Annotated in this window: 53 protein-coding genes and 4 tRNA genes (1 of these 57 cut by a window edge); 29 read left to right on the forward strand and 28 right to left on the reverse strand. The window is 71.4% G+C overall.

The window, feature by feature from the left end; genetic code table 11:
• The first annotated feature begins 174 nt into the window (after positions 1 to 174).
• The gene (locus ACFUUZ_RS15730; RefSeq protein WP_378696641.1) at positions 175 to 2,430 is read left to right on the forward strand and encodes an MMPL family transporter; all 2,256 of its coding nucleotides are present in this window, start codon (positions 175 to 177) and stop codon (positions 2,428 to 2,430) included.
• A 123-nt stretch (positions 2,431 to 2,553) separates the two neighbouring features.
• On the opposite strand, the gene ACFUUZ_RS15735 is transcribed toward ACFUUZ_RS15730, so the two are convergent.
• The 4 genes from ACFUUZ_RS15735 to ACFUUZ_RS15750 all read right to left on the reverse strand — a co-directional run bounded on the left by ACFUUZ_RS15735 (position 2,554) and on the right by ACFUUZ_RS15750 (position 4,102).
• Positions 2,554 to 2,754, reverse strand: a complete 201-nt coding sequence (locus ACFUUZ_RS15735; RefSeq protein ID WP_378696643.1) for a hypothetical protein — start codon at positions 2,752 to 2,754, stop codon at positions 2,554 to 2,556.
• Positions 2,755 to 2,957: 203 nt separating this feature from the next.
• Positions 2,958 to 3,048, reverse strand: a tRNA-Ser gene (locus ACFUUZ_RS15740).
• A 45-nt stretch (positions 3,049 to 3,093) separates the two neighbouring features.
• Positions 3,094 to 3,525: a nucleoside deaminase gene (locus ACFUUZ_RS15745; protein WP_378696750.1), complete on the reverse strand. Its 432-nt coding sequence runs from the start codon at positions 3,523 to 3,525 to the stop codon at positions 3,094 to 3,096.
• Positions 3,526 to 3,562: 37 nt separating this feature from the next.
• Complete coding sequence (locus tag ACFUUZ_RS15750) at positions 3,563 to 4,102, reverse strand: tRNA adenosine deaminase-associated protein (protein WP_378696645.1); 540 nt, start codon at positions 4,100 to 4,102, stop codon at positions 3,563 to 3,565.
• Positions 4,103 to 4,161: 59 nt separating this feature from the next.
• On the opposite strand from ACFUUZ_RS15750, the gene ACFUUZ_RS15755 reads away from it, so the two are divergent.
• Entirely contained in the window at positions 4,162 to 5,100 is a 939-nt protein-coding gene (locus ACFUUZ_RS15755; protein ID WP_378696647.1) for a prephenate dehydrogenase, read from the forward strand.
• Between the two features lie 14 nt (positions 5,101 to 5,114).
• On the opposite strand, the gene ACFUUZ_RS15760 is transcribed toward ACFUUZ_RS15755, so the two are convergent.
• From ACFUUZ_RS15760 to ACFUUZ_RS15770, 3 genes are read right to left on the reverse strand one after another with little or no spacing between them, the layout of a single operon-like run.
• Complete coding sequence (locus ACFUUZ_RS15760; protein WP_378696649.1) at positions 5,115 to 5,720, reverse strand: putative glycolipid-binding domain-containing protein; 606 nt, start codon at positions 5,718 to 5,720, stop codon at positions 5,115 to 5,117.
• A gap of 36 nt (positions 5,721 to 5,756) precedes the next feature.
• Positions 5,757 to 7,607 carry an ABC transporter ATP-binding protein gene (locus ACFUUZ_RS15765; protein WP_378696651.1) on the reverse strand — a complete coding sequence of 617 codons (1,851 nt, stop codon included), beginning with the start codon at positions 7,605 to 7,607 and terminating at the stop codon, positions 5,757 to 5,759.
• A complete protein-coding gene (locus ACFUUZ_RS15770) occupies positions 7,607 to 9,415 on the reverse strand; it encodes an ABC transporter ATP-binding protein (protein WP_378696653.1) in 1,809 nt (602 codons plus the stop codon). The genes ACFUUZ_RS15765 and ACFUUZ_RS15770 overlap by 1 nt, the downstream gene beginning before the upstream one ends.
• Before the next feature lie 196 nt (positions 9,416 to 9,611).
• Here ACFUUZ_RS15770 and ACFUUZ_RS15775 point away from each other — a divergent pair, with 196 nt between their 5' ends.
• The 4 genes from ACFUUZ_RS15775 (at position 9,612) to ACFUUZ_RS15790 (ending at position 12,743) form a co-directional block, all read left to right on the forward strand.
• On the forward strand, positions 9,612 to 10,739 hold the full coding sequence (locus tag ACFUUZ_RS15775; protein WP_378696752.1) for a DNA cytosine methyltransferase: 1,128 nt from the start codon (positions 9,612 to 9,614) through the stop codon (positions 10,737 to 10,739).
• Positions 10,736 to 11,140 (forward strand): very short patch repair endonuclease, encoded by a 405-nt coding sequence (locus ACFUUZ_RS15780; protein WP_378696655.1) that lies wholly within the window; start codon positions 10,736 to 10,738, stop codon positions 11,138 to 11,140. Before ACFUUZ_RS15775 ends, ACFUUZ_RS15780 begins: the two co-directional genes overlap by 4 nt.
• A gap of 231 nt (positions 11,141 to 11,371) precedes the next feature.
• Positions 11,372 to 12,019: a DUF998 domain-containing protein gene (locus ACFUUZ_RS15785; protein WP_378696657.1), complete on the forward strand. Its 648-nt coding sequence runs from the start codon at positions 11,372 to 11,374 to the stop codon at positions 12,017 to 12,019.
• 10 nt (positions 12,020 to 12,029) lie between these two features.
• On the forward strand, positions 12,030 to 12,743 hold the full coding sequence (locus ACFUUZ_RS15790) for a maleylpyruvate isomerase family mycothiol-dependent enzyme (RefSeq protein WP_378696659.1): 714 nt from the start codon (positions 12,030 to 12,032) through the stop codon (positions 12,741 to 12,743).
• Positions 12,744 to 12,751: 8 nt separating this feature from the next.
• Here ACFUUZ_RS15790 and ACFUUZ_RS15795 read toward each other — a convergent pair whose 3' ends face one another.
• The 3 genes from ACFUUZ_RS15795 to ACFUUZ_RS15805 are packed head-to-tail and all read right to left on the reverse strand — an operon-like array spanning position 12,752 to position 15,605.
• On the reverse strand, positions 12,752 to 13,774 hold the full coding sequence (locus ACFUUZ_RS15795; RefSeq protein WP_378696661.1) for a hypothetical protein: 1,023 nt from the start codon (positions 13,772 to 13,774) through the stop codon (positions 12,752 to 12,754).
• On the reverse strand, positions 13,771 to 14,955 hold the full coding sequence (locus ACFUUZ_RS15800) for an ATP-binding protein (RefSeq protein ID WP_378696662.1): 1,185 nt from the start codon (positions 14,953 to 14,955) through the stop codon (positions 13,771 to 13,773). Before ACFUUZ_RS15800 ends, ACFUUZ_RS15795 begins: the two co-directional genes overlap by 4 nt.
• Positions 14,952 to 15,605: a LuxR C-terminal-related transcriptional regulator gene (locus tag ACFUUZ_RS15805; protein WP_378696664.1), complete on the reverse strand. Its 654-nt coding sequence runs from the start codon at positions 15,603 to 15,605 to the stop codon at positions 14,952 to 14,954. The genes ACFUUZ_RS15800 and ACFUUZ_RS15805 overlap by 4 nt, the downstream gene beginning before the upstream one ends.
• Positions 15,606 to 16,110: 505 nt before the next feature.
• Here ACFUUZ_RS15805 and ACFUUZ_RS15810 point away from each other — a divergent pair.
• A complete protein-coding gene (locus tag ACFUUZ_RS15810; protein WP_378696665.1) occupies positions 16,111 to 16,422 on the forward strand; it encodes a helix-turn-helix transcriptional regulator in 312 nt (103 codons plus the stop codon).
• Between the two features lie 129 nt (positions 16,423 to 16,551).
• Positions 16,552 to 16,833, forward strand: coding sequence for a hypothetical protein (locus ACFUUZ_RS15815; RefSeq protein ID WP_378696666.1), 282 nt, complete (start codon positions 16,552 to 16,554; stop codon positions 16,831 to 16,833).
• A gap of 179 nt (positions 16,834 to 17,012) precedes the next feature.
• Here ACFUUZ_RS15815 and ACFUUZ_RS15820 read toward each other — a convergent pair.
• The 3 genes from ACFUUZ_RS15820 to ACFUUZ_RS15830 form a co-directional block, all read right to left on the reverse strand.
• Positions 17,013 to 17,085 (reverse strand) — tRNA-Arg (locus ACFUUZ_RS15820).
• Positions 17,086 to 17,121: 36 nt separating this feature from the next.
• Positions 17,122 to 17,211 (reverse strand) — tRNA-Ser (locus ACFUUZ_RS15825).
• 88 nt (positions 17,212 to 17,299) lie between these two features.
• The gene (locus ACFUUZ_RS15830) at positions 17,300 to 18,025 is read right to left on the reverse strand and encodes a dienelactone hydrolase family protein (protein WP_378696668.1); all 726 of its coding nucleotides are present in this window, start codon (positions 18,023 to 18,025) and stop codon (positions 17,300 to 17,302) included.
• Between the two features lie 135 nt (positions 18,026 to 18,160).
• Between ACFUUZ_RS15830 and hisC the strand changes: the two genes are divergently transcribed.
• Positions 18,161 to 19,240 carry a histidinol-phosphate transaminase gene (gene hisC, locus ACFUUZ_RS15835; protein ID WP_378696670.1) on the forward strand — a complete coding sequence of 360 codons (1,080 nt, stop codon included), beginning with the start codon at positions 18,161 to 18,163 and terminating at the stop codon, positions 19,238 to 19,240.
• Here the strand turns inward: hisC and ACFUUZ_RS15840 are convergent.
• Positions 19,237 to 20,274, reverse strand: a complete 1,038-nt coding sequence (locus ACFUUZ_RS15840) for an alpha/beta hydrolase (RefSeq protein WP_378696671.1) — start codon at positions 20,272 to 20,274, stop codon at positions 19,237 to 19,239. The two genes, hisC and ACFUUZ_RS15840, sit on opposite strands and share 4 nt — an antisense overlap.
• Positions 20,275 to 20,440: 166 nt before the next feature.
• Here ACFUUZ_RS15840 and ACFUUZ_RS15845 point away from each other — a divergent pair, with 166 nt between their 5' ends.
• Complete coding sequence (locus tag ACFUUZ_RS15845) at positions 20,441 to 21,562, forward strand: nitric oxide synthase oxygenase (protein WP_378696672.1); 1,122 nt, start codon at positions 20,441 to 20,443, stop codon at positions 21,560 to 21,562.
• Between the two features lie 9 nt (positions 21,563 to 21,571).
• Here ACFUUZ_RS15845 and ACFUUZ_RS15850 read toward each other — a convergent pair whose 3' ends face one another.
• From ACFUUZ_RS15850 to ACFUUZ_RS15865, 4 genes are all read right to left on the reverse strand, one after another.
• Positions 21,572 to 21,985 (reverse strand): type II toxin-antitoxin system VapC family toxin, encoded by a 414-nt coding sequence (locus ACFUUZ_RS15850; RefSeq protein WP_378696673.1) that lies wholly within the window; start codon positions 21,983 to 21,985, stop codon positions 21,572 to 21,574.
• A complete protein-coding gene (locus ACFUUZ_RS15855; RefSeq protein WP_378696675.1) occupies positions 21,978 to 22,229 on the reverse strand; it encodes a type II toxin-antitoxin system Phd/YefM family antitoxin in 252 nt (83 codons plus the stop codon). Before ACFUUZ_RS15855 ends, ACFUUZ_RS15850 begins: the two co-directional genes overlap by 8 nt.
• 53 nt (positions 22,230 to 22,282) lie before the next feature.
• Positions 22,283 to 22,370, reverse strand: a tRNA-Ser gene (locus tag ACFUUZ_RS15860).
• Positions 22,371 to 22,399: 29 nt separating this feature from the next.
• A complete protein-coding gene (locus ACFUUZ_RS15865) occupies positions 22,400 to 23,575 on the reverse strand; it encodes an alpha-hydroxy-acid oxidizing protein (RefSeq protein ID WP_378696677.1) in 1,176 nt (391 codons plus the stop codon).
• A 108-nt stretch (positions 23,576 to 23,683) separates the two neighbouring features.
• On the opposite strand from ACFUUZ_RS15865, the gene ACFUUZ_RS15870 reads away from it, so the two are divergent.
• Positions 23,684 to 24,658: an NAD(P)H-quinone oxidoreductase gene (locus ACFUUZ_RS15870; RefSeq protein ID WP_378696679.1), complete on the forward strand. Its 975-nt coding sequence runs from the start codon at positions 23,684 to 23,686 to the stop codon at positions 24,656 to 24,658.
• Between the two features lies 1 nt (position 24,659).
• On the opposite strand, the gene ACFUUZ_RS15875 is transcribed toward ACFUUZ_RS15870, so the two are convergent.
• Positions 24,660 to 25,862: a cysteine desulfurase-like protein gene (locus ACFUUZ_RS15875; protein ID WP_378696681.1), complete on the reverse strand. Its 1,203-nt coding sequence runs from the start codon at positions 25,860 to 25,862 to the stop codon at positions 24,660 to 24,662.
• Between the two features lie 230 nt (positions 25,863 to 26,092).
• Here ACFUUZ_RS15875 and ACFUUZ_RS15880 point away from each other — a divergent pair, with 230 nt between their 5' ends.
• From ACFUUZ_RS15880 to ACFUUZ_RS15905, 6 genes are all read left to right on the forward strand, one after another.
• Positions 26,093 to 26,683, forward strand: coding sequence for a bacterial proteasome activator family protein (locus ACFUUZ_RS15880; RefSeq protein ID WP_378696683.1), 591 nt, complete (start codon positions 26,093 to 26,095; stop codon positions 26,681 to 26,683).
• Positions 26,684 to 26,891: 208 nt separating this feature from the next.
• A complete protein-coding gene (locus tag ACFUUZ_RS15885) occupies positions 26,892 to 27,719 on the forward strand; it encodes an ABC transporter permease (RefSeq protein ID WP_378696754.1) in 828 nt (275 codons plus the stop codon).
• Between the two features lie 7 nt (positions 27,720 to 27,726).
• Complete coding sequence (locus tag ACFUUZ_RS15890) at positions 27,727 to 28,554, forward strand: ABC transporter ATP-binding protein (protein ID WP_378696684.1); 828 nt, start codon at positions 27,727 to 27,729, stop codon at positions 28,552 to 28,554.
• Positions 28,551 to 29,501, forward strand: a complete 951-nt coding sequence (locus ACFUUZ_RS15895) for a glycosyltransferase (protein ID WP_378696686.1) — start codon at positions 28,551 to 28,553, stop codon at positions 29,499 to 29,501. Before ACFUUZ_RS15890 ends, ACFUUZ_RS15895 begins: the two co-directional genes overlap by 4 nt.
• Before the next feature lie 179 nt (positions 29,502 to 29,680).
• A complete protein-coding gene (gene rsgA / locus ACFUUZ_RS15900; RefSeq protein ID WP_378696688.1) occupies positions 29,681 to 30,727 on the forward strand; it encodes a ribosome small subunit-dependent GTPase A in 1,047 nt (348 codons plus the stop codon).
• 252 nt (positions 30,728 to 30,979) lie between these two features.
• On the forward strand, positions 30,980 to 31,831 hold the full coding sequence (locus ACFUUZ_RS15905) for an SDR family oxidoreductase (protein ID WP_378696690.1): 852 nt from the start codon (positions 30,980 to 30,982) through the stop codon (positions 31,829 to 31,831).
• Position 31,832: 1 nt separating this feature from the next.
• Here ACFUUZ_RS15905 and ACFUUZ_RS15910 read toward each other — a convergent pair whose 3' ends face one another.
• The 3 genes from ACFUUZ_RS15910 to ACFUUZ_RS15920 form a co-directional block, all read right to left on the reverse strand.
• Complete coding sequence (locus ACFUUZ_RS15910) at positions 31,833 to 32,432, reverse strand: dihydrofolate reductase family protein (protein WP_378696692.1); 600 nt, start codon at positions 32,430 to 32,432, stop codon at positions 31,833 to 31,835.
• A 58-nt stretch (positions 32,433 to 32,490) separates the two neighbouring features.
• Complete coding sequence (locus tag ACFUUZ_RS15915) at positions 32,491 to 34,392, reverse strand: glycosyltransferase (RefSeq protein WP_378696694.1); 1,902 nt, start codon at positions 34,390 to 34,392, stop codon at positions 32,491 to 32,493.
• Positions 34,393 to 34,480: 88 nt separating this feature from the next.
• Positions 34,481 to 35,023: a GtrA family protein gene (locus ACFUUZ_RS15920; RefSeq protein WP_378696696.1), complete on the reverse strand. Its 543-nt coding sequence runs from the start codon at positions 35,021 to 35,023 to the stop codon at positions 34,481 to 34,483.
• Between the two features lie 97 nt (positions 35,024 to 35,120).
• On the opposite strand from ACFUUZ_RS15920, the gene ACFUUZ_RS15925 reads away from it, so the two are divergent.
• Both ACFUUZ_RS15925 and ACFUUZ_RS15930 read left to right on the forward strand, forming a co-directional pair.
• Positions 35,121 to 36,071, forward strand: a complete 951-nt coding sequence (locus ACFUUZ_RS15925; protein ID WP_378696697.1) for a glycosyltransferase — start codon at positions 35,121 to 35,123, stop codon at positions 36,069 to 36,071.
• Positions 36,068 to 37,675 (forward strand): DUF2142 domain-containing protein, encoded by a 1,608-nt coding sequence (locus ACFUUZ_RS15930; RefSeq protein WP_378696699.1) that lies wholly within the window; start codon positions 36,068 to 36,070, stop codon positions 37,673 to 37,675. Before ACFUUZ_RS15925 ends, ACFUUZ_RS15930 begins: the two co-directional genes overlap by 4 nt.
• Positions 37,676 to 37,685: 10 nt before the next feature.
• On the opposite strand, the gene rfbB is transcribed toward ACFUUZ_RS15930, so the two are convergent.
• Positions 37,686 to 38,687 (reverse strand): dTDP-glucose 4,6-dehydratase, encoded by a 1,002-nt coding sequence (gene rfbB / locus ACFUUZ_RS15935; protein ID WP_378696701.1) that lies wholly within the window; start codon positions 38,685 to 38,687, stop codon positions 37,686 to 37,688.
• A 313-nt stretch (positions 38,688 to 39,000) separates the two neighbouring features.
• On the opposite strand from rfbB, the gene ACFUUZ_RS15940 reads away from it, so the two are divergent.
• Positions 39,001 to 39,711, forward strand: a complete 711-nt coding sequence (locus ACFUUZ_RS15940; RefSeq protein WP_378696702.1) for a hypothetical protein — start codon at positions 39,001 to 39,003, stop codon at positions 39,709 to 39,711.
• Positions 39,712 to 39,831: 120 nt separating this feature from the next.
• On the opposite strand, the gene ACFUUZ_RS15945 is transcribed toward ACFUUZ_RS15940, so the two are convergent.
• The gene (locus tag ACFUUZ_RS15945; protein ID WP_378696704.1) at positions 39,832 to 40,824 is read right to left on the reverse strand and encodes an alpha/beta hydrolase; all 993 of its coding nucleotides are present in this window, start codon (positions 40,822 to 40,824) and stop codon (positions 39,832 to 39,834) included.
• Positions 40,825 to 41,014: 190 nt separating this feature from the next.
• Between ACFUUZ_RS15945 and rfbA the strand changes: the two genes are divergently transcribed.
• Both rfbA and ACFUUZ_RS15955 read left to right on the forward strand, forming a co-directional pair.
• Complete coding sequence (gene rfbA / locus ACFUUZ_RS15950) at positions 41,015 to 41,884, forward strand: glucose-1-phosphate thymidylyltransferase RfbA (RefSeq protein WP_378696705.1); 870 nt, start codon at positions 41,015 to 41,017, stop codon at positions 41,882 to 41,884.
• Positions 41,885 to 41,889: 5 nt separating this feature from the next.
• Positions 41,890 to 42,444 (forward strand): dTDP-4-dehydrorhamnose 3,5-epimerase family protein, encoded by a 555-nt coding sequence (locus ACFUUZ_RS15955; protein WP_378696756.1) that lies wholly within the window; start codon positions 41,890 to 41,892, stop codon positions 42,442 to 42,444.
• Between the two features lie 44 nt (positions 42,445 to 42,488).
• Here the strand turns inward: ACFUUZ_RS15955 and ACFUUZ_RS15960 are convergent, their stop codons facing one another.
• The gene (locus ACFUUZ_RS15960; RefSeq protein ID WP_378696707.1) at positions 42,489 to 43,925 is read right to left on the reverse strand and encodes an MFS transporter; all 1,437 of its coding nucleotides are present in this window, start codon (positions 43,923 to 43,925) and stop codon (positions 42,489 to 42,491) included.
• An 86-nt stretch (positions 43,926 to 44,011) separates the two neighbouring features.
• Between ACFUUZ_RS15960 and ACFUUZ_RS15965 the strand changes: the two genes are divergently transcribed.
• Complete coding sequence (locus ACFUUZ_RS15965; RefSeq protein WP_378696709.1) at positions 44,012 to 44,371, forward strand: MarR family winged helix-turn-helix transcriptional regulator; 360 nt, start codon at positions 44,012 to 44,014, stop codon at positions 44,369 to 44,371.
• 9 nt (positions 44,372 to 44,380) lie between these two features.
• Here ACFUUZ_RS15965 and ACFUUZ_RS15970 read toward each other — a convergent pair whose 3' ends face one another.
• Both ACFUUZ_RS15970 and ACFUUZ_RS15975 read right to left on the reverse strand, forming a co-directional pair.
• Positions 44,381 to 45,292, reverse strand: coding sequence for a helix-turn-helix domain-containing protein (locus ACFUUZ_RS15970; protein ID WP_378696758.1), 912 nt, complete (start codon positions 45,290 to 45,292; stop codon positions 44,381 to 44,383).
• Between the two features lie 222 nt (positions 45,293 to 45,514).
• On the reverse strand, positions 45,515 to 46,039 hold the full coding sequence (locus tag ACFUUZ_RS15975; protein WP_378696711.1) for a DUF4282 domain-containing protein: 525 nt from the start codon (positions 46,037 to 46,039) through the stop codon (positions 45,515 to 45,517).
• A gap of 208 nt (positions 46,040 to 46,247) precedes the next feature.
• On the opposite strand from ACFUUZ_RS15975, the gene ACFUUZ_RS15980 reads away from it, so the two are divergent.
• The 3 genes from ACFUUZ_RS15980 to ACFUUZ_RS15990 all read left to right on the forward strand — a co-directional run bounded on the left by ACFUUZ_RS15980 (position 46,248) and on the right by ACFUUZ_RS15990 (position 49,843).
• Positions 46,248 to 46,730 carry a hypothetical protein gene (locus tag ACFUUZ_RS15980; RefSeq protein WP_378696713.1) on the forward strand — a complete coding sequence of 161 codons (483 nt, stop codon included), beginning with the start codon at positions 46,248 to 46,250 and terminating at the stop codon, positions 46,728 to 46,730.
• A gap of 137 nt (positions 46,731 to 46,867) precedes the next feature.
• Positions 46,868 to 49,042: a molybdopterin-dependent oxidoreductase gene (locus ACFUUZ_RS15985; RefSeq protein WP_378696715.1), complete on the forward strand. Its 2,175-nt coding sequence runs from the start codon at positions 46,868 to 46,870 to the stop codon at positions 49,040 to 49,042.
• Positions 49,043 to 49,225: 183 nt separating this feature from the next.
• Positions 49,226 to 49,843, forward strand: coding sequence for a pyridoxamine 5'-phosphate oxidase family protein (locus tag ACFUUZ_RS15990; protein WP_378696717.1), 618 nt, complete (start codon positions 49,226 to 49,228; stop codon positions 49,841 to 49,843).
• Here the strand turns inward: ACFUUZ_RS15990 and ACFUUZ_RS15995 are convergent.
• Complete coding sequence (locus ACFUUZ_RS15995; protein WP_378696760.1) at positions 49,830 to 50,234, reverse strand: GtrA family protein; 405 nt, start codon at positions 50,232 to 50,234, stop codon at positions 49,830 to 49,832. The two genes, ACFUUZ_RS15990 and ACFUUZ_RS15995, sit on opposite strands and share 14 nt — an antisense overlap.
• A 203-nt stretch (positions 50,235 to 50,437) precedes the next feature.
• On the opposite strand from ACFUUZ_RS15995, the gene ACFUUZ_RS16000 reads away from it, so the two are divergent.
• The 3 genes in view from ACFUUZ_RS16000 to ACFUUZ_RS16010 are tightly spaced (at most 5 nt apart) and all read left to right on the forward strand, a layout consistent with a single transcriptional unit that may run on beyond the window.
• On the forward strand, positions 50,438 to 51,892 hold the full coding sequence (locus ACFUUZ_RS16000; protein WP_378696719.1) for an FAD-binding protein: 1,455 nt from the start codon (positions 50,438 to 50,440) through the stop codon (positions 51,890 to 51,892).
• Positions 51,889 to 52,668, forward strand: a complete 780-nt coding sequence (locus ACFUUZ_RS16005) for a decaprenylphospho-beta-D-erythro-pentofuranosid-2-ulose 2-reductase (protein WP_378696721.1) — start codon at positions 51,889 to 51,891, stop codon at positions 52,666 to 52,668. Before ACFUUZ_RS16000 ends, ACFUUZ_RS16005 begins: the two co-directional genes overlap by 4 nt.
• Positions 52,669 to 52,673: 5 nt before the next feature.
• A protein-coding gene (locus tag ACFUUZ_RS16010; RefSeq protein ID WP_378696723.1) for an arabinofuranosyltransferase crosses the window boundary here: on the forward strand, positions 52,674 to 54,109 show its 5' portion. The gene runs 664 nt beyond the window's last position; the window shows 1,436 of its 2,100 coding nt (coding positions 1–1,436); the start codon lies at positions 52,674 to 52,676; its stop codon lies off the right edge, out of view.

A 54,109-nucleotide genomic window follows, 5' to 3' on the forward strand; every position in this document is an offset into this window, starting at 1 on the left:
CCCCGCACCCGTTCCCGGGTGCGGGGCCGTTTGTGCTTGATCTTGTCCGCGCGCCGACGCAGACTCGAAGGCATCTCGACCCTCCGGTTCGGTTCGCCCCCGACGCTCGGTTGTCGGCAGGCAGTTCGCGACTCCCCGAACCCGCCCGACCCCGAGCACCGTGAGGAGAATGCGTTGTCCGTGTATCTGTACCGGTGGGGCAGGTTCGCCTTCCGCCGCAAGTGGCTGGTGCTGACTGCCTGGCTGGTGCTCGCCCTGGTCCTCGGCGGGCTCGGCGCGCAGCTGCGCGAGCCCATGGCCGACGACTTCAGCCTGCCGAACCTGCCCTCCGAACGGGCCACCGAGATCCTGGACCAGCACTTCCCCGGCCTCTCGGACGAGTTCTCCTTCGACGCGGTGACCGGCACCTACGTCATCGCGGCGCCCGCCGGGCAGCGGCTCACCGACCCGGCGAACCGGGCGGCGATCACCGGGCTCATCGACGGGCTCAACGGCCTCGCCATCGTCGACCACGCCACCCCGCTCACCGACCCCATCACCGCCACCGAGGAGCTCGGCTGCCTCACCGACCGCAACCCCTCGACGTGCAGCGCGGCGCCGCTCAACGTGCTCAACCAGGCGAACCCGGACACCGTCGCCACCCTGAGCGTTCCCTTCACCATCGACGGCTTCGCCGCCATCACCGCCGCCGACCGCACCGCCGCCTACGGCGTCGCGGCACCGGCCCGCGCGGCCGGGCTCACCGTCGAGCTGAGCGGGAGCATCGCGCAGGAGCCGGAGGCGCCGAGCGGGCAGTCCGAGCTGATCGGCATGGCGGTGGCGCTGGTGGTCATGATCGTGGCCTTCGGCGCGATCGTGGCGGCCTTCGTCCCGATCCTCACCGCGCTGGTCGGGCTCGGCGCGGCGACCTCGCTCATCTTCCTCGGCACCGGCTTCTTCTCGGTGCCGAGCTTCACCACCTTCCTGGCCTCGATGATCGGCATCGCGCTCTCCATCGACTACGCGCTCTTCATCGTCTCCCGGTACAAACACGAGGTCGCGGTGCTGGACTCGCGCGAGGAGGCGGCGGGGACCGCGCTCGGCACCGCCGGTTCCGCGGTGGTCTTCGCGGGGTTGACGGTGATCATCGCGCTGGCCGGGCTGAGCATCGTCGGGGTGCGGTTCCTGACCTTCATGGGGCTCGGCGGCGCCATCGCCGCCGCCTTCGCCGTGCTCACCGCCATCACCCTGATGCCTGCGCTGCTCGGCGCCTTCGGCCGCTTCCTCTTCAAGCCGGAGATCCCGTTCGTCGCCAAGCACGACCCGGAGGACGACTCCGTCGTCACCAACGGCGTGCGGGTGGCCCGGCTGATCGGCCGCGCCCCCGCGCTCGCCCTGCTGCTCGGCATCGTGGTGCTCGGGCTGCTCGCCGCGCCCGCGGTGAACCTGCAGCTCGGGCTGCCCGGCGAGGAGAGCCTGCCCGCCGAGAGCACCGCGCGCAAGGCGTACGAGCTGCGTACCGAGGGGTTCGGCGAGGGCAGCAACGGCGTCCTGAGCGTCGCCGTCGACCTCACCGACGTCCCCGCCGACCGGCGCGACCAGGCGCTCACCACCCTGCGCGACACTCTGGCCGGCTACGAAGACATGGACTACGTGACCGAGCCGCAGCGCAGCGAGGACGGCCTCGGCGCGCTGCTGAACGGCGTCCCCGAGTCGGGGCCGAACGACCAGGCCACCAAGGACCTGGTGCGCGAGGCGCGGGATGCCGAGGCCGGGCTGCGCGACGAGTACGGCATCGAGTACGGCATCACCGGCACGACCGCCATCTACGCCGATATCGACCACGTGCTGCTCAGCAAGATCGTGCCCTACATGGCGATCGTCGCGGGCGCCGCCTTCGTCCTGCTGATCCTGGTGTTCCGCTCGATCCTGGTACCGCTCACCGCCGCGCTCGGCTTCCTGCTCTCCATGGCCGCCACCTTCGGCGCGACCGTCCTGATCTTCCAGGACGGCGCGCTCGGGCTGATCAGCCAACCGGGGCCGATCGTCAGCTTCCTGCCGATCATGCTGATCGGCCTCGTCTTCGGCCTCGCCATGGACTACCAGGTCTTCCTGGTCACCCGGATGCGCGAGGAGTACGTGCACGGGAAGGAGCCGGTGCAGGCGATGGTGGACGGCTACCACCACGGCGCTCGGGTGGTGACCGCCGCCGCGATCATCATGATCTCGGTCTTCGGCTCGTTCATCCTGGAGACCAATGTGACCGCCAAGTCCATGGGGTTCGCGCTGGCGGCGGGCGTCCTGCTCGACGCCTTCCTGATCCGGATGCTGGTCATCCCCGCCCTGCTCGCCCTGCTCGGCCGGTGGGCGTGGTGGATGCCTGCCTGGCTGGACCGCATCGTCCCGGATATCGACGTCGAGGGCGCCAAGCTGCGCGCCGCGCGCACATGACAGCGCCCGGCCGGTGGAGGCCGAAGGAGCTCTCCACCGCCGGGCGCTGTCTTCCCCGAAACCCGGATGCCGCCACACCCGGGCCCCGTTTTTCGCGGCTACCCGATGGGTAGCGCCTGCCCGCTACGGGCTCGGCTGCGGCACATTGCAGTCATCGATCTTCGGGTTCACACCCAGGTAGTTCAGCGGACCGGCGATCACGGTGACCGCGATCGTGCCGAACCCGGCGCAGTTCACCGGGCCGCTGTCGAAGTAATCGCGCTGCGCCGCGGCGATGATGCCGATGACCAGCCAGACCAGGACAATGACACTTCCGATTCTCATGTTTCTCTCGCGCATCGTTCAGTGCGGATCGTCGTGCGGCGCATCATGCTTCGCTTTCCTTCCCGCAAGATCTATTCGCGCGGATACCCACTGTCCGATGTTCTATCCGGCGGCGGTGCCAATGTCCGGTGCTGTCACCGGAAGGGGGGTGGACGGCGGGGCATGAAAAAGCCCTCCACCTGCTGAAATCAGGTGGAGGGCTGTGGCGGTGGCGGAGGGATTTGAACCCTCGGAGGGGGGTTACCCCTCACACGCTTTCGAGGCGTGCTCCTTAGGCCGCTCGGACACGCCACCGCCGACAACCATACACGGATGGCTCCGGATCACCGAAACGGCTGGTCAGCGGTGTTCGGCGAAGAATCGGTCGAGGAGTTCGGCGCACTCGGACTCCAGCACGCCGCCGCGTACCTCGGGGCGATGGTTCAGCCGGCGGTCGCGCACCACGTCCCACAGCGAGCCGACGGCGCCGGTCTTGGGCTCCCAGGCGCCGAAGACCACGCGCGCGACCCGCGCGAGCACCAGCGCACCCGCGCACATGGTGCACGGCTCGACGGTGACGACGAGCGTGCTGCCCGCCAACCGCCAGCCGTCGCCGTGCACCGCGGCGGCCCGGCGCAGCGCGAGGATCTCGGCGTGCGCGGTGGGGTCGCCGAGTTCTTCCCTGGCATTGGCGGCGCGGGCGAGCTCGCGACCGTCCGCGTCGAAGACGACGGCGCCGATGGGCACGTCGCGCGCCCCGGCCGCGCCCGCCGCGGCCAGCGCGGCCCGCATCAGCTCGGCGTCGGCCGCCGCGGAGCGCGGCTCCACCTCAGTGCGGCAGTTTGTCGAGCACCGCGGCGAACTCGTCGCCGAAGCCGAGCCGCTGGGCGATCATGCCGAGCTGCTCGTCCGGGTAGAGGTCGGTCTCGGCCAGGATGACGCTGAGCACCGGCTCGGGCAGGCCGAGGTCGGCGAGCACGCCGAGATCGCCCTCCTCCCACGGCTCCACGTCGTCGAGCTCGTCCGGGTCGATGTCCGGGACCTCGATATTGAGCGCCTCCAGCACGTCGGCGGCGATGTCGTACTCGATGGCGGCGGTGGCGTCGGAGACCAGCAGCCTGGTACCGCTCGGGGCGGGGCGCACGACGACGAAGAACTCGTCGTCCACGTCGAGCAGCCCGAAGACCGCGCCCGAGCTGCGCAGCGCCTTCAACTCGGTCTCGGCAGCGACGAGATCGCCGAGCGCGGCGTTGCTCAGCGGGCTACACCGCCATTTACCCTCTTCACGTACAACTGCCACGGCGAACCCCTCGACGTCGTCGTAGTCGTCCGACGCCGCTCCGTTCGTGCCCGAGCGCTGTGCTGCCATGGCCGCCACGGTAGTCTGCCCGAGCTCAATTGTTGAAGTCGTAGGAGAACTCCGAACCGATGATTGCCGGCCGCCCCGCTCCGCTGTGTGTGCTCGGCACCGGATTGATCGGTGGTTCCCTGCTCAGGGCGGCGGCCGCCGCGGGGTGGGAAGCCTTCGGCTACAACCGCTCCGCGACCGCCGCGGGCGCGGACGGGTTCGAGGTCGGCGCCGATCTGCCCGCCGTGCTGCGCCGCGCGGCCGCGGCCGATGCGCTGGTGGTGCTCGCGGTGCCGATGCCCGCGCTGGACGCGGTGCTCGCGCAGGTCGCGGTGCACGCCCCCGGTTGCGCGCTGACCGACGTGGTGAGCGTCAAGGCGCCGGTGGCGGCGGCGGTGCGGGCGCACGGGCTGGCGGCGCGGTTCGTCGGCGGGCACCCCATGGCCGGGACCGCCGAGTCGGGGTGGGCGGCGACCGATGCCGCGCTCTTCCGCGGCGCGGCGTGGGCGGTCACCGTCGACGACGGCACCGACCCGGTGGTGTGGCGGCGGGTGGCGCGGCTCGCGCTCGACTGCGGTGCGCGCGTGGTGCCGGCGACCGCCGCGGAGCACGACGCCGCCGTCGCCAGGATCTCGCACCTGCCGCACGTCCTGGCCGAGGCGCTGGCGCAGGCGGGGGCCGCGGGCGGTGCGCTCGCGCTGGGTCTGGCGGCCGGGTCGTTCCGGGACGGCACCCGGGTGGCCGGGACCGCGCCGGACCTGGTCCGCGCCATCTGCGAGCCGAATGCCACCGCACTGCGCGCGGTGCTCGACGAGACGCTGGAGGTCCTGGCCGTTGCCCGCCGCGCCCTGGACGACGGCTCGCTGGCCACGCTCGCCGAAGCGGGGCACGCCGCGCGGCGACGCTACGAGGAGCAGCAGCCGGAAACCATCTCCGGCATCGTGCCCGGCGCCGCGGGCTGGCTGGACGACCTCCGCGCCGCGGGCCGCCGCGGCGCTGTCCTCACCGCCATCGACTGAACGCGGGCCGAACCTCAGACCCGCCGCGCGAGCCCCGGGTAGTCGAGCAGGAACCCGTCCTCGTCCACCGCGACGGTGGCACTCGAGACCGGCGACAGCACGCTGATCCCGTCGGCGGCGCTGCTGTAGACCAGGTTCGCCTCCTGCACCAGCAGGTCGGGCAGCCGGACGTAGACCACCGGCACCTGCACCTCCTCCACCGCGTGCTGCAGTCCGAATCGGCGAATCGGCAGCGTGTTGAAGAACGGGCTGAGCACCACGTCGACATCGAGCGCGCCCGCGAAGGTGGCGCGCACGTGGCTGCCGCCCGCGTCGACCAGCCAGTAGCTCTCGTTGTCCCGCGCGATCGAGGCGTGCCGCTCCCCGGCGCTGGTCGTGGTGCGCAGCGAGAGCCGCTTTGTCGCGCCGTTCTCATCGGTGACCAGGTCGTACGAGGCACTGAAGGCCGGGTGGTCGTCGCACTCGGCGCCGATCATGCGGCCGGTGGCACGGATGCGGTTCCCGTTGAGCGTCACGCGCACGGACTCCATGCGCATCCCGTTGTGGGCACGCCACGTGAGAATCGCCGGCCACCGGGATTCCTCCGGTTGGCTTTCGGGTCCTGGGGCTGGGTTCGTCACCCTTCTACGGTAAGCGACGCGGGGCAGTCGGCCGCATCACACCAGCGTCTCCCGCCACGCCGCGTGCAGCCCGGCGAACCGTCCCGCCCCCGCGATGAGCGCAGCCGGGGCGCCGTCCTCCACGATCCGCCCCGCCTCCAGCACCAGCACCCGGTCGGCGATCGAGACGGTGGAGAGCCGGTGCGCGATGATCACGGCGGTGCGGTCGCGCAGCACCCGCTCCAGCGCCTCCTGCACCAGCCGCTCGCTCGGGATGTCCAGGTTGGAGGTGGCCTCGTCCAGCACGATGACGGCGGGATCGGCCAGGAAGACCCGAGCGAACGCCACCAGCTGGCGCTGCCCGGCGGAGAGCCTGCCGCCGCGCTTGCGCACGTCGGTGCCGAGCCCGTCCGGCAGCGTCGCGAGGAACGGGTCCAGCCCCACCGCCGACGCCGCCGCGGCCACCTCGGCGTCGGTGGCCTCCGGCCTGCCGAGGCGGATGTTGTCCGCGATCGACCCGGCGAAGAGGTACGCCTCCTGGGTGACCATCACCACGGCCCGGCGCAGCTCGACATCGGCGATCCGGCGCAGGTCGACGCCGTCCAGCCGGACCGTGCCCCCACTCGGGTCGTAGAACCGGGTGAGCAGCTTCACCAGCGTCGACTTCCCCGCCCCGGTGGCCCCGACCAGCGCGATCACCTGTCCGGCCGGGATCTCCAGGTCGAACTCGGGCAGCACCGGCGCGCCTGCGGCCTTCCCGGCGTAGTCGAACCACACCGCCTCCATGCGCAGCGCGCCCGCCGGGTCGCCGAGCGGGACCGGGTCGGTCGGCTCCGGCACCGACGGCTCCTCCTCCAGCACCCCGGAGATCTTCTCCAGCGCGGCCGCCGCCGACTGGTAGGCGTTGAAGACCTGCGCCAGCTCGTCCAGCGGGCCGTAGAACTCGTTCAGGTAGAGCAGGTAGGCGGCGAGCACGCCGACCGCGAGGTTGCCATCGATGACCTGCCATGCCCCGACCGAGAGCACGACGACCGTGGTGAGGTTGCCGAGCAGCCTGGTCAGCCCGGAGTAGTCGCTCATGCCGAAGGCGGCCGCGACATTGGCCTCGCGGAACTCGCTGTCCTCGGCGGCAAGCACGGCGTGGTTGCGGTCCTCCCGGCGGAAGGCCTGCACCGCGCGGATCCCGCCCATGGTCTCCACGAAGTGCACCACCACCCTGGCGATCGCCACCCTGGTGCGCCGGTACCCGGCCCGCTGCCTGCGCTGCGCCCACCGGGTGACCAGGGCCAGCGGCACGAAGCCCGCCAGCACGATCACCGCGAGCCCGGCGTCCAGGTAGATGAGCAGCGCGGCGATGGTGACCACCGAGAGCATGGCGCCGAGCGCCTGGTTGAGCGCCCCCTCCAGCAGCTCCTGCAGGGTCTCGATATCGCCGGTGAGCCGGGAGATGACCTTGCCCGAGGTGTACTTCTCGTGGAACTCGACGCTGAGCCGCTGCACGTGCGCGAAGAGCCGCCCGCGCAGGTCGAAGAGCACGCTCTGGCTCAGCGTTCCGGAGATCCGCAGGAAGACCAGCGTGGTCAGCATGCTGAGCAGCGTCACCGCGGCGAAGCCCGCCACGGTGGTGGCGAGCGGCCGCCAGTCGCCGCGCCCGGCCGCGGCCAGCCCGCTGTCCAGGCCGTAGGCGATGAAGAGCGGGCCGGAGACCTTGAGCGCGTTGTCCAGCACGATGAGCAGCAGCACGACCGCGGCGCGGCCGCGGTAGGGCCGGACCAGGTCGAGCAGCAGTCTGCGGGAGCGGGCGGCGAGCACCAGGTTGCCGGTCCTGGTGACCTCGCCGTCCTCGTTGGCGATGCCGCGCCAGTCGGCGGGGTCGGCGTCTTTCCGGTCGTCGGTGGTGGTCTCCATCACGCGCCTCCCATGAGTTCGCGGTAGCGGGTGCTGGTGCGCAGCAGTTGGTCGTGGGTGCCCTCGGCGACGATCCGGCCGTCGGCGAGCAGCGCGACCCGGTCGGCCAGCGCGGCGGTGGAGGGGCGGTGCGCGACCAGCAGCGTGGTCGCGCCCGCGAGCACGCTGCGCAGCCGGGCCTGCACCCGCTCCTCGGTGGCGACGTCCAGCGCGGAGAGCGGGTCGTCCAGCACCAGCACCCGGCCCGCGCTGCCGCCTGCCTTGGCGCCGAGCACCGCCCTGGCCAGCGCCAGCCGCTGCCGCTGCCCCCCGGAGAGGCTGAGCCCCTGCTCGCCGATCCTGGTGTCCAGCCCCCAGGGGAGCCGGTCGACGAACTCGGTGGCCTGCGCGATCTCCAGCGCGGCGCGCACGTCGGCGTCGGTGGCCGCGGGCTCGCCGAGCGCCACGTTCTCCCTGACGCTCGCGGAGAAGAGCACCGGCTCCTCGAAGGCGGCGGTGACCACGGTGCGCAGGTCGGCCAGGCGCAGCCGGGAGACCTCGACGCCGTCGACGGTCAGCGCGCCGCCGGTCACGTCGTAGAGCCGGGGGATCAGGTTGAGCAGCGCGGTCTTGCCGCTGCCGATGGCGCCGACCAGCGCGACCGTCTCGCCGGGGCGGACGTGCAGCGAGACGTCGCGCAGCACCTCGGTCCGGGCGCCGGGGAAGGCGAACCGCACGTGCTCCAGCCGCAGCTCGCCGCGGACCCGCGCGGGCAGCGGCCGCGGGTCCTCCGGGTCGGAGATGGCGAGCGGGAGGTCCAGGATCTCCCAGTAGCGGTCCGACGCGGTGCCCGCGTCGTTGAGCTCGGAGAGCAGGAAGCCGGTCCAGATGATCGGCCACTGCAGGAAGGTGGCCAGCGTGATCCCGGCGACCAGCGTGCCGAGCGTCATCTGGCCGTGCACCACCGCGTACCCGCCGTAGCCGAGCGCGAAGACGATGGCGAGCTGTGGCAACCCGACCATGGTGGACCAGAGCACGGCGTCCAGCCGCACCTTGACCAGCTCGGTGCCGCGCAGCTGCTCCGCCTGCCGGACGAACCGGGCGGCCAGGAACGGCCCGCGCCCGAACGCCTTCAGCACCCGGATGCCCTGCGCCGACTCCTCCGCGATGGTGGCCAGGTCGCCGCTCTGGTCCTGCGAGCGCCGCGACGCCACCTCGTAGCGCTGCACGAAGCGGTAGCAGACGGCCACGATCGGCACGGCGAGCACGGTGAAGGCGGCGCCGAGCGGCGGGATCAGGATCCACAGCACCACCAGCCCGACCGGGACGATCACCGCGTGCAGCACCAGGAACGGCCCGGCGAAGGCGACGAACCGGCGCAGCGTGCCGAGGTCGTCGACGGCGCGGGAGAGCAGCTGCCCGGACTCCCAGGAGTCGTGGTTGCCGATGGCGAGCCGCTGCAGCTTGCCGAAGATCATGGCGCGCATGGCGACCTCGAACTCGGCGGCGGGCCGCGCCACCATCCGGCGCCTGCCCCAGGTGCCGAGCGCCTGCAGCAGCCCGAGCACCAGCACCACCCCGATCAGCGGGATCGCCGAGCCGTAGGCGCCGCCCGCGATCGGCCCGTCGATGATCCTGGCGATCAGCAGCGGAATCACGATCTCGGTCAGCATGGCGAGGATGGCGAGCGCCGTCGCCGCGCCGATCTTGTTCCGGTGCGGCCGCAGGTACGGCAGGAACCGGCGCAGCGCTGCCGTCCTGCCCTTCGGTTTCGCCGCGACCGGCGGCACGGGTATTCGCTCGGCGGCGGGATCGAGCACGACGGACAAGGTTCCCCCTCGAGAGAGCGCACCACGGCAGCCGCCGACACGGCGGGGTGGGCGGGTGGAAGGACGGGCACAGGCTCCGGCCCTCCAGAGTGGCACCGCACGCCGCCGCCGCCAACCGAATTTCCACCGTCCCAGGACTGCCCCTCCCCGTGCACCGGCCCCCGATCGACCCCAGGCAATATGTATCTCCATGCGGATGGTGGGGCTCTTCGCCGGGATCGGCGGACTGGAGCTGGGGCTGTCCGCTACCGGGTGGCGGACCGAGTTGCTGTGTGAGATCGATCCTGGTGCCCGAGCGGTGCTCGAAGCGCGGTTCCCCGGCATCCCCGTCCACCCCGACGTCACCCGCCTGCGCGCCCTCCCCCAGGGAACGGAACTGGTCGCGGCCGGTTTCCCCTGCCAGGACCTCTCCCAGGCAGGCCGGACGGCGGGCATCTCCGGCGCCCGCTCCGGCCTGGTGGACGAGATCTTCCGCCTGGTCCGCCGCCGCCGCGGCCCGCGCTGGCTGCTCCTGGAGAACGTCCCCTTCATGCTGCAGCTCGGCCGCGGCGCCGCCATGCGGCACATCACCGCCGCGCTCGACGAACTCGGCTACACCTGGGCCTACCGCGTTGTTGACGCCCGCGCCTTCGGCCTGCCGCAGCGCAGGCAGCGGGTCCTGCTGCTGGCCTCGCGCACCGAGGACCCGCGCCGAGTCCTGCTTGCCGAGGACGCGGGCCCGCTGGAGCAGGGCGACCCCGCGCTGGACCCGTGCGGCTTCTACTGGACCGAGGGCGTCCGCGGCCTCGGCTGGGCGGTGAACGCGGTCCCGACGCTGAAGGGCGGCTCCGCGCTCGGCATCGCCAGCCCGCCCGCGGTCCGGCTGCCCGCGGGCGAGCTCGTCACGCCCGGCATCGAGGACGGCGAGCGGCTGCAGGGCTTCACCGCGGGCTGGACCGAGCCCGCCCTGACCGTCCCCGGCTTCCGCCACGGCCACCGCTGGAAGCTGGTCGGCAATGCGGTGAGCGTGCGCATGGCCGAGTGGGTCGGCAGCCGCCTCGACAGCGCCGCCGACCCGTTCCCCGACGGCCCCGAGCTGGCACCGGGCCAGCCGTGGCCGAGCGCCGCGTGGGGCAGGGCGGGCCGCGCCTACCGCTCCCCCGTCTCCACCTGGCCGGTGCACGAGCCGTACGAGGGGCTCGCCGACTTCCTGACCGGCTCCCGGCTGCTCTCCGCCCGCGCCACCGCGGGCTTCCTGCGCCGCGCGGGCATGGGCTCGCTGCGCTTCCCGCCCGGCTTCCTCGACGACGTCGAGACGCACCTGGACCGGATGGGTGCGGCATGACCCGGCCCGGCACCGACGCCGCGACCAGCGCGCGCATGGCCAGGCAGCGCCGCGCGAACACCAAACCGGAGCTGGCGCTGCGCCGCGAACTGCACCGCCGCGGCCTGCGCTACTTCGTCGACCGGGCCCCGCTGCGCGGCCAGCGCCGCCGCGCCGACCTGGTCTTCCCGCGCCGCCGGGTCGCCGTCTACGTGGACGGCTGCTTCTGGCACCGCTGCCCGCAGCACGCCACCGCGCCCAAGAACAATGCCGAGTGGTGGGCGGCCAAACTCGCGGGCAATGTCGCCCGCGACCGCGCCACCGACGCCGAGCTCACCGCGGCGGGGTGGCAGGTCATCCGCGTATGGGAGCACGAGGACGCCGCGGCCGCCGCGGACCGCGTCCAGACCGCGCTGCGGTAGCTCAGCGCCTGCGGACGGCCACCAGCCCGAGCGGGGCCCGCGCCGCCAGGTGCCCGGACACCGCCATGGCCGCCATCACCGCGCAGCCCGCCACCGCGGTCGCGATTGCGATCATCGCTTCACCTCCTCGATTCGCGCTCCAGCCTGCGCGCCGAACCTGACACCAGCCTGTGTGCACCCTCCGAAATCGGTGTGCGCGGGTCCGGCCGCCGCACACGCCACAATCGAGCCATGCTCACTTCGGCGCGCGGCCCCGCCACCTGGTTCGTCGCCCTTGCCCTCGCCGTCGCCGGAGTGAGCTACTCGGCCTGGGTGCTGCAGTTCGCGCTGCCGCTGCACGCCGACCCGGTGCACAGCTTCCTCAGCGAACTCGACGCCGAGGGCAAGCCCTACCGCGAGGTCTTCTCGACCGCCGACACCGTGGCGGGCGCGCTCGCCGCGCTGGCCGCGGCCGTGGCGCTGGCCCGCTTCCCGCGCAGGCCGCTCACGGTGACCGGCTGGGTCGCGCTGCTCTGCTTCGGCGCGGCGACGGTGGCCGACGCGCAGGTGCCGCTGCGCGACTGCGCCGACTGCGCGAACAGCGGCCTCTTCCCGCAGCTGCACCAGCCGCACGCGCTGACCAGCACGCTCGCCGTCACCGGGATCGCCGTGGCCGCGTTCGCCTTCACCCTCGCCGCCTTCCGGTACCGCTACGGGCCCGCGCTGCGCGAGTTCGGCGCGGCGGCGCTGGCGGTCGGCGCGGTGGCGACGGTGTGGATGCTGGTGGCGGACAACCTCTCCGGTGACTACGCGCTCGGCATCGCGCAGCGCGTCCAGGTGACCGCCATGGCGCTGTGGCTGCTCGCGCTGGCGCTCGAAGTCGCCAGGGCACGGCGGTAGTGTCGACGGGGTGACCGCAGCACCACCGCCGGTACCCGATCTGGCCGCCGTCGACGCCGCCACCCGGCGCTTCCTCGACACCGCGCGCGACGTCACCGACGCCGAGCTCACCGCGCCGTCGCTGCTCCCCGGCTGGACCCGCGGCCACCTGCTCGCCCACGTCGCCCGCAATGCCGACAGCCTGGTGAACCTGCTGACCTGGGCCCGCACCGGCGTCGAGACCCCGCAGTACCCGACGCCGACCACTCGGGACGCCGAGATCGCCGCGGGCGCGGGCCGCCCGCTCGCCGAGCAGTACGCCGACAACGAAGCCGCCGCCGCGCGCTGGGCCGAGGTCGCCGCCGCGCTGCCCGCGGAGGCGGCGACCGCCGTGGTGCGCAACCGGCAGGGGCGGGAGTTCCCCGCCGCCGCCATCGGCTGGATGCGGCTGCAGGAGGTCGAGATCCACCACGTCGACCTGGCGGCCGGCTACACCGCCGCCGACTGGCCCGCCGAGTTCGTCGCCCGGCTGCTGCCGGAGGTGGTGGCGGCACACGGCCTGAGCGCGGGCAAGCACCTCGCCTTCGAAGTCCGCGCGGACGACACCGGTTTCGGCGCCACCGTCGGCGCGGGCGACCCGGGGACCGTCATCACCGGCCCCGCCGCCGCCCTGCTCGCCTGGCTCATCGGCCGCGGCGCCACCGGCCTCACCGGCGACCTCCCCGAGCTACCAGCCTGGCGCTGACCAGTCGCTCACCCCGCGGGCAACCCCGCGTGGTCGTACTCCGTGCGCGCCACCTCCGCCCCGGCCCGCACCAGGATCGAGGCGAGCGTCGGCCGCCCCGGCGGCAGGATCCGGATGCGCACCGACCCGTCCGCGGTGTCGTCCAGCGCCGCCACCACCGCCGCGCGCACCCGATCGCGCACCTCGGGCGCGGAATCCGCCATCCCGCGATCATCGATGAGCACCACCTCGACCCCCCGGCTGCGCGCCGCCCGCACCCGCGCGCTGGTGTGCTCGTCGCTGAGCCCCGGCGCGCGCAGGCTGTCCCGCAGGTACGCCTCGAGCAGCTCGCACTCCACCCGCTCCGGCTTGGTGAGCGGAGCGCCGGAGGCGATCCTGCTGAGCAGCGGCCTGGTCAGCCGGTCGAGCCTGGTCACCTGGTGATCGCGCTCCTGCAGCGTGGCCGCGGCCGCCGACTCCTCCGCGTACCGGTCCCGCGCGGCATCGCGCAGCTCGAAGGTGAGCTGGGCGTTCGGCCGCAGCGTGTAGGAGAGCACGGTCGCCATGCCGAGCGGCCCGATCTCGATCGCCACCAGCCCGAACCCGGCGACCGCGCCCTGCCCGGTCAGCGCCGTCCAGGCCATGTAGACCAGCGCGACGCCGAGGATGCCGAGCCAGGCGAACCCGGCCCGGCCGCGCACGCACAGGAAGCAGTAGACCGTGGTCGCCCCGCCGTGCGTCCATGCCTGCAGCGGCGTCACCATCGGCACCGGGACGACGACGAGCGTGATCGCGCAGGCGACCGGCCCGGCCAGCGTCATGGCCGCCGTCGCCACCGGCGGCAGCGGATCGCCGGGCACCGCGATCAGCGCGACGGTGGCGGCGGCGAGCACGACCAGGCTGAGCACCGTTGGCCAGACCGCGGGCATGCCGGGCCAGGTCGCGACGGTGACCACGGAGATGAGCAACACGTACGCGCCGACCATCACCCGCGCGCCGACGGTGTGCATGCCGAGCAGGTCGCGGATGTCCTTGGTGTCGCGCTCGCTCATGCGTCCCGGCTCCAGGACAGCCGCACCCTGGTGCCCGCGCCGGGCGCGGTGTCGATCGCGGCGGTGCCGCCGGGCAGCTCGTTCAGCTGCCGCACGATGCTCACCGCGATACCGAGCCGGTTGGCGGGCACCGTGGCCGGATCGAAGCCGCGCCCGGTGTCGCCGACCGTGGCGCGGAAGCCGTCCGCGGCGATGTGCAGCACCACCCAGCGCTCGGCCTCCGGCCCGGCGTGCCGGTAGCTGTTGCGCAGCGCCTCGGCCATGGCGGTGGCCACGGCGCGCGCCGCGTTCGCCGGGAAGCGGGCGGCGGCCGCGTCGTCCGCGACCACCGACTCCACCCCGACCCGGTCGTTCACCTCGTTCACCGCCACCCGCAGGTGCGAGACCAGCTCGCTCACGTCGAATTCGGTGGCCGGGTCGCCGCCGGAGCGGAAGGTGTCCAGCTTGGCCATGGTGCCCGCGGCCTGGGTGCTGAGCAGCCGGTTCATCGGCTGCCGCGCGGCGGAGAGCAGCGTCGACATGACGCCGTCGTGGGTGAGCGCGTCGAACCGGGCCCGCTCCACCGTGCGCGCCTTCGCAGCGGCGGCGCCCGCCGCGGCGGCGTAGGTCTCGGCCCGCGTCTCGTCCAGGATGCGCCCGGTGCGCACCGCCATGATCCCCGCCGAGACCGGGAGCAGGCAGAACCCGATGCTCCACGCGATCTCCGGCAGCAGGTCGCTCGCGCCCGCCCGCGCGTAGTAATTGATCGTCTGCACCACCGCCGCCGCGACCACCAGGTGCGCCACCGCCCACCGCGGCCGCCACGCGGCCGCCGCCGCGAGGCTGGCCAGGCCGTTGAACTGCGAGAACCACATCCCGCGCAGCTCGGCCAGCTGCCCCCCGTTCCAGGCGGGCCACCACAGCAGCACCGCGACCAGGTACCCCGCCGCGGCCGCGCTCGCCAGCTGCCGCAGCCGCCGCTCGGACCCGCCGAAGCTCGCGATGCCGAGCGCGAACCCGGTGCCGTACACCGCGACCAGCGCGATCGGCGTCCACCACCAGGCGGTGACCTGCGTGCCGCGCACGATGTTCGGAAGCAGCAACCCCAGGTAGAAGACGTACCCGGCGGCCACGAAGCGGGCGAAGATGCGCAGTACCCGCTCGGCGGCGGAGTCGGTCTCGGTGAGCAGCGCCGCGCTCATCGGCGGCGCCCCCAGAACCGGCGCGGGTAGGGCACGAGCCCCTCCTCCAGCGCCCGCTGGTACAGCTCGACCTTGGTGTTGGCGTCCAACCCCGCCTCGGCGTATTGCAACCGGATGTTCTGCACGTACTTGTTCACCGTGTTCAGCGCGAGCCCCATCGCGCTCGCCACCCGCTGCGCCGACTCGCCGACGGCGTAGAGCCGCAGCACCTCCCGCTCGCGCGGGCTCAGCTTCACCGCGACGAACTCGTCGTCCAGGTCGATGGCGGCAGCCCAGTCCATGGTGGTCCACTGCTCGCCGCGCGCGGCGCAGCGGACCGCCGCCACCAACTCGTCGGCCTTCGCCGACTTCCGCAGCACGCCGAGCACACCCGCGCGCGCCGCCGACTGCACCAGGTACGGCTCCTCCGCCGCGCTCACCACCAGGCACTCGACGCCCGCCGCGCGCAGCCGCGCCACATTGTCCTCCGGCATCGAGCCGTCGCCGAGCCGCAGGTCGAGCACGACCAGGTCGAGTTCGCCCGCGTCCGCGAGCAATTCGGCGACCGTCGCGCCCTCCGCGACCAGCCGCAGGTCGTCGGTCTCGGCCAGAATCGCCTTGAGGCCGATGATCTGGCTCTCGTGGTCCTCCACCACGCCGATTCGCAGCATTGTGAACCCCTCCTCCCCGAGCGGCCATTGTGACCGAGCGCGGGCGGCTCCGCACCCTTTCCGCGCGCCTTCGCGACACGCTCAGCGTGTCGCGCGCGGACACGGCGTACGAACTGGCCGAACGGACATATGGTTGTCCCCATAATCGCCGCAGCAATTCCCGGCAAGTGAATCCGGAAGCGCATGCGGAACCCGCCCCGATCGATCCCCGAAACGCGCAGGCGGCGCAGCTCGACAATTCCCGGTCGTTCACTCCGGGATCGCTATATTCATACCGACGGGTCGGTTGTAACATTTCTACCTGGCCTTTTACCGATACTTGAAAGTGGCACCAAGGATTACGGTCGAATTGCACCGAGGTGTCGGAACAGGTTTCATTCAGACCACTAACGGTGGTACCAGTTCTGGTATCTCGCCCCGACACTTTCACCCTGCGATACTGGGTAACGTCGGAATGTCGGGGGTCGACAATCTTTCCGATGAGCACTCCAGAAGGAAAAACGTCATGACTGCAGCCTCCGCGCCGCTGGGCGCTCTGTCCACGATCGACTTCGGCCGTCACCCCGGCACCGCCGTGCTGGCGCAGCGGCCCAAGCCCAAGCTGAGCCCGCGCGAGGTCGAGGTGATGCTGCACTGGTTCGCCAACGACTCCAAGACCGCGACCTGCAAGGAGCTCTTCATCACCATGGGCACGGTGAACACCCACCTGAACCGGATCCGGGACAAGTACCAGGCCATCGGCCGCCCCGCCCAGACCAAGGCCGCGCTCCTCGCCCGCGCCCTGCAGGACGGGCTGATCCGGCTGGAAGATCTGTAATTCGCGTTTGCACACCACTTTTCGCCGCCCCCGGGAGTCCGCTCCCGGGGGCGGCGGCGTGCTCAGCCCCGATGGCCGTGTGCTGCCGACGGGGACAGCTGTCGTGGTGAGACCGTACGATCCCGCCGCATGGGTTTCGGTGTGAACTGCTACGTCGTCGACCTCGACTACGCGCGCGGCGTACTCGGGTCCGGGAACGACGAGGTACTCCGGCTGGTCGAGAGCGAGTGCGCGCACGAGCTTGCGCGCGACGCGGACGTGGCCCGAGCCGTGCGGCTCCCGATCACCGGCAAATCCGGCGTAGCCGATATCGAAGAGCACACCCTCAGTGCAGGCACCCTCGTCTTCGAAGCGCTATCGGTGCACCAGGCGTGTCAGGCGCCCCTGGGGATCGACTGGCGCGACGAGTGACGATGCCGCGCTCGACGGGGTTGAGATGGCCATCGAGTTGGCCGTGGCCGCTGCCAAGGCACCCGGGTATGGGGTAGCGGGCTTCTTCTCCATGTGAGCGAGGGCGTGGGTGCCCGCCAGACCCTCATGAAGCAGTTCACCCCGCTACCGGCTTTCGCCGGTAGCGGGGTGAACTTCGGTGCGCCCGAAGGGACTCGAACCCCTAACCTCTTGATCCGTAGTCAAGTGCTCTATCCATTGAGCTACGGGCGCATAGCCTGTTCAGTTGTACACCCGGTTACCCGGGCTTGGCGGAGGCGAGAGGATTTGAACCTCCGGTCCCCGTGAAGGGACAACTCATTAGCAGTGAGTCCCATTCGGCCGCTCTGGCACGCCTCCTGGAGCCTTCTCTTCGAGGGCACCGGCCCTTTCGGACCACCGAGCAGAAAGATTACAGCAGGCTACCTACGGGCACCAAAACGGCTGGTCAGCGCAGATTACTGTCGAACCAGTCGAAGATTCTGGTCTGGGCGTCGACGCGGGCGGTCTCGTCGTCCTCGTCCTCGGCGGGGCGGTCGGCGCGGTGCTGGGCGCCGGGGTAGGTGACCACCAGGGTGGCGACGGCGGCGGCGGCGCCCGCGTCGCGCAGCTGCTCGACCTCGTCGGCCGGGTCGTCGGCGCCGAAGAGCCCGAGCCAGGGGGCCTGGAGGCGGGGGGCGGCGCGCACGAGCGCCTCCGCCTCGGGGGCGAGTGGCGCGGTGAGGCCGCTCGCGCCGACGCTCACCGCGGCGCCGATCGGGCGGTTGGTGGCGACCAGGAAGGCGGCGGTGCCCGCGGTGTCGAAGCCGAGCACGCCGACGCAGTCCGGGAAGACGCCGTGCGCGGTGAGCCAGTCGAAGCAGGCGTCGAAGTCCGCGAAGAGCTCCTCGCCGAAGACCTCGTGCTCGGGTTCGCCGGTGACCCGGTGGAACAGGTCGGGGACGACGACGGTCCAGCCCTCCGCGGCGAGCGCGGTCATGAGGCCGCGCAGCCCGGCGCCGCGCTCGCGGGATTCGTGCAGCAGCACGATGCCGCCCCTGGCGTCGCCCTCGGGTTCGAGCACGGTGATGGGCACCCGTTCGGCTGCCGCGGGGCTCCCGCCCGCCGTCGTCTGGTCGCCATCCGCCTGGTCGCCACGGCGCAGCGGGGCGATGTCGTCATAGGTGCCCGGCATGAATCCAGCGTAGGCGTACCCGTCGGTATCCGGGAGAATTTGCACGCCGGAGGCCCGGCGCGCCCGATTTTTCCGGTTGCCGGGCGATTCGGCCGCGGGCGCGGGACCGCCGCGGGCGCGGCCTAGGCTGGGAGGGTGACCGCGCACATCCGCCCCGACCTCGCCACCATCCCCGCGTACGTCCCCGGCCGGGACCACCCGGGCGCGACCAAGCTGGCCAGCAACGAGACCACGCTCGGTCCGCTGCCCGCCGCGGCGAAGGCGATCGCCGAGGCGGCCGAGCTGGCGAACCGCTACCCGGACAACCACGCGAGTGAGCTGCGCGCCGCGCTGGCCGAGTTCCTCGGGGTTCCGGTGGAGCGGGTGGCGGCGGGCTGCGGCAGCGTGGCGCTCTGCCAGGAGCTGGTGCAGATCACCTGCGGCTCCCCCGCTGACGAGGTGGTCTTCGCCTGGCGCTCGTTCGAGGCGTACCCGATCGTCACCCAGGTCGGCAACGCGACCGCGGTGCCGGTGCCGCTCACCCCCGAGCTCACCCACGACCTGGACGCCATGCTGGCGGCGGTCACCGAGCGCACCCGGTTGGTCTTCGTCTGCAACCCGAACAACCCCACCGGCACCGCGCACGGCAGGGCCGCGCTGGAGCGCTTCCTGGACGCGGTGCCCGCCCACGTGCTTGTGGTCCTGGACGAGGCGTACTTCGAGTACCTGCGGCTCACCGAGGACGACCATCCGGACGGCGTCGAGATCGCCCGCGACCGGCCGAACGTCGTGGTGCTGCGCACCTTCTCGAAGGCGTACGGGCTGGCCGGGCTGCGCGTCGGCTACGCCGTCGGCGACCCCGAGGTGATCACCGCGCTGATGAAGGTGCACATCCCGTTCAGCGTGAACCGGGTGGCGCAGGCGGCGGCGATCGCCTCGCTGGAGGCCCGCCCCGAGCTGCTCGACCGCACCGGTGCGCTGATCGCCGAGCGCGACCGGGTGCGCGCCGCCCTGGTCGAGGCCGGATACCCGGTGCCGCCGAGCGAGGCGAACTTCGTCTGGCTGGCGCTGGGCGAGCGCAATGTCGCCTTCGCCGAGGCCGCGGCCGCGGCCGGGGTGCTGGTGCGGCCGTACGGCACCGACGGGGTCCGGGTGACCACCGGCGACCCGCACGAGAACGACCAGTTCCTGCGCTTCGCCACCGATCCCGCGGTGCGCGCCCGCTTCGCGGGCTAGAGCCCGAGCCCGGCCGCGACGGTCGGCCAGGAGACCTCGAGCTCGTCGGCCCAGTACGGCCAGGAGTGGGTCCCGGTGGCGCGGAAATGCGTGGTCACGCCGATGCCGAGCTGCTGCAGCCTGCCGGTGAGCCTGCGGGTGCAGTTGCTCGTCCCGGCCTCCAGCGGGCCACCGAGGCCGATATTGCCGGGGTAGTCCGGGTTGTCCGGGCCGTCGTACACCCCGGGGATGCCGCTGCCCGCGGAGAGGTAGATCGCCTTGCCGCGCAGCGCCTCCGCGTGCAGCACCACGTCGTGCGCCAGCCAGTCCGGGTGGTCGGACGGGCCGAACATGTTGTCCGGGTCGCCGCCGTAGGTCGCGATCACCGCCCGCGCCTCGGCCTGCCCGAGGTCGGTGCCCATGCTGAAGCAGCCGCTGTACCCGGCAACGGCGCGGTACAGCTCGGGGCGCCGGACCGCCAGCATCATGGCCGCCTCGGCGCCCATGGATACGCCGGAGACGGCGTTGCGGCCGTTGCCCTCGAACCGCGCGTCGATCACCGGCGGCAGCTCCTCGGTGAGGAAGGTCTCCCAGCGGTTCAGCCCGAGGACCGGGTCCGGCTGCTGCCAGTCGGTGTAGAAGCTGGACGGGCCGCCGACGGTGAAGACCACGTTCACCGGCTTGTCCGCGTAGAACTCCGCGGCGCGGCCCTTCTCCAGCCAGTTGTTGGTGTCCGGCTCGGCGCTGCGGCCGTCCAGCATGTAGACGGTCGGTCGGGGCTGCGAGCGGTCGCGCGGGAGCAGCACGAGCACCTCGACCTCGCGCTGCATGGCGGGCGAGTCGACGAAGACGCGGACCCTGCGGTCGTCCACCGGCTCGATCCGGCGGATGGCCGGGGTGGTCGGGGGCGCGGTGGTGGACCGCTCGGCAGGGGCGGGCGCGGGCGTTGCGGCGGAGCCGGAGTCGGGCGCGGCACCGGCGACGGCCACGCCGGAGGTGAGCGCCAGGGTGACGAGGGCGCAGGCGCAACCTCGCCGCAGAGCAGAACCACGCATAACGGCCATCCTGCCAGAGCCCGCGGAACCGACCGGTCACTCATAGCGTGTCGACATCGTTAGGGGTACGTCCAGACCGGTACTATCCCGCGATCCCGCCCGACCCCGCTTATGGTGGGGGCTTCGTGTGCTCGATCTCAGTCAGTTCCGACCGTCGGAGACAACTGTGAGTTCAGCGTTACCCCTGTCGCCGCCCGAATCGCCGGTCGTCTCCGACCTGCCGCGCCGGTTGCGCGAGTGCCTCGACTTCTTCCGCCTGCCCGAACTGGCGCACCTCACCTCCGAGCGCGGCGTCGGCGCCGCCCTCGAGCTGCGCTTCAACGGCAGTTACACGCAGACCAGGGAGGAGGTGCTGATCGGCGCCCGGCTCGCCTGGCGCAACCACGCCCGCTGCGTCGGCCGAAAACACTGGCGCACACTGAAACTCATCGACGCCAGGCACGCGCGCACCGCCCGCGAACTGGCCGACGCGTGCTTCCGACACCTGCGCGAGGCGACCAACAACGGCGCGATCCAGTCCACCATCACCGTCGGCCCGCCGCGCGACCCGGACGGCAGCGAGTTCCGCGTGCTGAACTCCCAGCTCATCCGGTACGCCGGCTACCGCAACCAGGACGGCACCGTCACCGGCGACCCGGCGAGCGTCGAGATCACCGACCTGGCCGAGAAACTGGGCTGGCAGGGCGCGGGCACCCGCTTCGACGTGCTCCCGCTCATCATCAGCACCCCCGACGAGCCGCCCACCTACTTCGACATCCCCGCCGACCTGGTCCGCGAGGTGCGCATCGAACACCCCGACCACCCCTGGTTCGCCGAGCTCGACCTCAAGTGGCACGCGCTGCCCGCCGTCTCCAACATGGACCTGGAGATCGGCGGCATCACCTACCCCTTCGCCCCCTTCAACGGCTGGTACGTCGGGTACGAGATCGGCGCCCGCAACCTCGCCGACCCCGACCGCTACGACCTGCTCCCCACCGTCGCCGCCCACCTCGGCCTCGACACCTCGCACCCCCGCACGCTCTGGCGCGACCGCGCCCTCATCGAGCTCAACCGCGCGGTGCTGCACAGCTTCCGGGCCGAGCGGGTGGCGATGGTCGACCACCACACGGTGGCGAAGCAGTTCTGCGAGCACGTCGAGAAGGAGGCGGCCGCCGGTCGCCGCTGCCCCACCGACTGGTCCTGGATCAACCCGCCACTCTCCTCCGGGCTGGTCCCGACGTTCCACCGCTACTTCGACGACCCCGAGCCAGAGCTCCGCCCCAATTTCGTGGTGCGGAGCACCCGCTGAGGCGACCGGCTACACCGCGACGACGTTCAGCAGCGGCCCGAGCCCCTTGAAGTCGTCTGGGTTGCGGGTGTAGAGCGGCAAGCTGAATTGGACTGCCGTGGCTGCTATCTGGAGGTCAGCCACTCGTCCCCGCGGTTTGCGACCGATCTGCTCGAGGAGAAATGCCAACGATCCGTACACGTTCGCTGTCTCACCGTCGAACGGGAGCGGATTGAACGATCTCGCGACCCACTGGAACTGGAGCTGCCGTTGGGCCTGCTTCGTTGGATCTTTGGTGGAGTGCAGGCCGGCAGCGAGTTCGGCAAGACTTACCGCACTGATGGCGGCTTCCGCCTCCTCGGGCAGCGCTGATCGCGCTTCGGAGTAATCGATGAGAACCGACGTGTCGAGCAGCACGTGCCGCGGGATGGTGGGTTCACTCACCGCCTGTGATCTCCTGGTCGATCATCGCGTCCATGTCGGCACGCCACTCGTCGTAAGGGATGCGCGGCAGGTGGGCGCTGGTGCGGGCGAGTTCAGCAACGGGCACGAAGGTTCGCCGTGTCAGGGGCTTGAGTTCGGCGACAGGTTTACCGTTACGGGTGATGGTGAAGCTCTCACCGGCTTCGACGGCGGCAAGGACCTTGCCACTGTCGTTACGGAGGTCGCGCTGCTGGATCGTCCGCATACGCCTACGTTACGCGAACTGCTACACGGTGTACAGAATGCTACGGACTACTCTGGCGGAGACGGAGGGATTTGAACCCCCGGTCGCTCTCGCGACGCTCGCTTTCAAGGCGAGTGCATTCGGCCGCTCTGCCACGTCTCCAGTGCTGTCGATGGTAACGGACGGCCCGCTCAGCGGAGGATGGAGAGGAGGGAGCGGTCGAGGCCGGTGACGGTGGCGGCGCCGGAAAGGCCGAGGGCGGAGTCGAAGTCGGCCAGGAGGACGCGCAGCGCGTGGCGGACGCCGTCGCGGCCCGCCAGGCCGAGGCCGTAGGCCCAGGGGCGGCCGTAGAGGACGGCCTTGGCGCCGAGCGCGAGGGCGATGAGGGCGTCGGAGCCGGTGCGGATGCCGGAGTCGAAGAGGACGTCGGCGCGGTCGCCGATGGAGGCGACGACGGCGGGGAGCGCGTCGAGCGCGGCGATGGCGCCGTCCACCTGGCGGCCGCCGTGGTTGCTGACGATGACCGCGTCGGCGCCCGCGTCGACCACCTGGCGGGCGTCGTCGGGGTGCAGCAGCCCCTTGACGGCGATCGGGAGGTCGGTCCATTCGCGCAGCTTGGCCAAGTCGGCGGGGCGCAGGGCGTGGTTGCCGAAGAGCCCGACCCAGGTGAGGATGGCCATCCGCATGGCGTCCTCGCTCTCCTCGGGCGGGGCGGCGAGCTTGGCGCGGAAGACCGGGTCGGCGAGGTAGTTGGCGATGCCCTTGCCGAGCAGGAAGGGCAGGTGGGCCTGCTCGAGGTCGCGGGGGCGCCAGCCGAGCGCGGGGGTGTCGGCGGTGACGATGATCGCCTTGGCGCCCGCGGCCTCGGCGCGGGTGACGAAGGAGCGGGCGAGTTCGTCGTCGGCGGGCCAGTACAGCTGGTACCACCAGTCGCCCGCGGCGGCGCCGACCTCCTCGAAGGTGCAGGAGGAGGCGGTGGAGAGCACCATGCCGAGCCCGAGCTCCTTCGTGGCCTCGGCGACCAGCACCTCGCCGCGCTCGTGCAGCAGCTCCAGCACGCCGACGGGGGCGGTGAGCACCGGGGCGGCCAGCCGGGTGCCGAGCACCTCGACGGAGAGGTCGCGGGCGCCGGGGGCGGTGGTGCCGCGCAGCATCCTCGGCAGGATCCGGTAGTGGTCGAAGGCGGATTCGTTGGCGGCGGCGGTGCGCTCGGCGGAGGCGCTGCCCGCCACGTACGCGTAGGCCTCCGGCGGCAGCTCGCGCCGTGCCCGCTCCGCCAGCCCCGCCGCCGTCATCGGCAGGTCGGGGCGCAACCCGCCCAGTCCGCCCAGGTAGATCTCGTTCTGGAAGTCGACGAAGCTGCTCACGCCGGGAACGCTAGTCCGTCGGCAGGGTTCGCGCAGCCCCCCGCGCGAACGCGCCGCGAACGCCGGGACGGGTCGCGTACCCCGGTGCCGTGCGGGCAGGATGGAACCGTGCGCGCTGTGCAGATGAACGGAACCGGTGGCCCCGAGGTACTGACCTGGGGCGAGGCCCCCGATGTCACCCCGGCGAGCGGTGAGGTGCTGATCGAGGTGGCCGCCGCCGGCGTGAACCGGGCCGACCTGCTGCAACGTCAGGGCAACTACCCGCCGCCGCCGGGGGCGAGCGCGACGCTGGGGCTGGAGTGCTCGGGGGTGATCGCCGAACTCGGGGCGAACACCACGGGCTGGCAGGTCGGCGACCGGGTCTGCGCGCTGCTCTCCGGCGGCGGCTACGCGGAGCGGGTCGCGGTGCCCGCGGGCCAGCTGCTCCCGGTGCCGGAGGGGTTGGATCTGGCCGCCGCGGCCGGGCTGCCCGAGGTCGCGGCGACGGTGTACTCCAACCTGGTGACCACCGCGGGGCTGCGCGCGGGTCAGCTGCTGCTCGTGCACGGCGGCGGCAGCGGGATCGGCACGCACGCCATCCAGCTGGCCAAGCAGCTCGGCGCGCGGATCGCGGTCACCGCGGGCTCGGCCGGGAAGCTCGCGCGCTGCACCGAGCTCGGCGCCGATATCGCGATCGACTACAAGAACCAAGACTTCGTCGAGGTGCTCCGCGAGCACGGCGGCGCCGACGTCATCCTGGACAATATGGGCGCCGCCTACCTGCCCCGCAATATCGAGGCGCTCGCCCCGCACGGCCACCTCGTGGTGATCGGCATGCAGGGCGGGGTGCGGGCCGAGCTGAATCTCGGTGCGCTGCTGCGCAAGTGGGGCACGATCCACGCCACCAACCTGCGCGGCAGGCCCGCCACCGGCCCGAACAGCAAGGCCGAGGTGATCGCGGGCGTGCGGGAGCGGGTCTGGCCGCTGGTGGCGGCGGGCGCCATCGTCCCGGTGATCCACGCCGAGGTCGCCGACCCGGCCGAGGCGCACCGGCTGCTCGACGGCGCGGAGACCGTCGGCAAGGTGCTGCTCACGCTGCGCTAGCTCACTCCAGGGCGGAGAGCGCCCGGCCGAGCTGGTCGATCTCCCACCGCGTGGTGTACGGGGCGAGGCCGACGGTCACCGCGCCGCCCTCGTCGTTCACGCCGAGCGCGTCCAGCAGCCTGCTGCCGCCGTGGATGCCGCTGACCGTGCCGATCCTGGCGTCGGCCAGCTTGGCCGCCACCTTCTCCGCCTGCATCCCGGCGACGGTGAAGCTCACGGTCGGGATGCGGGTGGAGGCGCGGCCGATGACGGTGAGCCCGGTGATCCGGTCCAGCACCTCCATCAGGTGCTCGAAGAGCTGGTCGTGGTAGTCCTGCAGCGAGGTGATCGAGATCTCCAGCCGCTCCCTGCGGGTGCCGCGGGCGCGCTCGTCCAGCCCGGCGAGGAAGTCGATGGAGGTGGTCAGCCCGGAGAGCAGCGCGTACTGGTGGCCGCCGACCTCGAGCCGCTCGGAGCCCTTGGCGTAGGGGTTGAGCGACATGGAGGGGATCCGGTCCAGGAACGCCGGGTCGCGGAAGACCAGCGCGCCGACCTGCGGGCCGCCCCACGACGGCGCGCTCAGCGCGATCACGTCGGCGTTCAGCTCGTCGATATCGAGCAGCGCGTAGGGCGCGGCGCCGAAGGCATCCGCCACCAGCAACCCGCCCACCTCGTGCACCCGGTCCGCGGCGACCCGCACCGACGGCGCCGAGCCGACGATCGGCGAGGCGGCGGTGAGCGCGACCAGCCGCGCGGTCGGGCCGATCAGCTCCTCGAACTGCCAGGCGGGCATCTCACAGGTCTCGATCTCCACCTCGGCCCAGCGCACGTGCGCGCCGTAGCGGTTGGCGATGCGCAGCCAGGGCGCGACGTTCGCCTCGTCGTCCAGCCGGGAGAGCACGATGCCGGTGCCGAGCCCGAGCCGGGAGCTGAGCGATTCGGCCAGCCAGGCGAGCAGCGCCGCGCGGTCGGGGCCGAGCACGACGCCCGCCGGGTCGCCGCCGACCAGATCGGCCACGGCGACCTTGGCCGCCTCCAGAATCCCCGCGCTGCGCGCGGCCGCGGGATGCCTGCCGGTATGGGAGAAGGACGACGTACGAAATCCGGTCGACACCGCGCGCGACACCGAATCCGGCACCAGCATGCCGATCTGCGGATCGAGGTGAATCCAGCCGTCGCCCAGGGACGGAATGAGGCCCCGCACCCTCGCGACGTCGTAAGTCATGTCGGCCACTCTAAGGGCAGCGACCGAGGCTGTGTAACCACGTTGCCCCGCTTCCGTACCGAGGAGTAGGGCGACCTGGGAATCAGCATGGCAATCGACTCGGCATGACAATCGACTTTCCGCGGGAATGGCGTTGCTGGCGACCCGAACAGGATAGAACGCCGGGGCGTAACCGGAGGTGGGTACAGGTCAGGTGGTCACGCCGCCGGGCACACGACATGATGGAGAACATGACGCCATCGGACGAGACCCCGAATTCCGTCGTCGTGATCGGTCCGGACGGCCGGCCGCTGAGCATTCCGGTGGAGGCGGGGGCGCCGGGCCCGGTTTCCGGCGCCGCGGAATCCGACGATCAGGAGCAGCAGGACGAGGCGGGCGAATCGCTCGCCGACATGGTCGAGCAGCCCGCCAAGGTGATGCGGATCGGCACCATGATCAAGCAGTTGCTGGAGGAGGTGCGCGCCGCCCCGCTGGACGATGCCAGCCGCAATCGGCTCAAGGAGATCCACAAGTCCTCGGTGCGCGAGCTGGAGCAGGGGCTCGCCCCCGAGCTGCGGGACGAGCTGGAGCGGCTGACGCTGCCCTTCACCGACGACAACGTCCCCACCGACGCCGAGCTGCGGATCGCGCAGGCGCAGCTGGTCGGCTGGCTGGAGGGGCTGTTCCACGGCATCCAGACCGCGCTCTTCGCCCAGCAGATGGCGGCGCGGGCGCAGCTGGAGCAGATGCGCCAGGGCGCACTGCCCCCCGGCCTCGCCGTCGCCGACCCGCGCGGCGGGCCGCACACCCAGGCCACCGGGGGTGCGGGCCAGTATCTCTGAGAAACAGACCGATCAGCACCTCGCGGCGACGGGCGCCGATGCACCCGGCGGCATCCCGGCGGACGGGGCCGCCGGGGTAGTGTCTGGCACCGTGCCCGCAGCTGCTGCTCGCCCCGACTCGGACCGGGAGAATACCGCCCCGACGGTGGATACCTCCGCGGAGGAGACCGCCGCCCCCGCGGAGAACGACCTGCTGTCCGCGCCGCCGATGAAGTCCGACTCCCAGACCTTCGCGCGCGCCTTCGGCGACTTCGCCACCGGCTTCGCGCAGCGCGAGCTCTGGCTCTCGCTGGGCTGGCAGGACATCAAGCAGCGGTACCGCCGCTCGGTGCTCGGCCCGTTCTGGATCACCATCGCCACCGGGCTGCAGGCGACGGCGATGGGCATCCTCTACTCGATGCTGCTGGACCAGCCGCTGCGCGAGTTCCTGCCGTACGTGACGGTCGGGCTCATCGTCTGGAACGTGATCAACGCCAGCATCCTGGAGGGCGCCGACGTCTTCATCGCCAACGAGGGGCTGATCAAACAGCTGCCGTCGGCGCTGAGCGTGCACATCTACCGGATGGTCTGGCGGCAGCTGCTCTTCTTCGCCCACAATATGGTGATCTACCTGGTCATGCTGGCGGCGTTCGGGGTGTGGGAGGACGTGAACTGGGCGAGCCTGCTCGCCATCCCGGCGATCCTGCTGCTCTTCCTGAACTGCATGTGGGTGTCGATCTTCTTCGGCATCTTCAGCACCCGCTACCGGGACATCGCGCCGATCCTGGGCAGCACCACGCTCATGCTCTTCGTGCTGACCCCGGTCATGTGGACCACCTCCACCCTGGAGAACCAGATGGGGGCGGGCAGCGACCGGGCCAGGCTGGTCGAGCTGGTGCCCACCTTCCACTACCTGGAGATCGTGCGCGCGCCGCTGCTCGGCGAGCCGCAGGCGCTCCGGCACTGGGTGATCGTCGGGGTGATCACGCTGGTCGGCTGGATCGTGGCCGTCCTGGCGATGAAGCAGTACCGTTCGCGCGTCCCGTACTGGGTATAGGAGCCCGATGACCGACCGTGTGAGTATCGAGACCCATCAGGCATGGGTCGAGTTCCCGATCTTCGACGCCAAGTCGCGGTCGCTGAAGAAGGCGTTCCTCGGCAAGGCGGGTGGCGCGATCGGGCGCAACCAGTCCGACGTCGTCGTGGTCGAGGCGCTGCGCGACATCACGCTCTCGCTGCGCGAGGGCGACCGGATCGGGTTGGTGGGGCACAACGGCGCGGGCAAGTCCACGCTGCTCCGGCTGCTCTCCGGGATCTACGAGCCGTCCAGGGGCAGCGCGCGGATCCGCGGGCGGGTGGCCCCGGTCTTCGACCTCGGCGTCGGCATGGACCCGGAGATCTCCGGGTTCGAGAACATCGTGATCCGCGGCCTCTTCCTCGGCCAGACGCGCAAGCAGATGATGGCGAAGATCGACGAGATCGCCGAATTCACCGAGCTCGGCGAGTACCTCTCGATGCCGCTGCGCACCTACTCCACCGGTATGCGGGTGCGGCTCGCGATGGGCGTGGTGACCTCCATCGACCCGGAGATCCTGCTGCTCGACGAGGGCATCGGCGCGGTCGACGCGGAATTCATGAAGAAGGCGCGCAAGCGGCTGCAGGAATTGGTGTCGCGCTCCGGAATTCTGGTGTTCGCGAGCCATTCCAATGAATTCCTCGCGCAGCTGTGCGATTCGGCGCTGTGGATCGATCACGGACGAATCCGGCAGCACGGGGGAATCGAGGAAGTGGTGCGGGCGTACGAGGGTCCGGAGGCGGGGAATCACGTGGCGCAGGTGCTGCGTGAGCTGAACGCCGAAGGCGGCAAGGAACTGGAGCCCAACCACTCATGAGTGCGTCACCGGGAGACGTCGAGGAGTTCGAGGAGTTCGTGCCGCCGGGCACGGGGCCGGACAAGCGGATCATCGCGGTCGTGGTCACGCACAAGCGGCGCGAACTGCTGGCGGAGTCGCTGAAGGCGGTGGGCTCGCAGTCCAGGCCGGTGGACCACCTGATCGTGGTGGACAACGGCAACGAGGACGAAGTCGCCGAGCTGGTCGCGCAGCAGCCGCTCGAGGCGACCTACCTGGGGTCGCGGCACAACCTGGGCGGCGCGGGCGGCTTCGCGCTCGGCATCCTGCACGCGCTCACGCTCGGCGCGGACTGGGTGTGGCTGGCCGACGACGACGGTAGGCCGGAGGGGCCGGAGGTGCTCAGCACCCTGCTGACGTGTGCGGACAGGCACGGCCTCGCCGAGGTCTCGCCGGTGGTCTGCGATATCGACGACCCGGACCGGCTCGCCTTCCCGCTGCGCCGCGGCGTGGTCTGGCGGCGGCTGCGCTCCGAGCTCGGCGACGAGGACTTCCTGCCCGGCATCGCCTCGCTCTTCAACGGCGCGCTCATCTCGGCCCAGGCGGTCGACCTGATCGGCGTGCCCGACCTGCGGCTCTTCGTGCGCGGCGACGAGGTGGAGGTGCACCGCAGGCTGGTCCGCTCCGGGCTGCCCTTCGGCACCTGCCTGCAGACGGCGTACCTGCACCCGAACGGTGCGGAGGAGTTCAAGCCGATCCTGGGCGGGCGGATGCACACCCAGTACCCGGACGACCCGGTGAAGCGGTACTTCACCTACCGCAACCGCGGCTACCTCATGTCCCAGCCGGGCATGCGCAAGCTGCTGCCGCAGGAGTGGATCCGGTTCTCCTGGTTCTTCCTGGTGACGCGGCGGGACCCGGCGGGGTTGAAGGAGTGGTTCCGGCTGCGCTCGCTCGGGCGGAACGAGCAGTTCGGCAAGCCGGATTAATTCGGTTGCGCCCGCGGCCGCGGGCTGACAGGGTAGGCGGCAACGAACGAGCGAGGAATGGAGGTGTGCGCTGTGACCACGGCCTTTGCCGTCGTGGCCGAGTACGGCCACGCGCGCACCTCACTCATTCCTCGCTGAGTCCGGGTCGGGCTCGGCGCCCACTCGAAGGACTCCCCCTCATGGTCGAGTACGACCTGTTGATTCCCTACGGCTGGAACTCCACCGGGTACACCGTGCCGGACGGCGCGATACCCGCCCGGGTGATCCGCACCGACCGCGGCGAATGCGATGTCGCGACGCCCTCCGGGCTCGCCAGGGCCACCCTGCCCAGAGCAGGCTCCGAGGTCTCCGGGCTCTGCACCGGCGACTGGGTGCTGCTCGAACCGTCCACCGGGCTGCTGCCGCTCGCGGTGGCCGCGCTGCTGCCCCGGCGCGGGGTGATCAGCCGCTCGTCGGCGTCCGGGCGCTCCGCGGGGCAGGTGCTCGCGGCCAATGTGGACACCGTGCTCATCTGCGTGCCCGCCGACGGCGACGTCGACCTCGGCCGGATCGAGCGGCTGCTCGCGCTGGCCTGGGAGGGCGGGGCCCAGCCCGTCGTCGTGCTCACCAAAGCCGATGCGGCGGAAGATGTTCCGCTCGACTCGGTGCGCGCCGTCGCGCCCGGCGCGACGGTGCTCGCGGTGAGCGCGACCAGCGGGGCCGGGCTGGAGGTGCTCACCGCCGTCCTGGACGGCACCGTCGTGCTGCTCGGGCCGTCCGGCGCGGGCAAGTCCACGCTCGCCAACGCGCTGCTCGGCGCGGAGGCGTTCGCGACCGGGGCGGTGCGCGCGAGCGACGGCAAGGGCAGGCACACCACGGTGCACCGGGAGCTGCGCCCGCTGCCGCACGGTGGCACGCTGATCGACACCCCCGGGCTGCGCGGGATCGGGCTCTTCGATGCCGCCGACGGGCTGGAGAAGACCTTCAGCGACGTCGAGAACCTGGCGCGCGGCTGCCGGTTCACCGACTGCGGGCACGAGACCGAGCCGGGGTGCGCGGTGCGGGCCGCGCTGGAGTCCGGTGAGCTCACCGAGCGCAGGCTGGCGAGCTACCGGAAGCTGCAGCGGGAGAACGCCTACATGGCGGCGCGCACCGACAAGCGGCTCGCCGCCGAGCGGGAGCGGGCCTGGCGGGACGTGCACAAGCAGCAGCGGCGGATGTATCGGGAGCGCGGCAGCGGAAGGTAGGGCTCCGCACCAGCCGCGCCGCTCGCAGCATGCTGTGCCGCGGCCGGGCGGCCCGCGCGCCGCGGCTGGCCGGCCGGCCGGGGGCCGCGGCATGCCGACGCTGATCGTTCCGGTCGGAGCCGCGCACGCTCGAGCCCGTGACCAGGGCGTCCGCCGACGGCGGGCGCCCTTTTCCGGCACCCCCTATGCAACTGAGTGCATAACCGCGCTACCCTGGACCCGGCAACATCCCGCCCACGACAGGAGCAGTCGATGCCGGATCAGGGTTCCAAGCCCCTCGCGAACAGGACGGTCATCATGTCCGGCGGCAGCCGCGGCATCGGGCTGGAGATCGCGAAGCGCGCCGCCGCCGACGGCGCGAACATCACCCTCATCGCGAAGACCGACAAGCCGCACCCCAAGCTGCCCGGCACCATCCACACGGCGGCCGCCGAGCTGGAAGAGGCGGGCGGCACGGTGCTTCCGTTCGTCGGCGACGTGCGCGAGGACGAGCAGGTCGCCGAGGCGGTGCGGCAGACCGTCGAGCGCTTCGGCGGCATCGACATCGTGGTCAACAACGCCTCCGCCATCGACCTCTCGCCCACCGAGACGATCTCGATGAAGAAGTACGACCTCATGCAGGACATCAACTGCCGCGGCAGCTTCCTGCTCTCGAAGCTGAGCATCCCCGCGCTGCGCGAGTCCGCGGCGGCGGACCGCAACCCGCACATCCTGACGCTCTCGCCCCCGCTGAACCTCGACCCCAAGTGGGCGGGCGGCTCGCTCGGCTACACCATCGCCAAGTACGGCATGTCGCTCACCACGCTCGGCCTGGCCGAGGAGCTGAAGGGTGCGGGCATCGCGGTGAACTCGCTCTGGCCGCGCACCACCATCGCCACCGCCGCGGTGCGCAACCTGCTCGGCGGCGAGGAGATGGTCGCCACCTCGCGCACCCCGGACATCTACGCCGACGCCGCCTACCTGGTCCTCACCTCGCCGGCCAAGGAAACCACCGGCAACTTCTTCCTGGACGACGAGGTGCTCGCGGCGCACGGCATCACCGACCTGGAGAAGTACCGGGTGGTGCCGGGCGACGGCCCGCTCACCACGGACCTGTTCCTCTGAGTCAGAGGTGGCCCTTGGCCTCGTCGTACCCGCCCGCGCGGGTTTCGGTGTCGGGGCCGTAGACCAGGTGCAGCACGCCGGATTCGAAGGCGGTGGAGGAGAGCAGGCGCAGCGGCTGCGTGCTCTCCTCGTCGCCGAACAGCCGCGCCCCCTTGCGCACGGCGATGGGGTGCACCAGCAGGTGCAGCTCGTCCACCAGCCCGGCGTCGAGCAGCTGCCGCACCACCGAGGGCGAGCCGCTGATGGCGATATCGCCGCCCGGCTCGGCCTTGAGCGCGCGGGCCCCGTCGGTCAGGTCGCCGCGGAGCTGCTCGGAGTTGCGCCAGGTGAAGTCGAGCTCACTGTTCGAGACGACGACCTTGCGCATGTCGCCGAGGATCGTGGCGAAGACCGCGTCCTCGCCGCCCTCGGCCTCCCGCTCCGGCCAGGCGCCCGCGAAGCTGTCGTAGGTGACCCGGCCGATCAGCAGCGTGTCGGCGGTCTCCAGCTGCTTCCCGACGGCGGCGCCCATGGCGTCGTCGAAGTAGGGGAAGTGCCAGTCCTGCGGGTCCTCGACGACGCCGTCCAGGGAGATGAAGAAACTCGCGGTGATCTTGCGCATGGAGTGCTCCTCGAAGTCCGGTGCGGTTACCGGATCAGACGGAGCACCCCCGCGAAAGTCATCGCCGGATGCCGTAGAGCCTTTCCCAGTTCGGCCGGCTGGTGAGCTCCGGTGCGGCGGCCCGGTACTGCTCCTGCAGCGCGGGCAGCTCGCGGCGGACCCGGCGCAGCACCTTGAGCGTGCGGATCAGCAGGGCGCGGGCACGGGCCTTGTCGCGCTGCCGGATTCGCACGCCGGACTGCGAGGCGTCGGTCACCACGACGTGGTCGAAGAGCGAGACGTGCCACCAGTAGGCGTCCTCGCGGGTGATGCCGACCAGGCCGGGGCGGGTGCGCCCGGTCCACTGCCCGATCGCGCGCTTGATCAGCACCAGCAGCGCCCGGCTCGGCTCGCCGGAGGCCCGCTGCACGGCGATGTGCGCGGACGGCACCGGCGGGGTCGCGGCCGGGTGCTTGATCGTCTCGGGGTAGTCGGCGCGCTGGCCGCGGGCCTGGGCCAGCGCCTCGATGCCGCCGTCGTTCAGGATCTTCGGGCCGCGCAGGAAGTCCTCGATGCCCTGCAGCGTGGTGTGCACCAGGCCGTACTGCATGGCGACCAGCTGCTCGGCGATATTGCGGAAGAGCTGCTTGGTGATCTTCTTGCCGTCCAGGTCGGTGTGCAGCGCGCCGACGATGAGCGAGTTGCGGGTGCTGAAGTAGCGCGCCCAGTCGTCGTAGTCCTTCCAGTAGAAGTCGGCGTGCCAGACGGCGGCGTTCGGCAGGGTCACGGTGACGAAACCGTGCTCCCGCGCGCGCACGCCGTACTCCACGTCGTCCCACTGGAAGAAGATCGGCAGCGGCAGCCCGATCTTCGCGACCACCTCGGCCGGGATCAAACAGGTCCACCAGGCGTTGTACCCGGCGTCGACCCGGCGCTCCTGGTTCTTCTTCAGCATGCTGGTGTTGCGCAGCGCCTTGGCCACCTTCTGCCCGTGCATGAGCCGGTCCAGGTGCACCTCCTCGGCCCCGACGTTCAGGTAGTCCGGGTTGAGCAGGAAGAGCATCTGCGCGCCGACCAGCGTCGGCTCCACCGTGAGGTTGGCGAAGGCGTTGAGCCGCAGCACCGTCTCCGGCTCGCAGAGGATGTCGTCGTCCATCAGGATGACATCGGCGTGCTCGTTCACCGCCGAGACCTCGTAGAGGCCGCGGGTGAAGCCGCCCGCGCCGCCCAGGTTGGGCTGGCGGATGTAGCGCAGCTTCTCACCGAGCACCGGCAGCACCTCGCGGAACCGCGGGCGCTCCTCGACCAGGTCGGTGCCCTGGTCCACCACGTACACCGCGTCGATGGCGGCGAGCACCGCCGGGTCGGAGGCGAGCGCGGCGACGGTCTCGGCGCAGTCGGCGGCGCGGTTGAAGGTGCAGATGGCGATGGCGACCGGGCGCATCCGCTCGGGGGCGGTGGCCGACCAGGTGAGCTCGGTGATGCCGAGCGCGCCGCCGACCGCGTCCGCCTCGACCCAGAGCGCGCCGCCGTCGACGTACTGGTCCAGCGTGGTGCCGAGGCTGACCGGGCCGCTCGCGGCGACCTCGATGGAGTCCACGATCCTGCGGTGCCCGGCGATGTCCGAGGCCACCAGCCGCAGCCTGGCGCCCGCCGCGACGTCGAGCACCAGGGTGACCTGCACCTCGGTGACGGTGGTCCAGCGCTGCCAGTAGGCCGCCGCGAACCGGCCGAAGTAGGTGTTGGTGTGCACCGTCGCGCCCTTGTCCAGGTGCAGCGAGAGCCGGTCGCGCTGAGCGCGGCCCTTGGTGACGACGGCGTAGAGCTCGTCGTTGACCTTCGCCGACGGCCCGGTGAAGATTCCCCGCTGCAGCACCAGGCGGTCCGGAGCCCGGTGATCGGAGCGCAGCGCGGTGGGCGCCGCCTCGGCGACAGCTCGGTCGTTCGTTTCGGTAACGGCCTGCGTAGCCGACTGATCCATGAAGTCCTCGAAATTCAGTGTCGTGCCGACGGGACGGGCTCTGCGTTCTCCACCGTCCCTGGATACCTTCGCGGCGGGCCCGAGGATATCAACGCGACGACCCGGGCGCTTGCCCAGCACGGTCGCCGAGCGCGTCATCGATCTCGTGCTCCACCGCGGCCCTCGGACCGGTGAAGACGAAGGTGTCGTAGGCCCAGTAGCGGAAGAGCACCGCGACGATCTGGCCGATCAGGGTGCCCGAGATATTGTCCGCGAGCGGCGAGGAGAGATCGAGCACGTAGCGGGAGAAGGCCAGGCAGCCGAGCTGCAGCCCGATCGCGATCACATTGAAGAACGCGTAGAGCAGGTACTCCCGCGCCGCGCTCCCGCCCTGCTTGTGCGCGAATGTCCACCACTTGTTGCCGAAGTAGGTGACCACCGTCGCCACCCCGATCGCGATGATCTTCGCGGGCAGCGGCGCGTGGTACAGGACGCCCTCGCCGCCCCAGAACACCAGCAGGTTGTACGTCCCGGCGTCCACCGCGAAGCCGATCAGCCCGACCACCAGGAAGGCGCCGCCCTGCCGCAGCGCGGTCAGCAGGCGGCGGCTCAGCGGTACGGGAGCGGTTTCGGCGGACTCGCGGGACGACACGCTCGCCGACGGTACACCGGGCACGCGGCGGCCGCGTCCGGCCTGTACCCTCCCCGTGTTCCCTGTTCGACCCCACCGAGATCGAGGATTGACCCGGGTGGACTCCTCCGACCTGCGCATTGCCGCCGTGGTCCCGTGCCACAACGAAGAGGCTTCGGTCGCCAAGGTCGTCGCCGACCTGCAGGCCGCCGTGCCCGGGATCGTCGTCTACGTCTACGACAACCTCAGTACCGACGCGACATCCGAGCGCGCGCGCGAAGCGGGCGCGGTGGTGCGCCGGGAGAACGTCAAGGGCAAGGGCAATGTGGTGCGCCGCGCCTTCGCCGACATCGAGGCCGATGTCTACCTCATGATCGACGGGGACGACACCTACGACGCCTCGGCCGCGCCGCTCATGATCAAGACGCTGCTGGACGGGCCGTACGACCACGTGCTCGGGGTGCGCCGCCAGGACGAGTCGGGCACCGCGTACCGGGCCGGGCACGAGACCGGCAACAAGGTGCTGAACGGGGTCGTCGGCAAGGTGTTCGGCGAGAACGTCGAGGACATGCTGAGCGGGTACCGGGTGTTCTCCCGGCGCTTCGTGAAGAGCTTCCCCGCGGTCTCCCGCGAGTTCGAGATCGAGACCGAGCTGACCGTGCACTCGCTGCACCTGCGGGTGCCGCGGACCGCGGTGCCGGTCGGGTTCCGGGATCGCCCCGCGGGCAGCGAGTCCAAGCTGCGCACGTACCACGACGGGTTCAAGATCCTGAAGCTGATCGCCGGGCTGGCGCGGCACGAGCGGCCGGTCGCCTTCTACGGGCTCTTCGGCACCCTGGCCTGGGTGATCGCGCTGGTGCTGACCATCCCGATCGCGATCACCTACTACGACATCGGCCAGGTCCCGCGCTTCCCCACCCTCTTCCTCGCCTTCACCCTGCTGCTGCTCGGCAGCCTGGCCTGGACCGCGGGCCTCATCCTCGACGGCATCCGCCGCTCCCGCCACGAAGCCGCCCGCCTCGTCTACCTGCGCTACAGCGCGGTAGCGGACGACGGACCCCGTCGGTGACGGTCTCCGCCACCGGCGCCGAGCCGGCTGCGAACGAGGCAGCCGCCTCCACGACCGCCCCTGCCTCCGAGGCGAACGCACTCGACCCCTCCGAGGGCAAACCAGTCGAGCGGCCGCAGGCCGGGCGAGATACCGAAGGGCCGACCCGCACGGGCATCGCAAACCGGATAATCCACAAGCTCGGCCCGGCGACGACGGCATTCCTGATCCTCGCCGGACTGTTCGGCGCAGTATTCGCCGTAATAACCCCACCCTTCTGGGGCCACGACGAAATCACCCAGTTCGGCCGCGCATACCAGGTAGCGCACGGCGGCTTCCTCCCCCAGGAGATCGAGGACACCCGCGGCCCGGCGTACGGCGGCGACGTCCCGAAGAGCATCACCGACCTGATGGGCTACGCCCTCACCGACTACACCACCAACGGCGACGAGCAGAACCCGATGGCCGCCGACCCCGCAGCCTACGACCGGTACAAGTCCGCCCCGGTCAGCGCGGAGATGGACCAGGTCTGGTTCACCAATACGGCGGCGTACTCCCCCGTCCCGTACATCCCGAACGCCATCGCCCTGCGCGCGGCCGAGGCACTCGACCTGAACGTCGGCGCGACCACCCTGGTGACCAGGCTCGCGGGCTTGGCCGCCTACCTGGCGATCACCGGTTTCGCCCTGTGGACCCTGCGCGCCCACCGCATCCAGTGGCTCGCCTTCGCCGTCGCGGTCCTGCCCATCGCGGTGTTCCAGGCGGGCACCGTCACCGCCGACACCCTGACCAACGCGCTCGCCTTCCTGATCTCCGCGCTCATGGTCAAGGCGCTCTTCCTCGGCGACGGCCTGCGCCGCCCGGAGACCGCGGCGCTGCTCGCCGCCACCCTGACGCTGCCGCTGAGCAAGCCCGCCTACATCCTGCTCGCCCTGCTCGTCGTGGTGATCCCCGGCGAGCGCCTCGGCTTCCGCGGCATCTGGCGCTACACCCACTGGGCCTTCGCCGCCGTCGGCGGCCTGCTCTTCGCCGCCTGGATGCGGGTGGCCGCGCCGACCGGCGACGGCATGAGCCTGATGCGCCCGGAGCACCAGTGGGGCACGGTCCGCCCGGACGACCAGCTGCGCGGCATCCTCACCGACCCGATCGGCTTCGTCACGATCTTCGGCGAGAGCATCTCGCGCCGGGACCAGCGCTGGTTCACCCAGTTCTTCGGCGAGCTCGGCTTCGCCTACATCGACGTGCCCGCGCTCTCCATCCTGGCCTGCCTGCTCGCCTTCGTGATCGGCATCGGCATCGGCGACCGGCTGCGCCCGGAGGCGGCGACCTTCCGCCGCACCCTGGTCGTCGCGCTGGTGCTGCTCGCCAATGTGGCGATGATCTACGTGACGCTCTACATGTCCTTCACCCCGGTGGGCTACTTCATCATCGACGGCGTGCAGGGCAGGTACTTCGTGCCGCTCGCGGTGCTCACCTTCGCGGTGCTGCTGCGCTGGCTGCCCTGGCGGCTGGCGCTGCCGGACGGCCGCGCGCCTGGCCGCGGCGCCACGCTGACGATCGTCGGCGCCACCGCGGTCGCGCTGATCGCGGCCGCGGTGAAGTACCACGTGCTGGTCTGGGGCTGAGCCGACCGGCTCAGAGCACCCGCTCGCCCGCCCTGCGGTAGGCGGCCTCGGTGTGCTCCTTGTACGGCCGCCACCAGGCCTCGTTCTCCCGGTACCAGCGCACGGTCGCGGCGAGCCCGGCGCGGAAATTCGAGTACCGCGGGGTCCAGCCGAGTTCGGTGCGCAGCCGGGTCGCGTCGATGGCGTAGCGCTGGTCGTGGCCGGGGCGGTCGGTGACGTGGTCGAAATCGTCGGGATCGCGGCCGAATTCCGCGAGCAGCAGCCGAATGACGGCCAGGTTGTCGGTTTCCCCGTCCGCGCCGATCAGATACGTCCGGCCGGATTCGCCGCGTTCCAGGACGGCCCAGACCGCGTGGTTGTGGTCGTCCACGTGAATCCAATCCCGGACCTGGTGCCCGGCGCCGTACAGCCGCGGCCGCTGCCCGTCGATCAGATTCGTGATCTGCCGCGGGATGAACTTCTCCACGTGCTGATAGGGGCCGTAGTTGTTACTGCAGTTCGAGAGCGTCGCGCGCACCCCGAAGGACCGTGCCCAGGCCCGCACGAGCAGGTCGCTGGAGGCCTTGGTGGCGGAGTAGGGGCTGGACGGGTTGTACGGCGTCTGCTCGGAGAACGGCGGATCGTCCGCGCTCAGATCGCCGAAGACCTCGTCGGTGGAGACGTGGTGGAAACGCACGCCGTGCCTGCGGACCGCCTGCAGGAGCGCGAAGGTTCCGACGATGTTCGTCTGCACGAACGGCCACGGGTCGGCGAGTGAATTGTCGTTGTGCGATTCCGCGGCGAAGTGCACCACCGCGTCCGTTTCCGCGGTCAGGTCGTCGACCAGCGCGGTATCGGCGATATCGCCCTTCACGAATTCGATGCGGTCGGCGACCGAATCCAGCGAATCCCGATTTCCCGCGTAGGTGAGCGCGTCGAGCACGGTGACCCGGACATCCGGGCGCTCGGCCACGGTCTGCCGGACGAAGTTCGCACCGATGAACCCGGCTCCGCCGGTGACGAGCAAGCGCATTCCGCGACTCTACCGCCGGGGTGCGGCCGTTCCAGAATCTCGGTCGTCGAACGAATAGTCCGATTTGCCCGAGAAGGCATTTTCGGAGTCGTAGTGATCTACATCACTAAGAGACCGGAAAGAACGGTGTCGAGTGGTTCGAATAACGCTGAAAGACCTGTTCAACGTCGTGATTTCCGATTGCTCACGAACCACCAGGTCTGCCCGGTGAACGCAATTTGAACACCCGGTCACAGCGCATTCACCACGCGTTAGTTGGTCTGGATTTCGATCACCGGGTCCCCCTCCGAACGCTCGATGAGGTTCACAACACATGTTCATCAAGAAATTCGCCGCGACGTCGGCGCTGCTGATCGCCGCGATCGGCGTCACCGCGGGCACCGTCAACGCGGCCCCGGCGGAAGCCCCGGCGGAAGCGGTGAACTTCACCGCGCACGCCACCGAGACCGCCACCTTCATCTCCACTGACTCCGGCAAGCTGGTCGCCGAGGACGGGGTCTTCAAGGTCGTCGCCGCCGACGGCACCGTGCTCGCGGGCACCCCGCTGAGCTTCCGCATCGACGAGTTCGAGTTCCCGATCGCCGCCGAGATCGCGGGCAACGAGGCCACCCTCACCCCGCAGCTCGACGTGGAGAAGGCGGTCTACAAGCCGGTCGCGCTGCCCTACGAGGACAAGGCGCCCTGGAAGAACGAGTACGACCGTGAGCTCGCGGCGTTCAACCGGCTGAAGGACACCATCTCCGTCGGCGCCACCATCGGCACCCTGGTCGGCGGCCTGGGCGGCGGCGCGCTCGGCTGCGTGCTCGGCGGCATCGCGGGCGCCACCGTCGCCTCCGCGACCATCGTCGGCCTGTTCGGCCCCTTCATCCCGGCCGCCGCCGTCGGCTGCATCGGCGGCATCCTGGCCGTCGGCGCGCTCGGCACCCTGGCAGGCCAGATCCTGATCACCGCCCCGGTGGCGATCGGCGCGGCCATCCAGTACTGGAGCACCCTGAACCAGCCGTTCGTGCCCCCGGCCAAGTAATTCGGGCACCAGGAACCCCCGTCTCGGACCAGGTCCGGGCGGGGGTTCCGTCGTGTGCGGGTGAACCTTGCCCCGCACCGGGTGCGGGGCAAGGTTCAGAACTCGTCCGGCCGATCCGAGTCAGGCCGTCCGAGCTCGCTCCTGGTGCTCGACCCGGTCCCGCACGAAGCGGGCCACCCGGCCGAGCGCGGCCCTGCCCTCGGGCAGGCTCGGGAAGATGCTCATGAAGGCGTGCACCTGGCCGCGCCACAGCTCCAGGCTGTACGGCACGCCCGCCGCCGCGAGCCGGGCCGCCATCAGCTCGCTGTCGTAGCGCAGCACCTCGTCCTCCGCGGCGACCAGCAGCACCGGCGGCAGGTCCGCCAGGTTGCCGTTGACCGGCGAGAGGATCGGGTCGAGCACGCCGTCGATCTCGGCGCCGAGCCGGACCACCGCGGCCAGCGCGGAGAGCGGGATCAGGGCATCCCTGGAGACGTTCATGTAGCCGCTCTTGGCGACGTGGTCCAGGTCGAGCAGCGGGCTCAGCCCGATCAGCCCCGCGGGCGCGGGCAGCCCCTCGGCCAGCGCCTTCAGCGCGGTGGCGAAGGTCAGGTAGCCGCCCGCCGAGTCGCCCGCGATCACGATCCTGGACGGGTCGGCGCCGTGCCCGAGCAGCCAGCGGTAGGCGGTCAGGCAGTCCTCCACCGACTGCAGGATGGACCGCCCCGGCAGCTGCCGGTAGTCGACGTTCACCACCGGCAGCCCGGTGCGCCGGGCCAGGCTGGCGGCGATCGGCCGGTGCGTGCGCAGCCCGCACACCGCGAAGCCGCCGCCGTGCAGGTAGAGCACCGCGCCATGGCGCAGCGCGCGGGAGCCGCCCGCCGGGCGCAGCACCTCCAACCCGAAGCCGCGCAGCCGCACCTGCTCGCGCTCGACCCCGCGCGGTTCGCGGCGCAGCCGGGAGAGGCCGTCCACCGCGGCCGCGGCGACCGGGATGGTGTGCCGGTTGATCGGGACCTGCCGCAGCACCGGGCGGAGCACACCGGAGCAGGTGGCGAGCAGGAGGCGGGCGGCCGGGCTCGGGCCGTGCGGGTTCATCACCCTGCCCGTGAATTCGTCGCTGATCGCGGTCATGGCGGTACCTACCTCACCCACGGGCGGGACGTCCCCGCTGACGTCCCACTCCAGAAGATCACGACAAGTGTGATCCGTGCAACAACCATGCCCCGCCCGACCTGTTCGGCAAACCCGTCGTGACCATTTCGCGGTCGGGCTGGAACCTCACCGTCTCCGGCGCGGCGATGAGCCGGCAGACTCTGGGGCCATGCGCGGAATCATCCTGGCGGGCGGCACCGGCTCGCGCCTGCACCCGATCACGCGCGGGGTGAGCAAGCAGCTCGTCCCGGTCTACGACAAGCCGATGATCTACTACCCGCTCTCCACGCTGATGCTGGCCGGGATCACCGACATCCTGGTCATCACCACCCCGGAGGAGGCGGCCGCCTTCCGCAGGCTGCTCGGCGACGGCAGTGCCTTCGGCATCGCCATCGACTACGTGGTGCAGCCCGAGCCGGACGGCCTGGCCAGGGCCTTCGTCCTCGGCGCCGAGCACATCGGCACCGACTGCGCAGCGCTGGTGCTCGGCGACAACATCTTCCACGGCCCCGGGCTCGGCACCGGCCTGAGCCGCTTCCACGGGCTGGACGGCGGCGCGGTCTTCGCCTACTGGGTCTCCGACCCGACCGCCTACGGCGTGGTGGAGTTCACCGAGGGCAGGGCGGTCTCGATCGAGGAGAAGCCGAAGGCGCCGCGCTCCAACTACGCCATCCCCGGGCTCTACTTCTACGACAACGACGTGGTGGAGATCGCCCGCTCGCTGCGGCCGTCCGCGCGCGGCGAGTACGAGATCACCGACATCAACCGCGCCTACCTGGAGCAGGGCAAGCTCCGGGTGGATGTGCTCGCCCGCGGCACGGCCTGGCTGGACACCGGCACCTTCGACTCGCTGCTGGACGCCGCCAACTACGTCCGCACCATCGAGGAGCGGCAGGGGCTGAAGATCGGCGTGCCGGAGGAGGTGGCATGGCGGATGGGGTATATCGATGACGAACAGCTCCGCGCGGCCGCGGAGGGGCTGGTCAAGTCGGGGTACGGCGGCTACCTGCTCGACCTGCTCGAGCGCGGACGGGACTGATGAGCATGGAGATCAGGGAGATGGAGGTCCCGGGCGCCTGGGTACTGACGCCCCGGCAGTTCCGGGACGAGCGCGGGGTCTTCCTCGAGCAGTTCAAGGCCTCCGAGTTCGAGAAGGCCACCGGGCGCCCGCTGGACCTGAAGCAGGTGAACTGCTCGGTCTCCGCGGCCGGGGTGCTACGCGGCATCCACTACACCGAGGACCCGCCGGGGCAGGCCAAGTACGTCACCTGCGTGCGCGGCGCCTTCCTCGACGTCGTGGTCGACCTGCGGCCCGGCTCGCCGAGCTACGGCCGGTGGGACAGCGTGCTGCTCGACGACGTCGATCGGCGCTCGGTCTTCCTCTCCGAAGGGCTCGGCCACGCCATCCTCTCGCTCGCCGACGAGTCGACGGTGACCTACCTCTGCTCGCTGGAGTACAGCCCGGAGTTCGACCACGAGATCGACGCGCTCGACCCCGCGCTCGGCATCGACTGGCCCAGCGTCGGCCGGGACGGGCGGCCGCTCACCCTGGTGCGCTCCCCCAAGGACGAGGCCGCACCGCCCTTCACCCCCCGCTGACCGGGCGCCGCCCCCGCGGAGCGGCACCCGGTCCGGCAGCGGGCTCAGCCCGCGGGTTCATCCTTCTTCCGCAGGCTGACCAGGGCGGCCAGTGAGATCACCGCGCCCACCGCGGTGACCGCGGCGGCGAACTCCAGCCCGGGCCGGTAGGCCGCGAGCACCGCGGCGGGGCTGTCGTCGTGCGCCCCGCTCGCGATGAGCGCCGTCGTCACCGCGAGCACGATGGCAGCGCCGACCTGCATGGAGGTCTGCAGCACGCCCGCCGCGAGCCCCTGCTCGTCGTCGTCGATCCCGGCGGTGGCCTGGATATTGATGGCCGGGAAGCCGATCCAGCCGATGCCGATCAGCAGCACAGCGGGCAGCAGCACGGTCAGGTACGACGGCGCCGTGTCGATGCGCAGGAACAGCAGGTATCCGATGGTCATCACGGTGAGCGTCACCGCGATCACCGGCGCGGTGCCGACCCGGTCGACCAGCCGGTCGGAGAAGACCGCCGAGAGCGTCACCATGAGCCCCACCGGGAGCAGCGCCAGCGCCAGCGTCAGCGGGGACCAGCCCAGCGCGTCCTGCAGGTACAGCGTGACGATGAACTGCCAGCTGAAGTACGAACCGGCCAGCGCGATCACGGCCAGGCTCGCCCGCACCAGGGTGCGCTTGCGCAGGATGCCGAGCCGCACCAGCGGGTGCCGCACCCGCCGCTCGACGGCGACGAAGGCCGCGAAGAGCACCGCCACCGCGACGAACGAGCCCAGCGTGCGCGCAGTCGCCCAGCCCACCTCGGGCGCGGTGACCACGGTGTAGACCAGCAGCAGCATGGCCGAGGTGGAGAAGAGCGCGCCGAGCAGGTCGTGGCCGCCCTCTTCGGCCGGGCGGTCCTTCGGGACGAGCACCCACGCGGCGGCCAGCGCGGCGAGCGCCACCGGGACCGGGAGCAGGAAGGTCCAGCGCCAGCCGATGCCGGTCATCAGCCCGCCGAAGAGCAGGCCGCAGGAGTAGCCGCCCGCGCCGAAGACGGTGTAGATGGAGAGCGCCCGGTTGCGCGCGGGCCCCTCCGGGAAGTTGGTGGTGATGATGGAGAGCCCGGTCGGCGCGGTGAACGCCGCCGCCAGCCCCTTCACGAACCGGGTCAGGATGAGCAGCGGACCCGAGCTCACCAGCCCGCCCGCCAGCGAGGCCACCGCGAAGACCGCGAGCGCGACCAGGAAGACCCGGCGCCTGCCGAGCAGGTCGGCGGTGCGCCCGCCGAGCAGCAGCAGCCCGCCGTAGCCGAGCACGTAGCCGCTGACCAGCCACTGCAGCGTCGCCGTCGAGAGGTCGAGCTCGGCGCCGATCGAGGGGAGCGCGACGCCGATCATCGAGACGTCGAGGCCGTCCAGGAACAGCACGATGCAGAGCGTGATCAGCATGGCCCAGAGCCGTGCCGACCATCGGGCCGGATCGGTCGCCGCGGCGGCGGCGCGATGCGTTACCGAGGAAGTCATGAGCCGGAACATTACATGCGCACGCATTAGATGCCAACGCATTAAATGTCGTTGCATGAGATTGCCGTGGACACTAAGATGGGGCCATGTCGAACCTGCTCGGTGAGTGGCGACAGCTCCTCGATCGCCACGCCGCGGTGAGCTGCGCGCTGGAGAAGGCGCTGCAGCCGCACGACATCGGGCTCAGCGAGTTCGAGACGCTGGACCGGCTGGTCGACGCCGCCTGTGGCGACTACCGGATGAGCCAGCTCGCCGAGGACAGCCACCTGAGCCAGAGCGCGCTCTCCCGCACCGTCGCCCGGTTGGAGCGCGACGGGCTGGTCTCCCGCAGCATGTGCCCGGAGGATCGGCGCGCGGTCGCGGTCTGCCTCACCGAGAAGGGGAGGGCGGTCTACGACGCGGCCAAGCCCGCGCACCGCGCCGTGCTCGCCGAAATGCTGCTCTAGCAGCCGGTGCTACAGCGCGTTGCGCGCGTCCTCGATCCCGCGGCGGGCGTCGACGGCCACCGCCTCGATCCCGGCGAAGGCGGCGCGGTACCGCGCGACCTCCTGCTCCTTGTCCACGAAGAGCGGGCCGGTGAAGGCCTCCACGTAGACCACCGGCGGCTCCGGGTAGGCGGCGGTGGCGCCCGGGTCGAACTCCAGGACGACGAAGCGCCCCGACTCCATGCCGGGGTGGTAGCCGGAATCGGCGGGGACCACGCGGATCCGGACGTTCGGCAGCTCGGCCAGCTCGATCAACCGGTCCAGCTGCGCGGCCGCGACCTCGTTGCCGCCGATCTTGCGCCACAGCACCGGCTCGGCGATCAGCGCGTCCAGCCGCAGCGGCGCCACCGACCTGGTGAGCTGCTCCTGCCGCACCGCGCGCAGCCGCAGCCTGCGCTCGGCCTGGTCGGCGCTGAGCCCGGGCCGCGCGCCCGCCAGCAGCGCGCGGGTGTACGCCTCGGTCTGCAGCAGCCCGGGCACGGTGTCCACCTCGTAGCTGCGCAGCGCCGACGCCGCCTCCTCCAGGCCGAGGAAGACCTCGAACCCCTCCGGGATGGCGTCGCTGTACCCGGCCCACCAGCCGCGCGCCTTGGTCTGCCTGGCCAGCACGGTGAGCGGCTCGACCAGCTCGTCCGGCGCGGCGTAGACCTTGCACATGGCCTCGACGTCGAGGCCGCGCAGCGAGGTCTGGCCGGTCTCGATGCGCCAGATCTTCGCCTCCGACCACTCCAGGTGCCGAGCCGCGGCCCTGGTCGTCATCCCCGCGCGGTTGCGCAGGTCGCGCAGCTGCCTGCCGAGCTGCCTGCGCGGCAGCGTCGACCCGGTCACGCCCCCCGCGCCCGCAGGTTGCCCGGCCCCGGCGATCACCCGGCGTGCGTTCATCGTCACGTCCCCCCTGTGTATCCCGCTTCCCGTCGCATCGCGGGCGACCGGCCTCACCCCTCGGGCCGTCGACCGCGCCGGATACGCGGGTTGATCGATCACGAACGCCCGGTTACGAATCCTGGGCACTCGGACGGCATTGTTTCACAGTAAGTCCGGCAATGACGATCACTTGGAGTACCGGACCCGGTTCTGTCGATCGATCGGCGGACAGCGGTGTACTCATTTCCGTGAACCCCGCCGGAAGCGCCAGAACTGCACGGCGCGAACGTCTTCGGAGAGCTGGTTCACCGGCTCCGCGACATCGGAGAGCACCTGGAACAGATCGTCGGCGAGGTCGCCGATGTGCTCCACCCGCCCCGCCAGCCGGGCGGCGTTCACCAGGAACTCGAGCATCAGCCGGACCGCCGCCGCGATGGTCAGCCCGAGCGGCACCCCGACCAGCGCGGCCAGCACCCCGAGCACCGCGGAGAGCTGCCACAGCGCGACGGTCAGCGCGATCGGCACCGCGCAGGCGAAGACCAGCCCGAGCAGGTAGGCCAGCGGCAGCAGGGTGAGCGTGACCTCGCGCCGGAACCGGATGTCGAGCAGCCCGCTGGCCGCCTCGGCCACCCAGGCGCGCAGCGTCACCGCGCCGGGGGCGGCCCGCGGCTCGCCCGGTGGCGGAACCGCCTCCGCCCGGTCCGATCCCGCGCTGAGCGGGCCTTCGCCGGACGGCACCGGCGTGCTGTCGGAGTCGTTGCTCATCCCCGAATCCTTCCCGTATATCATCGCTCGGGCTACCGGCACCGAGGGTCGTCGAGCGCACTACCAGACATCGGCTTTACCGGTTGGGAATGAGACGAACATGACAGTTCGTAATTTTTCCGCGAACGCCGTAACGCCGAGGACACCGCGCACCGATACCTCTCGTGAATGCAGGAACCTGACTCTGACCGGGGAATGGAGAAAGACAGTGCGTACCACGTTTCCGACTTCCGTCTCGGCGGCCGCGATGACCGCCGCCGCGCAGGACTACGCCCAGCGTGGATGGACGGTCGCCGAAACGGCCAACGGCCTCTGCCTGATCGCCGACGAGGCGGTCGCGGGCATCGAGGTCACCGGCGAGCTCGCCGGTGAAGTCCGTCGCTTCCTCCGCGCCAACAACCTCACCGGCCCGGTGATCGAGATCCCCGGCACCGAGCGTCGCGAGATCCACCTGGTCACCGGCGTGGCCAAGGCCGAGATGGCGCTGGAGGCGCTGCGCGCCGCGGGTGCGGTCGTGCACACCGACGGCGCGGGCATCCCGCTGCCCCCCACCCAGCTCTCCGCGGGCTCCGCCTCCTGGGGCGTCGCGCCGGGCGAGGCCCGCTGGGTCCCGCCGGTGGTCGCCATCGGCGCCGCCGTCCGCGCCGCGCAGGCCAACCGGCGCGCGCAGCTCACCAGCGTCGCCTGCTGAGGTAGCGCCCGCACCGACCACGACCGGTGTCCGCACCGCCGAGGAACTCCCCACCCCGGCACCGCGGGCACCGGTCGTTCGCGTCTGCATTGATAGAAATTCCCGTCGTTTCTCTCATTATCAACGATGATGGGTGTATGGCCGCGAGCTCGAACACCAGGACCCTGCTGCGCACCTGCCCGCTCTGCGAGGCGGTGTGTGGACTGCAGATCACCCTCGACGCCGATGACCACGTGGTCGCGGTCCGCGGCGACCGGGAGGACCCGTTCAGCCGGGGGTTCCTCTGCCCGAAGGGCGCCAGCCTCGGGCAGCTCGACGAGGACCCCGACCGGGTCACCGAGCCGCTGATCCTGGACCGGGCCACCGGGGTACGGCGCACCGCCACCTGGGACGAGGCCTACGCGCTGATCGCCGAGCGGATCCCGGCGATCAGGGCCGCGCACGGCGGCCAGTCGATCGGGGTCTACCTCGGCAACCCGACCGCGCACTCCGTCGCGGGCGCGCTGCACGTGCCCGCGCTGGTCCGGGCGCTCGGCACCAAGAACCTCTTCTCCGCGAGCACCGCCGACCAGATGCCGAAGCAGCTCGCCAGCGGGCTGCTCTTCGGCGACCCGCTCGCGGTCCCGGTGCCCGACCTGGACCGCACCGGCTACCTGCTGATGCTCGGCGCCAACCCGCTGGAGTCGAACGGCTCGCTCTGCACCGCCCCGGATTTCCCTGGCAGGCTGAAGGCGCTGCGCGAGCGCGGCGGCAGGCTGGTCGTGGTCGACCCGCGGCGGACCAGGACCGCGGAGATCGCCGACGAGCACCTTTTCATCCGCCCCGGCAGCGATGCCTACCTGCTCTTCGGCATCGTGCACACGCTCTTCGCCGAGGACCTGGTCACCGTGGAGGTGCCGGTCAACGGCCTGGACGAGGTGCGCGCGGCGGCCGCCGACTTCACCCCCGCCGCGGTGCAGCGCCGCACCGGCGTCCCGGCCGAGACCGTGCAGCGGCTGGCCAGGGAGCTCGCCGCGGCGCCGCGGGCGGTGGTGTACGCGCGGATCGGCACCTGCACCGCCGAGTTCGGCACGCTCACCCAGTGGCTGGTCGACGTGCTCAATGTGCTCACCGGCAACCTCGACTCCCCCGGCGGCGCCATGTTCGCCACCGGCGCCACGCTCGGCATCGTGCGCAGCAAGCCGTTCCGGCCGGGCCGCTGGCGCAGCCGGGTGCGCGACCTGCCCGAGGCCATGGGCGAGATCCCGGTGGCCACGCTCGCCGACGAGATCAGCACCCCCGGCGACGGGCAGATCCGCGCGCTGGTCACGGTCGCGGGCAACCCGGTGCTCTCCGCGCCGAGCGGGCCGCGGCTGGACGCCGCCTTCGCCGGGCTGGAGTTCATGGTCAGCGTCGACCGCTACGTCAACGAGACCACCAGGCACGCCGATGTCATCCTGCCGCCGCCGCGCACCACGCAGTCGCCGCACTACGACTTCGCGCTGCTGCAGTTCGCGGTGCGCAACTACACCAGGTACTCGCGGCCGCTGGTGCCGCTCGGCGACCGGCCGTCCGAGTCCGAGGTGGTCGCCCGGCTGGCGGCGGCGGTCTCCGGGCAGCCGCACGGCCGGGAGGCGCTGGCCGCGCTGGACGAGTTCGTGATCGCGGGCATGCTGCACCAGGCCGGGTTGGACGAGCGGCGGCCCGAGCTGCAGGGGGTGAACAGCACCGAGCAGCGCATCGACCTCATGCTGCGGCTCGGCCCGTACGGCGCGTGGAACGGCGGCACGCTGGAGCTGAACTCGCTGCTCGAGCAGGAGCACGGCATCGACCTCGGCCCGCTGCAGCCGAAGCTGCCCGACAACCTGCGCACCGCGTCGAAGCGGGTGGAGCTGGCGCCGCCGGAGCTGCTCGCCGACACCGAGCGGCTGCGCGCCGCGCTCGCCGCCGCCCCGCCGGACGTGGTGCTGATCGGCCGCAGGCACCTGCGCTCCAACAACAGCTGGATGCACAACCTGCCTCGGCTGGTGAGCGGCACCAACCGCTGCACCCTGCACATCCACCCGGACGACGTGGCCAGGCTCGGGCTCGGCGAGCACGCGATCGTGAAGTCCGCGGCCGGGGTGGTGACGGTGCCGCTGGAGCCGACCGAGGCGATCATGCCCGGGGTGGTGAGCCTGCCGCACGGCTGGGGCCACGGCGGCAGCGACCAGGAGGTGGCGCGCGAGCACGCCGGGGTGAACGCGAACATCCTGACCGACGACTCGGTGCTGGACGTGCCGTCCGGCAATGCCGTCTTCAACGGAGTCCCGGTCTCCCTCACCCCCGCCTGAGCCGAGCGGATACCAACCGGTTCACCAGAAAAAACCGAATACGCCTGCCCGGCGCCCGCAAATTCCTGGAAAACCCTTGCGCACGAGCATTTTCCCGGAGACATACCTCGCATTCCGGTGAGCGCCGGGTGGGCAACTCCCTAAACTGGTCGACGTTTTCGTTCGACGACCGGAGGGGGCGCGATGCCTGGTTCTCGACACGGCAGCGACGGGGAGCGCGACCTCCAGGAGCGGTACGGCAGCGCCGCGCGCGCCGAGCGCTTCTATGACGAGCAGGTTCTGGATCACCTGAACCCGGCCATGATCGACTTCGTCGCCCGGATGGACATGGCCTTCATCGCCACCGCCGACCGGAACGGGGAATGCGATTCCAGTTTCCGGGCGGGCGTTCCCGGATTTCTGCACGTGGTGGACGAACGCACCGTCGCCTATCCCGAATATCGCGGGAACGGCGTCATGGCGAGCCTCGGCAATATCGTGGAGAACCCGCACATCGGCATCATGCTGCTGGATTTCGTGCACGATCTGATCGGGCTGCACATCAACGGCACCGCGCACATCGTGGAGGACGACGTACTCCGGCCGCGAGTACCGGGACTACCCGCGCAACACAAGGGCCGGATGGCCGAGCGCTGGGTGGTGGTCGACGTGGAGGAGGCCTACATCCACTGCCGCAAGCACATCCCGCACCTGGTCCCGGCGGACCGGGAGCTGCGGGACTGGGGCACCGACAATGTCCGGGCCAAGGGCGGCGACTACTTCGGCGCCAAGGCGGGCAGGGCGGCGCTCAGCGGATCTTGAAGATGACCGCCCGCTGCACCACGAAGTTGATCACCGTCGCGGTGCCCTGGGCGACCACGAAGGCGAGCACCAGGGTGACCAGGTTGTCGTCCAGCCAGCGGTTGATCAGCGAGTTGATCCCCACCTGCACCGCGAAGGTGACGGCGTAGAGCAGCACGACCGCGAGGAAGCGGAGCCGGCTCGGCGGCGCCTGGAAGGTCCAGCGGCGGTTGATCAGGTAGGCCGTGGTGGTGCCCGCGACGAAGCCGAGCGCCTTGGCGAGGTCCAGCGGCAGGCCGACCAGTTTGTAGAGCAGGAGATACAGCCCGAAGTCGACCACCGCCGAGAGCCCGCCGGTCAGGGTGAACCTGATGATCTGCGTCTTCAGGTCCACATCGGTGCTCTGCTGCATTCGGCGCTCCGGGGCCCCTTCGTGGTTACGCGAGCTACCGCCTTCGGGGCCGGCCGTCGCGCCGGCCGGCTCGTCGACCAGGGGCAGCTCGGCGGGCAGCGGGAGGTGCGGTTCGGCGGACACGACGGAGAGCCTAACCCGCCGTACCGGGGAGTACGGAGACGCCGATCACCGCCGGGGGGCTACCTGTAGCCTCTATGCCGATGTCCACGAAAGCTCCGACCGCCACCACACCGTCCACCGGTACCGGCAGCGCCGGTGACGCCGTCGAACTGTCGACGCGCACCCGCTCGCTGACCGGGTGGGGTCGCACCGCACCCACCTCCTCCGAAGTGCTCTCCACGGGCGACCCCGAGGTGATCGCCAAGGCCGTGGCCCTGGTCGCCGAGGACAACGACGGCAAGCCGGCGCACCTGCGCCGCGGCGTCATCGCGCGCGGGCTCGGCCGCTCCTACGGCGACAACGCGCAGAACGCGGGCGGGCTCGTCGTCGACATGACGGCGCTGAACAAGATCCACCGGATCGACCGCGATTCCCGGCTGGTCGACGTCGACGCGGGCGTGAACCTGGACCAGCTCATGAAGGCGGCGCTGCCGTTCGGGCTCTGGGTCCCGGTGCTGCCCGGCACCAGGCAGGTGACGGTCGGCGGCGCCATCGGCTCCGATATCCACGGCAAGAACCACCACAGCGCGGGCAGCTTCGGCAACCACGTGCGCTCGATGGAGCTGCTCACCGCCGACGGCACCGTGCAGACGATCACGCCCAAGAAGAATCCCAAGCTCTTCTGGGCGACCGTCGGCGGGTGCGGGCTCACCGGCATCATCCTGCGCGCGAGCATCGAGATGACGCCGACCGAGACGGCGTACTTCATCGCCGACGGCGATGTGACCGCCGGGCTGGACGAGACCATCGAGTTCCACAGCGACGGCTCCGAGGACCGGTACGAGTACAGCTCGGCCTGGTTCGACGCCATGAGCCCGGAGCCGAAGCTCGGCCGCGCCGTCATCTCGCGCGGCTCGCTGGCCAAGCTCGACGAGCTGCCGAAGAAGCTGCGGAAGAACCCGCTCGGCTTCACCGGCAAGACCTTCCTCACCTTCCCGGACCTCTTCCCCAACGGCCTGCTGAACCAGAAGACGTTCGCGCTGGCGACCGAGGTCTGGTACCGCAAGGGCGCCACCTACCGGCAGCAGCCGCAGAGCCTCACCGCCTTCTACCACCCGCTCGACATGCTCGGCGAGTGGAACCGCGCCTACGGCTCGCGCGGCTTCCTGCAGTACCAGTTCGTGGTGCCGCCGGAGGCGGTGGCGGAGTTCAAGCAGATCCTGGTCGACGTCCAGCGCAGCGGGCACTACTCGTTCCTGAACGTCTTCAAGTACTTCGGCGCGGGCAACCAGGCGCCGCTCAGCTTCCCCATGCCGGGCTGGAACGTCTGCCTCGACTTCCCGATCAAGCCCGGGCTGAACGACTTCGTCACCGAACTGGACCGCCGCGTCCTGGAATTCGGCGGCAGGCTCTACACCGGCAAGGACTCGCGGACCACCGCGGAGACCTTCCACCAGATGTACCCCCGGATCGACGAGTGGATCAAGGTCCGCCGGAGTGTCGATCCCACAGGCGTTTTCATGTCGGACATGGCGAGAAGGCTGGAGCTCCAGTGATCAATGCCGTTGGCAACCCGCAGACCATCCTGCTGCTCGGCGGAACCTCCGAGATCGGGCTCGCGATCTGCGCCGAGTACCTGAAGAAGGGGCCCGCGCGGATCGTGCTGGCCGCGCTGCCGAACGACCCGCTGCGCGACACCGCGGTGGCGCAGCTGAAGGCCGCGGGCGCGAGCGGGGTCGACGTGGTCGACTTCGACGCCCTCGACACCGACAGCCACCCCAAGGTGATCGACGCGGCATGGGACGGCGGCGACGTCGATGTGGCCATCGTGGCGTTCGGGCTGCTCGGCAATGCCGAGGAGCTGTGGCAGAACCAGCGCAAGGCGGTGCAGATCGCGGGGATCAACTACACCGCGGCGGTCTCGGTCGGCGTGCTGCTCGGCGAGAAGATGAAGGCGCAGGGGTTCGGGCGGATCATCGCCATGTCCTCGGCCGCTGGGGAGCGGGTGCGGCGCTCGAACTTCGTCTACGGCTCGACCAAGGCCGGGCTGGACGGGTTCTACCTCGGGCTCGGCGAGGCGCTGCGGCCGTTCGGGCCGCGGGTGCTGGTCATCCGGCCCGGACAGGTGCGCACCACGACCACCGTGAAGCACTGGGAGGAGACCGGGGCCAAGGAGGCGCCGTTCACCGTGGACAAGGAGGAGGTGGCCGCGCTCGCGGTCGCCGCGTCGGAGAAGGGCAGGGAGCTCATCTGGGCGCCGGGCACCTTCCGCTACGTGATGTCGGTGCTGCGGCACATCCCGCGGCCGATCTTCCGCAAGCTGCCCATCTAGTCCCGTTGACCAACTCCGGCCCCCTGGCGATCCTGTCCCGCCGCGTCGCCTCGGGTGTGGGTGCCGCGCTGCTCGCCGCGGTGGTGGCCGCGGTCGTCGCCGCGGTGCAGCTGGTGGCGTTCTCGCTGGTGGAGTGGCCCGCGTTCAATTCGTCGAACGTCACCAGGGCGCTCACCACGGTGGGGCAGGTCGGCGCGGCGGTGCTGCTGCTCGCCGCGGTCGTGCTGCTCCGGCGGCACCGGTGGCCGTGGCTCGCGAAGCTGCTCTCCTGGGCGGGGATCTCGACCTTCGTCACGGTCACGCTCGGCATGCCGCTGGCCGCGACCAAGCTGTACCTCTTCGGGATCTCGGTGGACCAGGAGTTCCGCACCGAGTACCTGACCCGGCTCACCGACAGCGCCGCGCTGCGCGACATGACCTACGCCGAGCTGCCGCCGTTCTACCCGGCGGGGTGGTTCTGGCTGGGCGGGCGGGTCGGGAACCTGCTCGGCATGGACGGGTGGGAGGTCTTCAAGCCGTACGCCATCGTGGCGCTTGCGGTGGCGGCGGTGTTGGCGCTGGTGCTCTGGAGTGAGCTGATCCGGGCGGACTCGGCGGTCGCGGTCACCGCGGCGACGGTGGCGCTCACGCTGGCGTACGCCTCGCCCGAGGCGTACAGCGCCGTGCTCGTCGTGCTGATCGCGCCCGCGCTGGTGCTCGCCTGGGGTGCGCTGCACCGGCCTTGGCCGCGCGGGGCGTCGGCCGGTGGGTGGGGTGCGGTGCTCGGTACCGGGCTCTTCCTCGGGCTGTGCGCGACCTTCTACACGCTGTACGCCGCGCTGGCGGCGTTCGCCGTCGCGCTCATGGGGCTGATCGCCGCCTGGCTCGCGGTGCGCGCGCGCCGCGCCGCGCGCAAGGGGCTGCGTGCCCGCCGCCCCGCAGCGCGCGATGCCGCCGAGTCGCCCGCGGTGCCCGCCGTTCCCGCGACCGCGGCGCCCGCAGTCCCCGCGCCCGCAGAAGCCGCGCCCGCAGAAGCCGCAGGCGGCCCGCGGCCTGCCGACGGCTTGAAGGCCGATGCGCCCACCGGGGGTGCGTGGCGGGCGGCGGTGCCGCCGCTGACCCGGCTGGCGGTGATCGCCGGGATCTCCGCGCTGGTGGCGCTGCTCGTCTGGACCCCGTACCTGGTGGAGGCGCTGACCGGCACGGTCGCGCTGGGCGGCGGCGCCTTCCACTACCTCCCGGAGGCCGGGGCCGAACTCCCGCTGCCGATGGCCGAGTTCTCGCTGCGCGGCGCGCTCTGCCTGCTCGGCCTGGTCTGGCTGGTGCTCAGGGCGGGCTCGTCGCGGCGGGCGCAGGCGCTCGGCATCGGCGTGGTCGCGGTGTACCTGTGGACCCTGCTCTCCATGCTGGCGACCGCGGCGGGCACCACGCTGCTCTCCTTCCGGCTGGAGCCGGTGCTGCT

This window comes from Nocardia sp. NPDC057353, assembly GCF_042667085.1.
Classification (GTDB): Bacteria; Actinomycetota; Actinomycetes; order Mycobacteriales; family Mycobacteriaceae; genus Nocardia.

What these genes read in the sequence shown, in the direction of transcription:
- ACFUUZ_RS15735 (WP_378696643.1), bottom strand. Translation starts at nt 2,754, where the DNA reads ATGAGAATCGGAAGTGTCATTGTCCTGGTCTGGCTGGTCATCGGCATC.
- ACFUUZ_RS15745 (WP_378696750.1), bottom strand. Translation starts at nt 3,525, where the DNA reads ATGCGGGCCGCGCTGGCCGCGGCGGGCGCGGCCGGGGCGCGCGACGTG.
- ACFUUZ_RS15750 (WP_378696645.1), bottom strand. Translation starts at nt 4,102, where the DNA reads ATGGCAGCACAGCGCTCGGGCACGAACGGAGCGGCGTCGGACGACTAC.
- ACFUUZ_RS15755 (WP_378696647.1), top strand. Translation starts at nt 4,162, where the DNA reads ATGATTGCCGGCCGCCCCGCTCCGCTGTGTGTGCTCGGCACCGGATTG.
- ACFUUZ_RS15765 (WP_378696651.1), bottom strand. Translation starts at nt 7,607, where the DNA reads ATGGAGACCACCACCGACGACCGGAAAGACGCCGACCCCGCCGACTGG.
- ACFUUZ_RS15775 (WP_378696752.1), top strand. Translation starts at nt 9,612, where the DNA reads ATGGTGGGGCTCTTCGCCGGGATCGGCGGACTGGAGCTGGGGCTGTCC.
- ACFUUZ_RS15780 (WP_378696655.1), top strand. Translation starts at nt 10,736, where the DNA reads ATGACCCGGCCCGGCACCGACGCCGCGACCAGCGCGCGCATGGCCAGG.
- ACFUUZ_RS15785 (WP_378696657.1), top strand. Translation starts at nt 11,372, where the DNA reads ATGCTCACTTCGGCGCGCGGCCCCGCCACCTGGTTCGTCGCCCTTGCC.
- ACFUUZ_RS15795 (WP_378696661.1), bottom strand. Translation starts at nt 13,774, where the DNA reads ATGAGCGAGCGCGACACCAAGGACATCCGCGACCTGCTCGGCATGCAC.
- ACFUUZ_RS15800 (WP_378696662.1), bottom strand. Translation starts at nt 14,955, where the DNA reads ATGAGCGCGGCGCTGCTCACCGAGACCGACTCCGCCGCCGAGCGGGTA.
- ACFUUZ_RS15805 (WP_378696664.1), bottom strand. Translation starts at nt 15,605, where the DNA reads ATGCTGCGAATCGGCGTGGTGGAGGACCACGAGAGCCAGATCATCGGC.
- ACFUUZ_RS15810 (WP_378696665.1), top strand. Translation starts at nt 16,111, where the DNA reads ATGACTGCAGCCTCCGCGCCGCTGGGCGCTCTGTCCACGATCGACTTC.
- ACFUUZ_RS15815 (WP_378696666.1), top strand. Translation starts at nt 16,552, where the DNA reads ATGGGTTTCGGTGTGAACTGCTACGTCGTCGACCTCGACTACGCGCGC.
- ACFUUZ_RS15830 (WP_378696668.1), bottom strand. Translation starts at nt 18,025, where the DNA reads ATGCCGGGCACCTATGACGACATCGCCCCGCTGCGCCGTGGCGACCAG.
- ACFUUZ_RS15840 (WP_378696671.1), bottom strand. Translation starts at nt 20,274, where the DNA reads ATGCGTGGTTCTGCTCTGCGGCGAGGTTGCGCCTGCGCCCTCGTCACC.
- ACFUUZ_RS15855 (WP_378696675.1), bottom strand. Translation starts at nt 22,229, where the DNA reads ATGCGGACGATCCAGCAGCGCGACCTCCGTAACGACAGTGGCAAGGTC.
- ACFUUZ_RS15875 (WP_378696681.1), bottom strand. Translation starts at nt 25,862, where the DNA reads ATGACTTACGACGTCGCGAGGGTGCGGGGCCTCATTCCGTCCCTGGGC.
- ACFUUZ_RS15880 (WP_378696683.1), top strand. Translation starts at nt 26,093, where the DNA reads ATGACGCCATCGGACGAGACCCCGAATTCCGTCGTCGTGATCGGTCCG.
- ACFUUZ_RS15885 (WP_378696754.1), top strand. Translation starts at nt 26,892, where the DNA reads ATGAAGTCCGACTCCCAGACCTTCGCGCGCGCCTTCGGCGACTTCGCC.
- ACFUUZ_RS15890 (WP_378696684.1), top strand. Translation starts at nt 27,727, where the DNA reads ATGACCGACCGTGTGAGTATCGAGACCCATCAGGCATGGGTCGAGTTC.
- ACFUUZ_RS15895 (WP_378696686.1), top strand. Translation starts at nt 28,551, where the DNA reads ATGAGTGCGTCACCGGGAGACGTCGAGGAGTTCGAGGAGTTCGTGCCG.
- rsgA (WP_378696688.1), top strand. Translation starts at nt 29,681, where the DNA reads ATGGTCGAGTACGACCTGTTGATTCCCTACGGCTGGAACTCCACCGGG.
- ACFUUZ_RS15905 (WP_378696690.1), top strand. Translation starts at nt 30,980, where the DNA reads ATGCCGGATCAGGGTTCCAAGCCCCTCGCGAACAGGACGGTCATCATG.
- ACFUUZ_RS15910 (WP_378696692.1), bottom strand. Translation starts at nt 32,432, where the DNA reads ATGCGCAAGATCACCGCGAGTTTCTTCATCTCCCTGGACGGCGTCGTC.
- ACFUUZ_RS15915 (WP_378696694.1), bottom strand. Translation starts at nt 34,392, where the DNA reads ATGGATCAGTCGGCTACGCAGGCCGTTACCGAAACGAACGACCGAGCT.
- rfbB (WP_378696701.1), bottom strand. Translation starts at nt 38,687, where the DNA reads ATGCGCTTGCTCGTCACCGGCGGAGCCGGGTTCATCGGTGCGAACTTC.
- ACFUUZ_RS15940 (WP_378696702.1), top strand. Translation starts at nt 39,001, where the DNA reads ATGTTCATCAAGAAATTCGCCGCGACGTCGGCGCTGCTGATCGCCGCG.
- ACFUUZ_RS15945 (WP_378696704.1), bottom strand. Translation starts at nt 40,824, where the DNA reads ATGACCGCGATCAGCGACGAATTCACGGGCAGGGTGATGAACCCGCAC.
- rfbA (WP_378696705.1), top strand. Translation starts at nt 41,015, where the DNA reads ATGCGCGGAATCATCCTGGCGGGCGGCACCGGCTCGCGCCTGCACCCG.
- ACFUUZ_RS15955 (WP_378696756.1), top strand. Translation starts at nt 41,890, where the DNA reads ATGGAGATCAGGGAGATGGAGGTCCCGGGCGCCTGGGTACTGACGCCC.
- ACFUUZ_RS15960 (WP_378696707.1), bottom strand. Translation starts at nt 43,925, where the DNA reads ATGACTTCCTCGGTAACGCATCGCGCCGCCGCCGCGGCGACCGATCCG.
- ACFUUZ_RS15965 (WP_378696709.1), top strand. Translation starts at nt 44,012, where the DNA reads ATGTCGAACCTGCTCGGTGAGTGGCGACAGCTCCTCGATCGCCACGCC.
- ACFUUZ_RS15970 (WP_378696758.1), bottom strand. Translation starts at nt 45,292, where the DNA reads ATGAACGCACGCCGGGTGATCGCCGGGGCCGGGCAACCTGCGGGCGCG.
- ACFUUZ_RS15975 (WP_378696711.1), bottom strand. Translation starts at nt 46,039, where the DNA reads ATGAGCAACGACTCCGACAGCACGCCGGTGCCGTCCGGCGAAGGCCCG.
- ACFUUZ_RS15985 (WP_378696715.1), top strand. Translation starts at nt 46,868, where the DNA reads ATGGCCGCGAGCTCGAACACCAGGACCCTGCTGCGCACCTGCCCGCTC.
- ACFUUZ_RS15990 (WP_378696717.1), top strand. Translation starts at nt 49,226, where the DNA reads ATGCCTGGTTCTCGACACGGCAGCGACGGGGAGCGCGACCTCCAGGAG.
- ACFUUZ_RS15995 (WP_378696760.1), bottom strand. Translation starts at nt 50,234, where the DNA reads ATGCAGCAGAGCACCGATGTGGACCTGAAGACGCAGATCATCAGGTTC.
- ACFUUZ_RS16000 (WP_378696719.1), top strand. Translation starts at nt 50,438, where the DNA reads ATGTCCACGAAAGCTCCGACCGCCACCACACCGTCCACCGGTACCGGC.